50 protein-coding genes and 3 pseudogenes (2 of these 53 running past the window's edge) are annotated in these 57061 nt (G+C 74.4%); 18 read left to right on the top strand and 35 right to left on the bottom strand.

Annotation, left to right across the window (positions count from 1 at the left end):
- From rfbH to GQS52_RS04975, 12 genes are all read right to left on the bottom strand, one after another.
- Positions 1–1241: the 5' portion of a lipopolysaccharide biosynthesis protein RfbH gene (gene rfbH, locus GQS52_RS04920; RefSeq protein WP_182311836.1), read on the bottom strand. 67 nt of this gene lie to the left of the window's left edge; only the first 1241 of its 1308 coding nucleotides appear in the window; it begins with the start codon at positions 1239–1241; the stop codon falls past the left edge of the window.
- Between the two features lie 4 nt (positions 1242–1245).
- On the bottom strand, positions 1246–2232 hold the full coding sequence (rfbB, locus tag GQS52_RS04925) for a dTDP-glucose 4,6-dehydratase (RefSeq protein WP_182311837.1): 987 nt from the start codon (positions 2230–2232) through the stop codon (positions 1246–1248).
- On the bottom strand, positions 2229–3296 hold the full coding sequence (locus GQS52_RS04930; RefSeq protein WP_182311838.1) for a glucose-1-phosphate thymidylyltransferase: 1068 nt from the start codon (positions 3294–3296) through the stop codon (positions 2229–2231). Before GQS52_RS04930 ends, rfbB begins: the two co-directional genes overlap by 4 nt.
- Before the next feature lie 24 nt (positions 3297–3320).
- Positions 3321–3902, bottom strand: a complete 582-nt coding sequence (locus tag GQS52_RS04935) for an NAD(P)H-dependent oxidoreductase (protein WP_259370587.1) — start codon at positions 3900–3902, stop codon at positions 3321–3323.
- A gap of 11 nt (positions 3903–3913) precedes the next feature.
- On the bottom strand, positions 3914–4153 hold the full coding sequence (locus GQS52_RS04940; protein WP_182311839.1) for an acyl-CoA carboxylase epsilon subunit: 240 nt from the start codon (positions 4151–4153) through the stop codon (positions 3914–3916).
- Positions 4150–5682 (bottom strand): acyl-CoA carboxylase subunit beta, encoded by a 1533-nt coding sequence (locus GQS52_RS04945; protein ID WP_259371040.1) that lies wholly within the window; start codon positions 5680–5682, stop codon positions 4150–4152. Before GQS52_RS04945 ends, GQS52_RS04940 begins: the two co-directional genes overlap by 4 nt.
- 106 nt (positions 5683–5788) lie before the next feature.
- Positions 5789–6724 (bottom strand): aromatase/cyclase, encoded by a 936-nt coding sequence (locus tag GQS52_RS04950; RefSeq protein ID WP_182311840.1) that lies wholly within the window; start codon positions 6722–6724, stop codon positions 5789–5791.
- 36 nt (positions 6725–6760) lie between these two features.
- Positions 6761–7030, bottom strand: a complete 270-nt coding sequence (locus GQS52_RS04955; protein ID WP_182311841.1) for an acyl carrier protein — start codon at positions 7028–7030, stop codon at positions 6761–6763.
- 401 nt (positions 7031–7431) lie between these two features.
- Positions 7432–8172: an AfsR/SARP family transcriptional regulator gene (locus GQS52_RS04960; protein ID WP_259370588.1), complete on the bottom strand. Its 741-nt coding sequence runs from the start codon at positions 8170–8172 to the stop codon at positions 7432–7434.
- 203 nt (positions 8173–8375) lie between these two features.
- Entirely contained in the window at positions 8376–9293 is a 918-nt protein-coding gene (locus tag GQS52_RS04965; RefSeq protein ID WP_182311843.1) for an MBL fold metallo-hydrolase, read from the bottom strand.
- A complete protein-coding gene (locus GQS52_RS04970) occupies positions 9287–10309 on the bottom strand; it encodes an LLM class flavin-dependent oxidoreductase (RefSeq protein WP_182311844.1) in 1023 nt (340 codons plus the stop codon). The genes GQS52_RS04965 and GQS52_RS04970 overlap by 7 nt, the downstream gene beginning before the upstream one ends.
- 13 nt (positions 10310–10322) lie before the next feature.
- Complete coding sequence (locus tag GQS52_RS04975; RefSeq protein WP_259370589.1) at positions 10323–11060, bottom strand: SDR family oxidoreductase; 738 nt, start codon at positions 11058–11060, stop codon at positions 10323–10325.
- A gap of 335 nt (positions 11061–11395) precedes the next feature.
- On the opposite strand from GQS52_RS04975, the gene GQS52_RS04980 reads away from it, so the two are divergent.
- From GQS52_RS04980 to GQS52_RS04990, 3 genes are all read left to right on the top strand, one after another.
- Entirely contained in the window at positions 11396–12595 is a 1200-nt protein-coding gene (locus GQS52_RS04980; protein ID WP_220472739.1) for an MFS transporter, read from the top strand.
- 127 nt (positions 12596–12722) lie between these two features.
- Complete coding sequence (locus GQS52_RS04985; protein ID WP_220472740.1) at positions 12723–13850, top strand: glycosyltransferase; 1128 nt, start codon at positions 12723–12725, stop codon at positions 13848–13850.
- 163 nt (positions 13851–14013) lie between these two features.
- On the top strand, positions 14014–14925 hold the full coding sequence (locus GQS52_RS04990; protein WP_182311847.1) for an NADP-dependent oxidoreductase: 912 nt from the start codon (positions 14014–14016) through the stop codon (positions 14923–14925).
- Positions 14926–14976: 51 nt separating this feature from the next.
- Here the strand turns inward: GQS52_RS04990 and GQS52_RS04995 are convergent, their stop codons facing one another.
- Positions 14977–15630, bottom strand: coding sequence for a DsbA family oxidoreductase (locus tag GQS52_RS04995; RefSeq protein ID WP_182311848.1), 654 nt, complete (start codon positions 15628–15630; stop codon positions 14977–14979).
- Between the two features lie 245 nt (positions 15631–15875).
- Between GQS52_RS04995 and GQS52_RS05000 the strand changes: the two genes are divergently transcribed.
- A complete protein-coding gene (locus GQS52_RS05000) occupies positions 15876–16502 on the top strand; it encodes a hypothetical protein (RefSeq protein ID WP_220472741.1) in 627 nt (208 codons plus the stop codon).
- A gap of 135 nt (positions 16503–16637) precedes the next feature.
- Here GQS52_RS05000 and GQS52_RS27020 read toward each other — a convergent pair whose 3' ends face one another.
- From GQS52_RS27020 to GQS52_RS05045, 10 genes and pseudogenes are all read right to left on the bottom strand, one after another.
- Complete coding sequence (locus GQS52_RS27020) at positions 16638–17123, bottom strand: helix-turn-helix transcriptional regulator (protein ID WP_259370590.1); 486 nt, start codon at positions 17121–17123, stop codon at positions 16638–16640.
- A gap of 1046 nt (positions 17124–18169) precedes the next feature.
- Entirely contained in the window at positions 18170–18598 is a 429-nt protein-coding gene (locus GQS52_RS28365) for a 4'-phosphopantetheinyl transferase superfamily protein (protein ID WP_346268225.1), read from the bottom strand.
- Between the two features lie 400 nt (positions 18599–18998).
- Positions 18999–19196 carry an MbtH family protein gene (locus GQS52_RS05015; protein ID WP_182311850.1) on the bottom strand — a complete coding sequence of 66 codons (198 nt, stop codon included), beginning with the start codon at positions 19194–19196 and terminating at the stop codon, positions 18999–19001.
- Positions 19193–23287: an amino acid adenylation domain-containing protein gene (locus GQS52_RS05020; RefSeq protein ID WP_259371042.1), complete on the bottom strand. Its 4095-nt coding sequence runs from the start codon at positions 23285–23287 to the stop codon at positions 19193–19195. Before GQS52_RS05020 ends, GQS52_RS05015 begins: the two co-directional genes overlap by 4 nt.
- A 134-nt stretch (positions 23288–23421) precedes the next feature.
- The gene (locus GQS52_RS27505; RefSeq protein WP_259371043.1) at positions 23422–23649 is read right to left on the bottom strand and encodes a phosphopantetheine-binding protein; all 228 of its coding nucleotides are present in this window, start codon (positions 23647–23649) and stop codon (positions 23422–23424) included.
- Between the two features lie 33 nt (positions 23650–23682).
- Positions 23683–24288, bottom strand: a pseudogene (locus GQS52_RS05025) (isochorismatase family protein); the annotation flags it as partial.
- A 143-nt stretch (positions 24289–24431) separates the two neighbouring features.
- The gene (locus GQS52_RS05030; protein ID WP_182311852.1) at positions 24432–26231 is read right to left on the bottom strand and encodes a (2,3-dihydroxybenzoyl)adenylate synthase; all 1800 of its coding nucleotides are present in this window, start codon (positions 26229–26231) and stop codon (positions 24432–24434) included.
- Positions 26228–27451 carry an isochorismate synthase DhbC gene (dhbC, locus tag GQS52_RS05035; protein WP_182311853.1) on the bottom strand — a complete coding sequence of 408 codons (1224 nt, stop codon included), beginning with the start codon at positions 27449–27451 and terminating at the stop codon, positions 26228–26230. Before dhbC ends, GQS52_RS05030 begins: the two co-directional genes overlap by 4 nt.
- 174 nt (positions 27452–27625) lie before the next feature.
- Complete coding sequence (locus tag GQS52_RS05040) at positions 27626–28420, bottom strand: 2,3-dihydro-2,3-dihydroxybenzoate dehydrogenase (protein ID WP_182311854.1); 795 nt, start codon at positions 28418–28420, stop codon at positions 27626–27628.
- Positions 28421–28674: 254 nt separating this feature from the next.
- On the bottom strand, positions 28675–29661 hold the full coding sequence (locus GQS52_RS05045) for an iron-siderophore ABC transporter substrate-binding protein (RefSeq protein WP_259370592.1): 987 nt from the start codon (positions 29659–29661) through the stop codon (positions 28675–28677).
- Positions 29662–29778: 117 nt separating this feature from the next.
- Between GQS52_RS05045 and GQS52_RS05050 the strand changes: the two genes are divergently transcribed.
- The 5 genes and pseudogenes from GQS52_RS05050 to GQS52_RS05075 all read left to right on the top strand — a co-directional run bounded on the left by GQS52_RS05050 (position 29779) and on the right by GQS52_RS05075 (position 36553).
- Entirely contained in the window at positions 29779–32136 is a 2358-nt protein-coding gene (locus GQS52_RS05050) for an iron chelate uptake ABC transporter family permease subunit (RefSeq protein ID WP_259370593.1), read from the top strand.
- Positions 32137–32141: 5 nt separating this feature from the next.
- Positions 32142–32980 (top strand): annotated as a pseudogene (locus GQS52_RS28195) (ABC transporter ATP-binding protein).
- Positions 32981–33391: 411 nt separating this feature from the next.
- Complete coding sequence (locus GQS52_RS05065) at positions 33392–34393, top strand: hypothetical protein (RefSeq protein ID WP_182311858.1); 1002 nt, start codon at positions 33392–33394, stop codon at positions 34391–34393.
- Complete coding sequence (locus GQS52_RS05070) at positions 34294–35067, top strand: hypothetical protein (protein WP_182311859.1); 774 nt, start codon at positions 34294–34296, stop codon at positions 35065–35067. The genes GQS52_RS05065 and GQS52_RS05070 overlap by 100 nt, the downstream gene beginning before the upstream one ends.
- Before the next feature lie 55 nt (positions 35068–35122).
- Positions 35123–36553 carry an HtaA domain-containing protein gene (locus GQS52_RS05075; protein WP_182311860.1) on the top strand — a complete coding sequence of 477 codons (1431 nt, stop codon included), beginning with the start codon at positions 35123–35125 and terminating at the stop codon, positions 36551–36553.
- Between the two features lie 1305 nt (positions 36554–37858).
- On the opposite strand, the gene GQS52_RS27030 is transcribed toward GQS52_RS05075, so the two are convergent.
- On the bottom strand, positions 37859–38689 hold the full coding sequence (locus tag GQS52_RS27030) for a hypothetical protein (protein ID WP_220472742.1): 831 nt from the start codon (positions 38687–38689) through the stop codon (positions 37859–37861).
- A 275-nt stretch (positions 38690–38964) separates the two neighbouring features.
- Complete coding sequence (locus tag GQS52_RS05085; protein WP_259370594.1) at positions 38965–39696, bottom strand: tyrosine-protein phosphatase; 732 nt, start codon at positions 39694–39696, stop codon at positions 38965–38967.
- Between the two features lie 239 nt (positions 39697–39935).
- Here GQS52_RS05085 and GQS52_RS05090 point away from each other — a divergent pair, with 239 nt between their 5' ends.
- Positions 39936–40361: a hypothetical protein gene (locus tag GQS52_RS05090; protein WP_182311861.1), complete on the top strand. Its 426-nt coding sequence runs from the start codon at positions 39936–39938 to the stop codon at positions 40359–40361.
- Between the two features lie 102 nt (positions 40362–40463).
- Here the strand turns inward: GQS52_RS05090 and GQS52_RS05095 are convergent, their stop codons facing one another.
- Positions 40464–41363: a LysR family transcriptional regulator gene (locus tag GQS52_RS05095; protein ID WP_182311862.1), complete on the bottom strand. Its 900-nt coding sequence runs from the start codon at positions 41361–41363 to the stop codon at positions 40464–40466.
- 211 nt (positions 41364–41574) lie between these two features.
- Between GQS52_RS05095 and GQS52_RS05100 the strand changes: the two genes are divergently transcribed.
- The gene (locus tag GQS52_RS05100) at positions 41575–42738 is read left to right on the top strand and encodes an acyl-CoA dehydrogenase family protein (protein WP_182311863.1); all 1164 of its coding nucleotides are present in this window, start codon (positions 41575–41577) and stop codon (positions 42736–42738) included.
- A gap of 184 nt (positions 42739–42922) precedes the next feature.
- Here the strand turns inward: GQS52_RS05100 and GQS52_RS05105 are convergent, their stop codons facing one another.
- The 8 genes and pseudogenes from GQS52_RS05105 to GQS52_RS05140 all read right to left on the bottom strand — a co-directional run bounded on the left by GQS52_RS05105 (position 42923) and on the right by GQS52_RS05140 (position 51017).
- On the bottom strand, positions 42923–43666 hold the full coding sequence (locus GQS52_RS05105; RefSeq protein WP_182311864.1) for a glucose 1-dehydrogenase: 744 nt from the start codon (positions 43664–43666) through the stop codon (positions 42923–42925).
- Between the two features lie 138 nt (positions 43667–43804).
- A complete protein-coding gene (locus GQS52_RS05110) occupies positions 43805–44842 on the bottom strand; it encodes an LD-carboxypeptidase (RefSeq protein WP_182311865.1) in 1038 nt (345 codons plus the stop codon).
- A 119-nt stretch (positions 44843–44961) separates the two neighbouring features.
- The gene (locus GQS52_RS05115; RefSeq protein ID WP_182311866.1) at positions 44962–45390 is read right to left on the bottom strand and encodes a hypothetical protein; all 429 of its coding nucleotides are present in this window, start codon (positions 45388–45390) and stop codon (positions 44962–44964) included.
- A gap of 166 nt (positions 45391–45556) precedes the next feature.
- A complete protein-coding gene (locus GQS52_RS05120) occupies positions 45557–47791 on the bottom strand; it encodes a prolyl oligopeptidase family serine peptidase (RefSeq protein ID WP_182311867.1) in 2235 nt (744 codons plus the stop codon).
- 4 nt (positions 47792–47795) lie between these two features.
- Complete coding sequence (locus tag GQS52_RS05125; RefSeq protein WP_259370595.1) at positions 47796–49208, bottom strand: M20/M25/M40 family metallo-hydrolase; 1413 nt, start codon at positions 49206–49208, stop codon at positions 47796–47798.
- The gene (locus GQS52_RS05130) at positions 49201–50034 is read right to left on the bottom strand and encodes a M55 family metallopeptidase (protein WP_182311868.1); all 834 of its coding nucleotides are present in this window, start codon (positions 50032–50034) and stop codon (positions 49201–49203) included. Before GQS52_RS05130 ends, GQS52_RS05125 begins: the two co-directional genes overlap by 8 nt.
- Before the next feature lie 208 nt (positions 50035–50242).
- Positions 50243–50566: pseudogene (locus GQS52_RS05135) on the bottom strand (multidrug efflux SMR transporter); the annotation flags it as partial.
- Positions 50567–50597: 31 nt separating this feature from the next.
- Positions 50598–51017, bottom strand: coding sequence for an SMR family transporter (locus GQS52_RS05140; RefSeq protein ID WP_182311870.1), 420 nt, complete (start codon positions 51015–51017; stop codon positions 50598–50600).
- A gap of 132 nt (positions 51018–51149) precedes the next feature.
- Between GQS52_RS05140 and GQS52_RS05145 the strand changes: the two genes are divergently transcribed.
- Entirely contained in the window at positions 51150–51602 is a 453-nt protein-coding gene (locus tag GQS52_RS05145; RefSeq protein ID WP_182311871.1) for a MarR family transcriptional regulator, read from the top strand.
- Positions 51603–51674: 72 nt separating this feature from the next.
- On the opposite strand, the gene GQS52_RS05150 is transcribed toward GQS52_RS05145, so the two are convergent.
- On the bottom strand, positions 51675–52118 hold the full coding sequence (locus tag GQS52_RS05150; protein WP_182311872.1) for an SRPBCC family protein: 444 nt from the start codon (positions 52116–52118) through the stop codon (positions 51675–51677).
- A 155-nt stretch (positions 52119–52273) separates the two neighbouring features.
- Between GQS52_RS05150 and GQS52_RS05155 the strand changes: the two genes are divergently transcribed.
- The 6 genes from GQS52_RS05155 to GQS52_RS05180 all read left to right on the top strand — a co-directional run.
- On the top strand, positions 52274–53356 hold the full coding sequence (locus GQS52_RS05155) for a radical SAM protein (protein WP_182311873.1): 1083 nt from the start codon (positions 52274–52276) through the stop codon (positions 53354–53356).
- Positions 53357–53407: 51 nt separating this feature from the next.
- Entirely contained in the window at positions 53408–54274 is an 867-nt protein-coding gene (locus tag GQS52_RS05160) for an STAS domain-containing protein (RefSeq protein ID WP_182311874.1), read from the top strand.
- Positions 54271–54714, top strand: a complete 444-nt coding sequence (locus tag GQS52_RS05165) for an STAS domain-containing protein (RefSeq protein ID WP_220472835.1) — start codon at positions 54271–54273, stop codon at positions 54712–54714. Before GQS52_RS05160 ends, GQS52_RS05165 begins: the two co-directional genes overlap by 4 nt.
- A complete protein-coding gene (locus GQS52_RS05170; RefSeq protein WP_182311876.1) occupies positions 54711–55121 on the top strand; it encodes an anti-sigma regulatory factor in 411 nt (136 codons plus the stop codon). The genes GQS52_RS05165 and GQS52_RS05170 overlap by 4 nt, the downstream gene beginning before the upstream one ends.
- On the top strand, positions 55118–56149 hold the full coding sequence (locus GQS52_RS05175; protein ID WP_182316220.1) for an ATP-binding SpoIIE family protein phosphatase: 1032 nt from the start codon (positions 55118–55120) through the stop codon (positions 56147–56149). The genes GQS52_RS05170 and GQS52_RS05175 overlap by 4 nt, the downstream gene beginning before the upstream one ends.
- A 465-nt stretch (positions 56150–56614) precedes the next feature.
- Positions 56615–57061: the beginning of a 3-hydroxybutyryl-CoA dehydrogenase gene (locus tag GQS52_RS05180; RefSeq protein ID WP_182311877.1), read on the top strand. 1353 nt of this gene lie beyond the right edge of the window; 447 of the gene's 1800 nt are visible here — the first part of the coding sequence; the start codon lies at positions 56615–56617; the stop codon falls past the right edge of the window.

The raw sequence follows: 57061 nt of genomic DNA on the forward strand, positions 1-57061 counted from the left end.
GCGGGATAGACCCCGGTCCAGAAGGTGTTCTCCGTGATCACGTCGCTGTTCTCCAGACTCCCGGCGACGCGGTGCGGGACGTCGGCGTAGGCCGGGTGGCGGGTGAGGTTGCCTGCGAAGAGACGGCGGGTGCCGATCTTGCGGCCCTCCAGGAACTCCACCAGCTCGGCCCGGGTGAACGGGGCCTCCGGCCGCACCGTCAGCGCGAAGCCGAACCAGCTCGGGTCGCTGTGCGGTGTCGCCTCCGGCAGCAGCAGGTGCGGGACGTCCGCCAGGCCCTCGCGCAGCCGCCGCCAGTTGCGGCGGCGGGCCTCGACGAACCGGTCCAGTTTGTCGAGCTGGCTCAGCCCCAGCGCGGCCTGGAGGTCGGTGGCCTTCAGGTTGTACCCCACGTGGGAGAAGATGTACTTGTGGTCGTAGCCGGCGGGCAGGTCGCCCATCTGGTACTGGAACCGCTTCAGGCAGCGGTTGCTCTCCCCGGGCTCGCACCAGCAGTCCCGTCCCCAGTCCCGCAGCGACTCCACGATCCGGGCGAGGGCCAGGTTCGAGGTCAGCACGCAGCCGCCCTCTCCCATCGCCAGGTGGTGGGCGGGGTAGAAGCTGACCGTCGCGATGTCGCCGAAGGTGCCGGTCGGCCTGCCGCCGTAGGTGGAGCCCACCGCGTCGCAGTTGTCCTCGACGAGAAAGAGGGCGTGCTGCTCCGCGAGTTCGGCGATCTCCTTCACGGGGAAGGGGTTGCCCAGCGCATGGGCGATCATGACGGCCCGGGTACGGGGGCCGATCGCCTGGGCGACTCGGTCCACCGTGGTGTTGTAGGTTCCCAGCTCCACGTCGACGAACACGGGGACGAGCCCGTTCTGGATGATGGGGTTGACGGTGGTCGGGAAGCCGGCCGCCACGGTGATCACCTCGTCGCCGGGCCGCAGCCGCCGGTCCTCCAGCATGTGGGAGGTGAACGCGGTCAGGGCCAGCAGGTTGGCCGAGGAGCCGGAGTTGGTCAGATGGGCCTTGCGCAGCCCCATCCGCCTGGCGAACCTGCTCTCGAACCGCCGGCTGCTGGGTCCCGCGGCGATCCGCATCTCCAGCGCCGCTTCCACCAGTGCCGCCCGGTCCTCCGCGTCCAGCGTCGCGCCGGCCGGCCAGATCTCCGTGACGCCGGGCACGAAGCCTCCTTGGTCCTCCCGTTCCTGGTGGTACTTGCGGACCTCGTCGAGAACGAGCGCCTTGTGCTCGCTGGTCATCGGTTCACCTCTCGTCGTCCGCGGAGGAGTACTTCGCGGCTTTCCACCACTGCGGGTTGTCGCGGTACCAGGCGACGGTGTCCGCCAGTCCCCGGTCGAAGGGGACGACCGGGGCGTAGCCCAGCTCCTCGCGCAGCTTGGTGTCGTCCAGGGCGTAGCGGGCGTCGTGGCCCTTGCGGTCGGCCACGGGGCGTATCGCCGCCCGATCCGCCCCGCAGAGGGCCAGCAGCCGTTCGGTGAGGGCGAGGTTGGTGCGGGCGTTGCCGCTGCCGATGTTGTAGATCTCGCCCGGTCGTCCCTTGGCGAGGACCAGGTGAACGGCGCGGCAGTGGTCCTCCACGTGCAGCCACTCGCGGACGTTGCTGCCGTCACCGTAGAGGGGTACCTGCTGCCCCTGGAGCAGGCGGGTGACGAACCGGGGTATCAGCTTCTCGGGGTGCTGAAAGGGACCGTAGTTGTTGGAGCAGCGAGTGATCAGCACATCGAGCCCATGGGTACGCCGGTACGCGCGGGCCATCAGGTCGGAGGCCGCCTTGGAGGCGGCGTAGGGCGAGTTCGGCAGGAGCGGCTGCTGCTCGTCCCAGGAACCGTGCGTGATCGACCCGTACACCTCGTCGGTGGAGACGTGCACCACTCTTCCGACGCCCGAGGCCAGGCACGCCTCCAGCAGGGCCTGCGTGCCGGCCACGTTGGTGCGGACGAAGGCGGTGCCTGAGGCCACCGACCGGTCCACGTGCGACTCGGCGGCGAAGTGCACCACCGCGTCGTGTCCGGGCAGGACCTCCCGCAGCAGGTCCGCGTCGCAGATGTCGCCGCGGACGAATGTCATGCGCGGGTGGTGGACGGGGAGGTTCGCGCGGTTGCCCGCGTAGCTGAGGATGTCCAGCACCGTGACTTCCGCCTGCCCGTACTCCGCGTAGCCGCCGGAGAGGAGGGTGCGCACGTACGTCGAGCCGATGAATCCGGCACCGCCGGTGACGAGGAGCTTCATGCCGCCATCTCGATCCGTGTGTCGTCGCCCACCATCAGGCGGTGCCGTGCGGCGCCGCGGTGCGCGGCGCCGACCCGCGCCCCCCGGCCTATGAGCGAGCCGTGCAGCCCCGTCACGTCGGTGATGGAGGCGCGGTCGAGCACGATCGAGTCGCTGATGCCGCACGCCCGCAGGACGCAGTCGTTGCCGATCGAGGTGCCGGCGCCGATGCGGCTGTCCTCGACCACCGTCCCCGCGCCGATGATCGCCGGGCCCTCGATGCGGGAGCGCACCACCCGGGCACCGGCCTCGATCACGACCCGGCCGGTGACCGTGCTTCCCGCGTCCACCTCACCGTCGATCGCCCGTGGCAGGTCCTGGAGCAGGGTGCGGTTGCAGTCCAGCACGTCCTCCGCGCTCCCGGTGTCCTTCCAGTAGCCCGCGTACTCCGTGGCGCGGACGTCGGCGTTCCGTTCGACCATGTACTGGATCGCGTCGGTGATCTCCAGCTCGCCCCGGGCGCTGGGCCTGATGGCGGCCACCGCGTCGTGGATCGCCGGAGTGAACAGGTACACGCCGATCAGCGCCAGATTGCTCGGCGGCTCCCGCGGCTTCTCCACGAGGCGGACGACACTGTCGCCGGCTCCCATCTGGGCGACGCCGAAGGCCCGCGGATCGGCCACCTTGTGCACCACGACGTGTGCGTCCGGGCGGTGGCGGTGGAAGTCGGCGGCCACGTCGCCGATCCCGTCGGGCAGCATGTTGTCGCCCAGGTACATCAGGAAGTCGTCGTCCGCCAGGAAGGACCGGGCCACCGTGACGCAGTGCGCCAGTCCGAGCGGCCGGTCCTGCCGGAGGTAGGTCAGCCGCACGCCCATCCGCGAACCGTCCCCCAGGACCTCCGCGATGGCCGGCCCCCGGTCCCCGACGATGATCCCGATGTCGGTGATCCCGACAGCGCGGATGTTGTCCAGGACGTGTTCCAGCACGGGTTTGTTGGCGATGGGGATGAGCTGCTTGGGCATGGAGTGGCTGAACGGCCGCAGACGGGTACCGGTCCCGCCCGACAGCACCAGAGCTTTCATGAGTTCGCCTTCCGGGGAATGGGGTCAGGTTCCGAAGGGGTGCTTCCCGCGCGCTTCGCGCAGGGCGGTCCCCCACCACACGAGCTGGTCGAGCAGGACCTTGGCAGGCGCCTCGGAGCCGTCCGGGCAACCCCCGTCCGCGAAGCCGTCCCAGTCGTTGTGGAAGCTCAGGGTGTCCCGCAGGGGCACCAGGTGCAGCTCGGCCAGCACCTGGCGCAGGTGCTCGGTGGCCCGCAGACCGCCGGACCGGCCCCCGTACGAGACGAGCCCGGCCGGCTTGGCCCGCCATTCGTCCGTGCACCAGTTGAGGACGTTGGCCAGCGCCGGGGAGAAGGTGTGGTTGTACTCGGGTGTCACCAGGGCGTACGCGTCCGCGTCCGCCAGGCGGCTGCTCAGGGAGCGCCGCAGCGTCTCCACCGCCGGGTCGGTTTCCCCGGCGTAGCGGGACATGTCCAGCGGCAGAGGGAAGTCGATCAGGTCGATGACGTCGACGTCGAATGAGCCGTGCTGCCGGGCCCGGCCGGCGAACCACGCGGCGACCCGGGGGCCGAACCTGCCCTTGCGGACGGACGCGACGACCACGGCGAGCTTGATGGGCGGAGACACCTGTTCCCCAATCACGATGGCAGGAGGGCGGACACGCCCAAAGGGCCGTTCCGCCAGGAGCAGTGGACGACGGACCGCTGCCGCTCCGGTCGGCGCCAGCCCGCCGGCCGGGGAGGCGGCTCCGGGGTGCTGTCCGCGGCGCGGCGGGCGGCCAGCAGTACGGCGGTGACCGCGGCGAGTTCCTCGGGGGTGGGGTCGCCGCGGTGCACCCGGACGACGGGCGGCGCCGCGGCTTCCCGGTCCGCCGTCACTGCGGCGGGTTGCCGTGCTTGCGCAGCGGCAGGTCGGCGTGTTTGGCGCGCAGCATCGCCAGGGCCCGGACGAGGACCGAGCGGGTCTCGCGCGGGTCGATGACGTCGTCGACCAGGCCGCGCTCGGCGGCGTAGTAAGGGTGCATGAGTTCGCTCCTGTACTCCTTGATGCGCTGGGCCCGTACGGCCTCCTGGTCGTCCGCGGCGCTGATCTCCCGGCGGAAGATGACGTTGGCGGCCCCCTCCGCGCCCATGACCGCGATCTCGTTGCCGGGCCAGGCCAGTGCGAGATCGGCACCGACGGAGCGGGAGTCCATGACGATGTAGGCACCTCCGTACGCCTTGCGCATGACGAGGGAGACGCGGGGGACGGTGGCGTTGCAGTACGCGTAGAGGAGCTTGGCGCCGTGCCGGATGATGCCGTGGTGCTCCTGGTCGACGCCCGGGAGGAAGCCCGGCACGTCGACCAGCGTGACGAGCGGGATGTTGAAGGCGTCGCAGAGCTGGATGAAGCGGGCCGCCTTCTCCGACGACTTGATGTCCAGGACACCTGCCAGGGCAGCGGGCTGGTTGGCGACGACGCCGACCACATGGCCGTCCAGCCGCGCCAGCGAGCACACGATGTTGGGCGCCCAGCCCGCGTGGACCTCCAGGTGCTCTCCGTCGTCGACGATCTCCTCGATGACCGCGCGGACGTCGTAGGACCGGCCCGGTTCCGCGGGGACGATGTCCAGCAGCGCGTCGGTGCGCCGGTCCACGGGGTCGTCGCAGGACCGGGCGGGGGCGAGCTCGCGGTTGTTCGACGGCAGCAGGGAGAGCAGGAAGCGGACCTCCTCCAGGCAGTTCTCCTCGTCCTCGTGGAGGAAGTGGGCGACGCCGGAGGACCGTGCGTGCACCTCGGCTCCGCCCAGACCGTTGTGGGTGATCTCTTCTCCCGTGACGGCACGGACCACCTCCGGTCCGGTGATGAACATCTGGGAGGTGTCGCGCACCATGAACACGAAGTCGGTCAGGGCGGGAGAGTAGGCGGCGCCGCCGGCGCAGGGCCCCAGCATGACGCTGATCTGCGGGACGACTCCCGACGCCCTGGTGTTGCGCTGGAAGATGCCCCCGTACCCGGCGAGCGCGGTGACCCCCTCCTGGATCCTGGCCCCGGCCCCGTCGTTGAGGCTCACGAGCGGCGCCCCAGCTGCCAGTGCCATGTCCATGACCTTGTGGATCTTCTGCGCGTGGGCCTCCCCCAGCGCGCCGCCGAAGACCCGGAAGTCGTGGGCGTAGACGAAGACGGTCCGTCCGTGCACCGTTCCCCAGCCGGCGACCACGCCGTCTCCGTAGGGCTTCTTGCCCTCCATCCCAAAACCGGTGGCCCGGTGCCGTCGCAGCGGTTCCACTTCGGTGAACGAGCCCTCGTCCAGCAGCAGCCCGATACGCTCGTGCGCCGTCAGCTTGTTGCGTTCGTGCTGGCGCCGGGTGGCCTCCGGGTCGGGTCCTTCGTGGGCCGACGCCTTCAGCGCGGCCAGTTCGTCCAGCGGATCCGGCAGCTCCGCCTGTCGGGCGTCGGCGATCGGCACGGCCGGGTCCCCCTTTCTGTGCGTGAAGCCTCGTGGCGCGGGCGGCTCGGGCGGTGTCCGGGTGTCAGAGGGCGGCTTCGGCGTGTCGTCCCGCGTGTTCCAGGGTCGCGAGGCTGTTCCCGCCCAGCGCGCTCCGCAGGTACGAGCGGGCCTCGGCGATGCCGGCGCCCGCGCCCAGCACGGCGGTGACGTTCGCGGGGTCGACGACCGCGGTGTGCCGAGAGGTGGCGGTGGTGACCCCGTCCCCGTCCTCCGCCAGTTCCCAGCTGCCGATGTGCAGCGACATCAGAGCCGGCAGGTGTGTCTGCTTGTAGACGATCCGGTGGGGTGGCAGGCACACGCGGACGGACTCCGTGGTGTGGGTGGAGCCGTCCTTGGTGCGGGTGTGCATCCGGAGTCTCTGGATGCCGGGGGTGGTCTCGTCCAGTTCGACCTCGGCGACGTGCGGCAGCCGCGCGGACCAGTGCTGTGCCTCGTTGAGGAAGGCGTAGACCGCCTCCGCCGGGGCATCGACACGGAGCGTGTCCTCGAAGGTGACGGTCCGCGCGGCCAGGTCGTTCGCCTGCTCGGCGCCGTCCTTCAGAGCGGCCAGCTCCGCCCGGCTGTTGCGGTCCACGACCTCGTCGAGCCAGGTGAGGCTGTCGGGGGCGTCCTCCACAGCCCGGTAGCCGTGGAGGAGGCGCACCCGGGAAGTGCCGGGGCCGGCGGGCTCGACGATCCACGAACCGCTCATGGCCGCCGCCGGGGGGAAGGGCTCCTCCTGACGGAAGTCGATCCGCAACGCGTCCGGGTCCGAACGACGGTGCGAAGTCCAGGACTTCACCCCGTCGCCCACAGTGGCCCAGATCCGCAGCCGCTCCTCGCCGTCACCGCGCCAAAGGTGGTCCACGAACACCGTCGGCGGGAACAGCCTGGGCCAGTTCGCGACATCCTCCACCAGCCGGTAGACCGTCCGGGGGGCGGCACGGACCAGGATCTCGTGCTCGACCTCGCGCTGCATGATGCGACTCCTCTCCTCCGCGTGCGGTACCGCACGTCAGGCGGACTTGGCCCCGTTGAGCTCGGCCTCGACCAGGGCCAGCAGGGCGCGGGGGGTGGTGGCGTGGGCGAACTCGGCCTCGTCGAACGTGATGCCGCACTCGCGCTCGATCAGGCTGCTGGTCTCCAGGAGGGCGAGCGAGTCGTAGCCGAGGTCCGTGAACTCGGTGTCGAGGGTGCCGCGGTCCAGGTCGGTGCCGTCGTCCGCACCGGCTCCTTCGCGGAGGAGGCGCTTCAGGTCGTCAAAAGTGAACTGCTCAGCAGGCATGGCCGGCCTTTCGAAGGTTCGGTGAAATGGTGAAATTCGGGAGCCCGACGCAGAAGCGCGCTGCCGCGCCCGGCGCAGTCAGAACAAGGTGCACGCAAAGAGGCGCGTCAGCACCCGAGAAATTCGGCGTCCGCGAGCGAGTGCCGCCCCGCAGTGCCCGTCCGACCCGCGGTGGAGCGCCGAATCGATTATGTTCGGCCGACTTCCGGAAAGTCAAGGACACCGCAGAATAATTCCGGGGCCTTCCGCCGCCGGACCATTCATTTTCACGGAAACACCTGCGGCCGGCATTCACGCACCACGAAATGCGTGAATGCCGGCTGCGACGGCTCCGGTCGCCCCTCCCCGGGGCGGGACCGCCGGCCCCCGGCGGACGGACGGCCTCAGGCGGACGGACGGCCTCAGGCCGTCGTGTAGAGGTCCCAGTCGAACGTCCCGACGGAGGGCTCGGACGGGCTGGCGGCGAGAACCTCCAGCTGGAGGCGCTGAAGCACCGAGGAGGGCTCCAGGCCGAGTTCCTCGCTGAGGATGCGGCGCAGCCCCTGGTACGCCTGCAACGCCTCGGCCCGACGCCCCGAACGGTGCAGCGCATCGATGAGCTGCCCGTGGAACCACTCGTTGAACGGGTAGGTCGCCACCAGTTCCCGCAGTTCGGGGATGGATTCGCGGTAGCGCCCCAGGCGCCGGCCGGTCTCGATGCGCAGTTCCAGGGCCCGGATGCGCAATTCCTCCAGGCGCACGATGCGCCCCTTGAGCACCCGGCCGGTCGGCACGTCGGACAGGGCCGGGCCGCGCCACAGCACGAACGCCTGCTGCAACAGCTCCCCGGCCTGTTCGGCGTCACCGCGGTTGAGCGCCGACTGGCTCTTGGTCACGAGCCGTTCGAATTCGGTGACGTCCACCCGGTGGCCGGACACGTCGGCCATGTACCCCTGCGACTGGGTCACCAGCAGGGACCGGCCCGCACCCACGGCCCCCTCCTCCTCCAATAATTTCCGGGCGTGGTAGACGTACGTCTGGAGGGTGGTCGTCGCACTCCGCGGCGGCTCGTCCCCCCACAGTTCCTGGATGAGGGAATCGGTACTGGCAATCTCGCCGGGCCGGGTCAGCAGGACACTCAGCGTCTGCCGCACCTTCGGCATGCCCGGAGAAATTCTGCCTCCATTGTCGTTGACGATTTCAAATGGTCCGATGAGATTGAATTGCACGTGCTTGCCTCCCCGTTTCTTGGAGTTTTGCGCCGATCATAAGCACAAGCATTCACGGACCCCAACCGATTGGCACCGGAACTGTCAGGTCTCGCAGCGGGGCCGTCGCGGCGGTGCGGACCCCACTGCGCCGGCCCTCATGCTCGGCACTCGGGCAAGCTGCCGTGGTACTCCACCATGTCCGCGAACATGGCCGGTACGTCCAGCACCGCACCGGGTTCCGCCCCCCGGGCCTCGGCGCAGGCACGGTGCAGGTTGGGGACCAGCCGCTCGGCGTCGAGCAGCTCGGCCCATTCCCCCAGGTCGGCGGCGCGGGCGGCCTCCAGCGGTGAGAGGCCGGCCGCCACCGCGTCCGCGGCGAGGTCCCGCACCCACCCGAGGTACCGCTCCGCGGTGTCCAGCAGTTCAGGTCCCGCCACGGGACCGTGACCGGCCACGACGGTGCGCGGTCCGAGCGACCGCAGCCGCGCCACCGCGTCCAGGGAACCGCTGACCGAGCCCATCAGGCAGAACGGGGTCGCCCCCGACATCAGCAGGTCTCCCGCGAACAGCACACGCTGCTCCGGCAGCCACACCACCGTGTCGACCGCCGTGTGGGCCGGCCCCAGCGCGATCAGCTCGACGGCGGCGCCGGCCACGTGCAGCGTCATGCGGTCGCGGTACGTGAGGGTGGGCAGCTCCACGGAGACGTCGCCCCACTCGACGTCCGGCCAGAGAGTCGTCAGGTGAAGGCCCACCGCCGCCATCTCGGCCCGCGTCCGTTCATGGGAGATGATCACCGCCCGGTCGGCGAAGACGGAGTTGCCGAAGGTGTGGTCGCCGTGGGAGTGGGTGTTGACGACGAAGGCGGGGGGCCGGGGGGTGACCGAGGCGACGGCGGTCCGCAGTGCCCGGGCCCGAGCCTCGGTCGCCGCGGTGTCGACCAGCAGTGACCGCCCTTCCGCGACGACCAGGCCCGCGTTGTTCAGGCACCAGCCGCCGTCCGGCTGGACGTAGGCGAACACCCCGTCCGCCACCTCCTCCAGGCGCGGCGTCCCGGTGTCGGGGTTCACCATGACCGGACCGCCTCGGCACAGGCCTTCAGAATGCCCAGGCGCCCCTCGGGCGTGGTGGTCGCGGCCGAGACCATGATGCCCAGGGTCGTCACCCCCGCCTCCGCGTACTCCCGCATCCGGCCGGCGATCCGCTCGGTGGGGCCGATGAGCGCCGTGCGGTCGATGAGTTCCAGCGGGACGTGGGCCTCGGCCGCGCGGCGGTCACCGTCGCCCAGGCACCGGACCACTCGCTCGATCTCCGCGCCGAATCCCAGCCGTCGGGCCAGGGAGCAGTAGAAGTTGGTCGCCGGGTCGCCGATCCCCATCAGGTAGCAGTACTGGGGCCGGAGTTGGTCCGCCGCGCGTTCCAGGTCGTCGGCCACGGCGGTCGGCAGCGAGGGCAGAACCTCGAAGCCCTCCATCGACAGGCCCCGGACGGCCCGGCCCTCCGCGATCCTGCCGACCGCCTCGCGCACCATCCCGGGCGAGGTGAACACACCGAGCCACCCGTCGGCGATCTCTCCCGCCAACCGCAGGTTGGCCGGGCCGACGGCCGCCAGGTAGACGGGCAGGTCGGGGCGGTGCCCCTCGGTGAACAGGTGCAGGGGAGCCGCGGCCCGGCCGGCGCTCGGAAGGACGAAGTGATCGCCCCGGTAGGTGACCGGCCCTCCCCGCAGGGCCTCCCGGACGATCTCCACGTACTCGCGCGTCCGCGCCAGCGGCCGCTCGAACGGCACCCCGTACCACCCTTCGGAGACGTCCGGGTTCGACACCCCCAGACCGAGCCGGAAGCGCCCCTGCGACAGCATGTCCAAGGTGGCGGCGGTCAGCGCCGTGGTGGCCGGCGGCCGGGCGGGGATCTGCATCACGGCCGACCCCAGGGCGATGCGCCGGGTGCGGGCCGCCACCGCTCCCAGGACGCCGGGCGCATCGCTGCGGTAGCCCTCCGGAGCCAGGGCCAGGTCGAACCCGAGCTCCTCGGCGGCCTCGGCCAGCACCACGGCGTCCTTCGCCGACAGGTTCACTGCGAGCTTCATGCGTACGTGCCTCTCAGATCAGCCGGGCGCCGCCGTCGACGGGCAGCACCGCTCCGGTCATGTGGCTCATGCGCAGCACCGCCCAGACGGCCTCGGCCACGTCGGTGTCGGCCCCCACCCTCCGCAGCGGGGTGTCGCTTCGGACCTTCTCCGCCACCTTCTCGAAGAACGGATCCCCCTCGGTCCACGGGGTCCGGGTCAGGGCCGGTGCCACCGCGTTCACCCGGACGTCCGGGCCGAGCGCCGCGGCCAGCAGCCGCGTCATGTGGTTGAGGGCCGCCTTGCTGACCGCGTACGGGATCGAACTGCCCACCGGCCGGTCGCCGGCGACCGAGGAGATGTTGACGACGTTTCCGGGGCCTGCCTCGGCGAGGTGGGGGGCCGCGGCCGAGGTCACCTGCCAGGTGCCGACGACGTTGACCCCGAGGATCTCCCGCCAGACCTCCGGCGTCGCCGCGGCGATGTCGGAGTGCGCGATCACCCGGGTGGTGCCGGCGCAGTTGACGAGGACGTCCAGCCGGCCGTGGCGCTCCACCACGGTGTCGACCAGCCGGGCCGCCTGCGCCTCGTCCGAGACGTCGGCCCGGACGTAGGACGCGTCGGGCAGCGACGCGGCGAACGCGGCGCCTTGTTCGGCGGAGCGCGAAGAGTTGACGACCACGCACATTCCCTCGGCGCTGAGCCGGGCGGCGATGGCGGCGCCGATCCCGGACGACGATCCGGTCACGAGGGCTACCTGCTGTCGGGGCACGGGAAGCGCAACCTCCTTCATGGGTCACCCGCGGTCCCCGAGGGGCACGCGGTCGCCGGGGCCTACGGGAACCGCAGTCCGGCGGGGCTGCCCCAGACTGTCCGGCACCCTGCTCGAAAGGAGATCCAGGACGCGTCCCGGAGCGCTCGACGCCGGAGTGGAGCGCCCTTGACCTCAACCGCTGTTCATGTTCCAGGATCTGCGACGGAGAACGCGGACGCCGTGACGGCCAGGAGGGACACCGGGCGCGCCGCGTGACCGGGCCGGGGGCCTGCGCCCTCCGCCCGAACTTCCGTCCTTCCCCGCCGAACCTGGAGGCCCCGTTGGACACGCCCGTGTCCTTTCCCACCGCCGCCCGCCGCCGTACGACGCTGGCGGTGCTCCTGCTCGCCTCGACCCTGACGGTGATGGCGGGCACCGTCCTGACGCCCGTGGTGCCCGCCATCCGCAACGACCTGGGGGTCAGTGGCACCGCCGCGGGTCTGGTCCTGACCGCGCACGGCCTCTCCCTGGCCGTGGCCAGTCCCCTGGCCGGCTGGACGATCGACCGCTGGGGACTGCGGACACCCATGGTCGCCGGACTGCTGCTGTACGGTCTCGCCGGCGGCTCCGGACTGATCACGGACTCCTACCCGGCCCTCATCGCCGGCCGCGTGGTCTTCGGCATCGGGGCCGCGGCCGTGTTCGCGAGTACGACGGTGGCGCTGATGGCGCTCTTCCAGGGTGCGGAACGCGACCGGGTCGCGGGCTGGCGTTCCACCGCGATCGGGCTGGGCGGCGTCCTGTGGCCGCTGATCGCCGGCGGTCTGGCGGACCTGTCCTGGCACGGCCCGTTCGCCGTCTACCTGATCGGCGTGCCCATCGGCATCGCGACACTGCTCGCCATGCCGCACGTCCCGCCGACGGGGCGCCGCGGCGGCGGCACCCTCACCCTGCTGCGCACCGCTCCCCGGTTGCTGAACCTGTACGCCCTCTCCATGATCTCCTCCTTCCTGCTGTACGTCCTGATCGTGTTCGTCCCGCAGCGGTTGGCCGAACTGGAGGTCGGCGACCCCTTCACCATCTCGGTGGTCACCGCCGCCGTCTCGCTGGCCGGCAGCGTCTCCGGCTACTTCTACGGCCGGCTGCGCGCGCACACGGGGTACCGGGGCCTGCTGGGCACGGCCCTGGCCCTGTGGGGGCTGGCGTTCGTCAACGGCGCGCTGGTCTCGCATCCTCTCGCCCTCGCCCTGTCAGCCGTCCTCTTCGGTGCGGGCAGCGGGATCTCCGTACCGGCACTGGCGATCATGACCGGCGAGACGGCACCGCCGGCCATGCGCGGCCAGGCCATGGCCCTGTCCGGGACGGCCAACTTCTCCGGGCAGTTCGCCGCTCCCGTCGTCATCGGACCGTTGATCGGGGCCACCTCCATAACCACCGGATTCCTGGTGGCGGCCGGTCTCAGCGCCGTGGTGCTGCTGGTCCTGGCCGTGCTGCGGCCCGCGGTGCCGCCACGCGCGGAGCCGGCCCCCGAACCGGCGGCCAGGAAGGGCTGACGCAGGAACGGGCCGGGGCGGGGCGGACGAACGGCCGCGCGTCGACCCGTCCTGGACCTGGTCTCGACGAACGGGTCCGAGGATGGCCGGCATGAGAATACTCTTCGTATCCGGAGGAACCTCGGGAGTGATCTTCTCGATCGTTCCGCTGGCCCAGGCGGCACGAGCAGCCGGCCACGAGGTGTTCATGGCCGGCCCCGAGGACGTGATGCCGATCATCACCCGCGCCGGCCTGCCCGGAGTCCCGGTGACGTCCACGTCGATGATGGACACCCTCCGGGACAAGGACGGCAACCGCATCCCGATCCCCACCGACCTGCACGAGCGGTTCCTGTTCAACGGCCGCTGCTTCGGGCGCTTCGCCGCCGCCTGCCTGGAGGGACTGATCCCCCTCGCCGACCGCTGGCGGCCCGACCTCGTCGTCGGCGGGGCCCTGGCCTTCGCCGCTCCTCTGATCGCGGCGTACGCCGGCGTACCGTACGTCAAGCACGCCGTGGACATGGGAGAGCCGCGCACCATCGACCTGGCGGCCGCGTCCGAACTCGGCTTCAGCCTGGAGCGGCTCGGCCTCTACGACATGCCGCGCTTCGACCTCTTCGTGGACACCTGCCCGCCGAGCCTGCGGGTCTGGGACGCGCCCCCCGCACAGCCCATGCGGTACGTCCCCTACACCACCCCGAAGGCGGTCGAGCCCTGGATGTACACCAAGGGCGAGCGTCCCCGTGTCATGGTCACCGCCGGCAGCCGGATCACGCCCGACTACTACTTCGACGTCCTGGCCGCGCTGGTGCAGAAGGTGCAGGACCTGGACGTCGAGCTGCTGGTGGGCGCGCCGGACGACATGGCCGCCGAGCTGGGCCCCCTGCCGGAGAACGTACGGGCCGGCTGGCTGCCGCTGGACGTCATCGCGCCGACCTGCGACGTGGTGGTCAACCACGCCGGGGGCAACACCGTCCTGGGCAGCATGGCCCACGGCGTTCCCCAGGTGCTCATCCCCTACCTTCCCTACGTCGTCGACTACAGCGAGCGCCTCACCGAGTACGGTGCGGCCACGCTGATCCGGCCCGGTGAGGACTCCGCCGAGGCGATCGCCGCCGCCGTGGACAAGGTGCTGGGCAACCCGTCGTACCGGGAGCGGGCGCACGACATCGCCGAGGAGATGCGGCGGATGCCGGCGCCGACGGACGTGGTGCGCGCCCTGGAGGAGCTGCGGGAGCAGGGCCGCCGGGAGCCGGCGGCACCGCCCCGGACTTGATCCCCGCTCGGATCCGGCTCGAGGAAGCCGATGCCGGTTGACCTCAACTGCGGTTGAACCATGAGCATGGGAGCACCGCACCGCTGGAAGCGGTGCTCCCACCCCACGTGGACGTCCGGCCGCTGCGTCGGAGCCGGCCCCGTGCACCCAGGAGAGGTATGTCGTGAAGGCAGCAGCGATCAATTCCTTCGGCGGGCCCGAGGTCGTCGAACTGCTCGACGTGGAGACGCCGACGGCCGGGCCGGGGCAGGTCCGCGTGCGGGTGAAGGCCGCCGGGATCCAGGCCGCCGACTGTGCGGTGCGCGGCGGCTGGGCTCCCCCCGGCCAGAGCCTGGCCTTTCCGCAGAAGATCGGCAACGAGTTCGCCGGCGTCGTCGACCAGGTCGGTGAGGGGGCCGAGGGGTTCCCGGTGGGCAGCGAGGTCCTGGGCTGGGCCCTCCTGGCGGGCCACGCCGAGTACCTGGTCGTCCCCACCGACCAGATCGTGACGAAGCCCGCGTCGATGCCCTGGCCGGTCGCCGGGGTGTTCTCCGCTTCCGGCCAGACCGCGCACACCGCGCTGGAGCGGCTGAAGGTGGGGGCCGGCGACACGCTGCTGGTCCACGCGGCGGCCGGGGGCGTGGGAACCGTCGCCGTCCAGCTCGCGAAGGCCTACGGTGCCACAGTCATCGGTACGGCCGGGCCGCACAACCACGACTACCTGCGGTCCCTCGGGGCGGTCCCGGTGGCCTACGGCGAGGGCCTGTCGGACCGGGTGCGGGAACTGGCTCCGCAAGGGGTCACCGCCGCGCTGGACGGCGCCGGCGGCGACGCCGTCGACGTCTCGGTCGAGCTGGTGGAGGACCGCGACCGGATCGGCACGCTCGTGGCGTTCGACCGGGTCGAGGAGCTGGGCATACTCGGACTGTTCTCGCAGCGTTCCACCACGCGGCTGCAGCAGCTCGTCGACCTCTACGCGGACGGCAGGCTGCGCATCGAGGTCTCCCGCACGTTCCCGCTCGCGCAGGCCGCGGACGCCCACCGCGCGGTCGAGACCCGGCACGTCCGGGGAAAGATCGCCATCGTGGTCGACTGACGCCGGACGGTGGTACCGCACCGCCCGGCGGGCGGTGCGGTACCACCGCGGTCAGCTTCCGGCCGCCGCGGTGTGCCGCGCCCAGACCTGCTCCAACATCGCGGACAGCGCGTCCGTCTCCAGGACTCCGTGGACGGCCTCCCGGCCGTCCACCACGAAGGAGGGGACCGACGTCACCCCGATGCGGGCCGCCACGGCCTCGTCCGCCCGCACCTCGTCGGCGTGGGCGTCCTCCGCCAGCAGGGCGGCCACCTCGTCGGCGGGCACTCCCGCGTCCTTGGCCAACGCCCGCAGCACCCCGTGGTCGGCGATGTTCCGCAGTTCCTCGTGATAGGCCCGCAGGATGCGCTCCGTCATCGTGTCGGCCAGTCCGTGCGACGCGGCGAGCTTCACGAGGCGGTGCGCGTCGAAGGAGTTGACCGGCCGGTAGTGCTGGGGCTGGAGCACGATGCCCTGCTGCTCGCCCAGCTCTCCGATCCACCGGAAGATGCCGTCCAGTTCGCTCTTGGTGTGCCCGTCCCGGCGCATGGTCTCCTCGAGGGTGTCCCCGGGAACCGTCGGCTGATGGGGGCGGAGCTCGAAGGCCCGCCACTCGGTACGGATGTCGTCCGCGTGCGGGAAGCGCGCCAACGCGGACTCCCACCGGCGCTTTCCGAGATAGCACCAGGGACACACCACATCGGACCAGATCTCTATCGTCAGCACAGGACTTTCCCCTCTCGCATCGGCACGACCGTGCGCCTCCGCCGGATTCTGCAACGTGAACTCCGGTTGAGGTCAACGCCGGGCGGCGATCCTCGACGTGCTCTCGACCGGACTTCGAGAGAGGTGGCCGAAAGTAAGGCCATGGGGGAAAGACCGTGCCGGTCGTTCACGGCCACCGGCCTCCGTTCCCGCCCGCCTTCCGCTCGGGAGGCCGTCTCCGTTCCAGTCATGTGAAAGAGGAACCCGTGAACTCACGACACGTCATCCGCCGGGCCGTCATGGCCTCCCTGCTCGCCGCGACCGGCGCCCTCGCGCTGCCGGGCAGCGCCTCGGCCGCCCCGCTGACGGTGCCGCTGCTGTGCCCGGTGGACTACAACGGCGAGACCTACGTCCTGAACTACAGCCGCGGCTACGAGGTGACCGCGCCCAGTAACGTCAAGCCGAACCAGATGTTCACCGTTTCCTACGACCCCGAGCCCATCAACCCGAGGACCGAGTTCAACACCAAGGCCTGGGACGTGACCTTCACGTACAACCTCCCGGCCGGCACCAAGGTCATCGGCTACGCCCTCACCGGCGGCTACAACCTCAAAGACTCCAAGCAGACCGTGAGCTTCTCCCCCGGCCGGGTGGCCCTCACGGCGACCGGTCCGTTCACAGCCGGCGAGGACGCGGACGTCCCCACGCTGAACGTCCTGCTCAAGGCCCCGGCCACCGAGGGCGTCGTGACCACCTCGGTGGCCGGCACCAGCAAGACCGACACCGGTTTCATCTGGACCGCGGAGGACCCGACCACCTTTGAGGTCGGGCAGCTGCCCTGCTACCCGGACCCGGCCAACCCGGTCGTGCTGTCCCGGACCACGGTCGGCTGACCTCGCTCGGCGGGGATGCGGCCGGGCGCCTCCGCGGGGGGCGCCCGGCCGCATCCCCGCGCACTGCGGGTACGGGGATCCCCCACCGCGCCGCGCGCGGGGAGGGCCGAACACGTCGGGAGCGGACCGCGTCCGTCACCCGGGAAGCCGCACAGGGGAAACCGGTGGCCCGTCGGGCGGAGGAGGGATCAGCCGGTCGACGGTGGCCTTGGTGACGGCGTCGAGCCGGGAGACGGCGCCCAGCTTGCGGAACGCCCGGTGCAGATGGGACTTCACGGTCCCCGTGGTGATGTTCAGCGTGCGGGCTATCTGCTGGTTGGTCATGGCGAGCGCCACGTACCGCAGCACCTCGAGTTCCCGGGGCGACAGCGCGCGGTCGGCCTTGCGGGCCCCGTCCCGGGGGGCGGGGCGCTCGACGCGGACGGCGGCCGGCGGTCTCAGCGAGGGGGCGGGCGACGGGCTCGCGACCCCGAGGGATCCGACCTCCGCCGTACAGGCACCATCAGGAGGCAGCAGAAGGAGGGCGGCACGCGGCGCCACGCGGCGCAGCGCCCGCACCGTCTCCACGCGGGCCGCCCGGGACGGCGGGGCTTCCATGGCGACGACGTCGGGCTGCCCCACGGCGACCAGTCGCAGGAGGTCCGCCTCGTGGGGAACTTCCCGAAGGACTTGGACATCGCCGTGGGCCCGCAGTAATTCCACCACGGCCCGGTGTCGCAGAGTGGGGCGTCCGACAATCACCGCCCGGCATCGGCAGGGATTCCGTTCCTGCTCACGAGGCGAAGCGGAATTCTTCCCTCCCTCCGATTCCGCCACTGCACTGTCCCAGTGCACGACCACCTTGCCCCTTCCCCCGGCCACCCGGTGGCACAGCATCGGACAGCGCCGGCCACACTATCGTTCTGCTTTCTTTTCTGATCACTCCGGAAACAATGATGGCCGAAACATGATCCCCGCCGCCAGAGCTTTGCCTACGGCCCCCTTCCGTCGAGGCGTCAGGAGGGTGGCGCTCAGCGGTTCCGTCCGGCTCGGCGACGGCTCGGCCCGCTGACGTCCGGCCTCCGCACCCGGTGAACGCCCCAGGTCCGCCGGGCCGCCCCGCGGCGGCCCCCACCGTGCTCGCGGGCCGCCCCCCACGTCGTGGACGGCTCCGGGCAGGGCCGTCCGGCGGCGATGCGGTCGACCGGGCCGCTCGGTCCAAAGCGCCAGGGAGAAACTTCCACGAACCCGGCCCTCCGGAGGACCCGGGAGCCGGGTCGAAAACCGCGGAGAAGGTCCAGGGATTCCCGGGGGAGGTCGGCGGGTTTCCCCCGGGCAAAGAATCCCCCCGCGACCGCCCCCGGGAGGAGCGGACGGGCGCAGACAATTCTTTCCCGGGCACTCTCCGCGCCGGGGCCGCCCTGACGGACTTCTTGTTCCTCGTCACGGCCAAGAGCTGGTGCGACTTCAGCCCGGTGGAGTATACGGAGTACATCGCCGCGCTTCTTTCGGGGACCGCCCTGGCGGCTGCCGTCCCCGAAACGCAGGTTTGCCGGTGGGCGCCCGAGGAACGCAGGACAGGTTTCCCGGCCGCACCGGGGCGGGGGCATCAGCCCCTGACGCCCCGGACGAACCCTGCGCGTCGCACGGCCCGGGAGTCCGGCCCCGCTCCTCCGGTGCTCGGCGGATCAGCCGGTGCGCAGGGCCCAGGCGGCGGCGTGGCCGGTGGGGACGGGGACGTCGGCCAGGAGCCAGCCGGGAACGGGTTCCGGGCGGGGGCCGGCGCCGACCGGGGTGCGGGACGGGTCCTCGCCCAGACCGGTCCCGGTGCCCTTGAGGTAGGCCTCCTTGCGGGTCCAGCAGCGGGCGAACGCGGCCGGGCGGTCGGCCGGGCGAGGGCGGCGAGCTGCTGCTGCTCCAGCGGGTGCAGCTGTGACTCCAGGTTGTCGACGACGTTCGGGCGCGGGACCTCCTCCAGGTCGGCGCCGACCGGGGCCGCGGCGAGGGCGACCAGGGCGAAACCCCCGCTGTGGGAGAGGGAGAAGTGCAGGCCGCCGGCCTCCTCGGCCTGTCCCGCCACCGCGGGGCGGCCGTGCGGCGCCGCGCACAGCGGGCACGGCTCGCGGACGAACGCGACGGCCGCCGGGGCTGCGCCCAGGTACGCGCCCAGCAGGCGGCGCAGGCCGATGTGGGAGGCGACGTAGCGGGTGCGGTCCTCCTCACGGCGGAAGCGGGCGGCGCGTTCGCGTTCGCCGTCGTCCAGGAGGTCGGCGCGCAGGGCCGCGGTGGGGGTGATGCGCAGCAGCCAGGTGTCCACGGCTCCGGCCCCGGGACGGGGAAGGCGGTCCGGGAGGGGCGGGTCGCCGAGGACGCGGGGCGGCGGGGCGACGGCTGCCGCGGCGCCCTCCCCGGCCGGGGAGGGCGCCGGCGGCCCCTCTTCCCCGTCGGCCGCCGGGACGGGGCCGGGCAGGTGGGCGGGCGTGCCGGGCGGCCGGGTGAACGCGCTGTCCTGGGTGGTCACAATTCGTCATTGTGCTCGATGTGCGCCTCGCACGCCGCGTGCGGGGCGGGGCCGAACACGGCCGTCCAGCCCGCCGGGACGGCGGCGAAGGCCGGCCACAGCGACGCCTCGCCGCGGTCGTTGCGCAGCACAAGGTGGGTGGCGGCGCCGGCGGGGGCGTCCGGGTCCGCGTCGAAGGGGCTGCGGGTGCTCATGCGGTCGCTCCGTCCTGGCGGCGGGGCGTGCCCGAGGGGGGCGCGTCCAGGTGGGGGGCGAGGCGGGCGGCGATCTCGGCCAGGGCCGTCCCCCGGGTCAGCTCGTGGTGCAGGCAGGGCAGGTCGTGGTTGGTGATCCGGCCGCCGACGTGGGGCCGCCAGGCGTCGACGGTGAGCCAGTCCTCGGGGCGGGGCGCGGCCGCGGTGAAGAACAGCAGATCGCCGTCGAAGCGGCGGTGTTCGTGCTCGCGCACCAGGCGGCTGTTGTTGACCACGATGTCCACCACCGCGTTCAGGGTGTGCTCCTCCAGGGCGGACAGGGCGCTGCCCTCGCGGCGCAGCATCGCCACGACCTCGTCGGGGCCGGGCAGCCGGCCGCCGTCGAAGGCGTCGCCGTCGAAGCCGGCCATGCGCAGCAGGGCCCGCACCGCGTCCTGCCGGCCGGGGCCGGCCTGGTCGCGCCACTGCTCGGCGGGGTAGGCGTCCATCATGGCGAGCAGGTCGACCCGCTCGCCGGCCTCCTGGAGCTGCACGGCGACGGTGTGGGCGATCAGCCCGCCGACCGACCAGCCCAGCAGGCGGTAGGGGCCGTGCGGTTGGACGGTGCGGATGCGGGCGACGTAGTCGCGGGCCATCTCCTCCAGGGTGCCCGGCAGCGGCTCGGGGGCGGTCAGGCCCCGGGACTGCAGCCCGTAGACGGGCTGTTCGCGGCCGAGGTGCGCGAGGAGGCCGCTGTAGCACCAGCTGATGCCGCCGGCCGGGTGCATGGCGAACAGCGGGATTCGGCCGGTGCCGGCCGTGCGGCCGGCGCCGGGGTCGTGGTCGGAGGCAGAAGCAGGCTCGGAGGCGCGCAGGGGCAGCAGTACGTCCAGGGCGGAGGCGTTGCCCCCTCCGGTGTCCAGGGCCTCGGCGAGGCGGGCCGGGGTGGGGGCGCGGAAGAGGGCCCCCACCGCCAGGTCGGCGCCGAGGACGTCGCGGACGCGGGCCACCAGGCGGGCGCCGAGCAGGGAGTTGCCGCCCAGGTCGAAGAAGCCGTCGTCGACGCCGGCGTGGGGCAGGCCCAGGACGTCGGCGAAGATCCGGCACAGGGTCTCCTCGACCGGGGTGCGGGGGGCGCGGGCCTGCTCGGCGGCGGCCGGCAGGCCGGGGGCGGGCAGGGCCTTGCGGTCCAGTTTGCCGTTGGGGCTCAGCGGCAGGGCGTCCAGGACGACGACCGCGGCGGGCACCATGTGGTCCGGGAGTTCGGCGGCCAGCGCCTCGCGCAGCGCGGCGGGGTCGGCGACTGCGCCGGGGGCGGGCACGACGTAGCCGACCAGGCGCCGGTCGCCGGGGCGGTCCTCGCGCACCAGCACCGCGGCGGCGGCGACGGCGGGGTCCCGGGCCAGGGCGGCCTCGATCTCGCCGAGCTCGATGCGCAGGCCGCGCAGCTTGACCTGGTGGTCGGTACGGCCCAGGTACTCCACCGCCCCGTCCGGGCGCCACCGGGCGAGGTCGCCGGTGCGGTACATGCGGGAGCCGGGCGGGCCGAAGGGGTCGGCGACGAAGCGGGAGGCGGTCAGGGCGGGGCGGCCCAGGTAGCCGGTGGCCAGCTGGTGCCCGGCCAGGTACAGCTCGCCGGTGACGCCCTCGGGGACCGGCTGCAGGGCCGCGTCGAGCACGTACAGGCGGGTGTTCCACACGGGGCGCCCGATGGGCACCGGGCCGCCGTCGCGGTGCGGCCCGTCGGGCGGGCAGGGCTGGTGGGTGACGTCGACGGCGGCCTCGGTGGGGCCGTAGAGGTTGTGCAGGGGGACCTTTCCGCCCAGGACCTCGTGGAAGCGGCCGACGGTCTCGGGCGGCAGGGCCTCCCCGCTGCAGAAGACCCGCCGCAGGCCGGTGCAGCCGGCGGCGGCCGGCTCGGCGAGGAACAGCTGCAGCATCGAGGGGACGAAGTGCACGGTGGTGACGGCCTGTTCACGGACCGTGCGGGCCAGGTGGGCGGGGTCCCTGTGGCCGTCGGGGCGGGCCAGGACCAGGGTGGCGCCCTCGCGCAGCGGCCAGAAGAACTCCCACACCGACACGTCGAACCCGGAGGGGGTCTTCTGCAGCACCCGGTCGTCCCCGGCCAGCCCGTACTCGGCCTGCATCCAGCGCAGCCGGTTGTCGATCGCCCCGTGGGGCACGACGACGCCCTTGGGGCGGCCGGTGGACCCGGAGGTGTAGATGACGTAGGCGGGGTGGTGGGGCGTCAGGGCGCGGGGCGGGTCGCAGGCCGGGTGGGCGGCCTCCAGCTCCCGCCGCAGGGCGGGGTCGCCCGGCTCCACGACGGGCAGCCCGTGGTCCTGCGGCAGGCGGGCGCGGGTGGCGCGGTCGGCGAGCAGGCAGACCGGGGCGGCGTCGCCCAGCATGTACGCCAGGCGGTCGGCCGGGTAGTCGGGGTCCAGCGGCAGGTAGGCGCCGCCGGCCTTGAGGACGGCGAGCAGCGAGACCACCAGTTCCACCGAGCGGGGCAGCGCGACGGCGGCGACCGCCCCCGGGCGCACGCCCAGGCCGGTCAGGTGCCGGGCCAGGCGGTTGGCGCGGGCGTTGAGCTCGCCGTAGGTCAGGGCGGTGCCGTCCATGACGAGGGCGGTGGCGTCCGGGGTGCGGGCGGCGCGCGCCTCGATCGGTCCGATCAGGGTGGTGGGCGGCAGGTCGCGTCCGGTGGCGTTGAACTCCTCGACGGTGCGGGCGCGTTCGGCCGGGGTGAGGACGGCGGTGGAGCCCAGGGGCGCGTCCGGGTCGGCGCCGGGGCCGGTGAGGGCGTCCAGCAGGTGCAGGAAGCGCCGCAGGTGGGCGTCGAGGGCGTCCGCGTCGTACAGGGCGGGGTTGCCGTCGTACTCGACGAGCAGGCCGGAGCCGTCGGCGCGGTCGCGCAGGTTGACGGTGAGGTCCTCGACCGGGCCGGCGCACAGGAAGTGGGCGGTGGCGGTGGCGTCCCCGAAGGCCAGGTCGTAGTCGAAGGGCATGGGGTTGACCAGCGGGCCGGTCAGGGCGCGGCCCTCGCCGAGCAGGCCGAGGTCGCGGCGGATGTCCTCGTAGCGGTGGCGCTGGTGGCGGCGGGCGGCGCGCAGCCCGAGGACGGCCTGCCGCACCAGTTGCCGGAAGGTGTCCTCGGGACGCACGGTCAGCCGCAGCGGCAGGACGTTCATCACCATGCCGGGGACGCGCAGGGCCACCGATCCGGTGCGGCCCATCAGGGGCACGCCGAGGACGACGTCGGAGGAGCCGGTGACCCGGGACAGGTACAGGGCCTGGACGGCGAGGACGGCCTCGGGCCACGTGGCCCTCGCCGCGGCGGCCGTCCCGCGCAGGGCGGCGGTGGCGGCGGCACCGAGGCGCGCGGTGCGGCGCACGAAGGTGCGGGAGGCGGGGGCGGTGCGTCCGCCGGCCAGGTTGGCGGGCGTCTCCGGCAGCCCGGCGCAGACGGCCCTCCAGTGCTCCCGGTCGGCGGCCGGCGCCTCACCGGAGCGGTGGGCGGCGTCCTCGGCGACGAGGTCGGCCAGGCGGCCGAACGGGCTGGGCGGCACCTCGGCGCCGGCGGCCAGGGCGGTGTAGGTCTCGGCGACTCGGCGGGCGATCAGCGAGTAGCCGAAGCCGTCCATGACGGTGTGGTGGATCCGCTGGTACCACAGCAGGCGGTCGTCGCCGACGCGCAGCAGGGCCTGGGCGAACAGGGGGCCTCGGGCGAGGTCGACCGGGCGGGAGCGCTCGGCGTCCATCCAGGCCCGCGCCGCCGCGTCGGGGTCGTCCTCGCCGCGCAGGTCCGCCGTGTGCAGGGGGAAGGGGACGGCGCCGCCCGGACCGGGGCCGGGGCCGGGGCCGGAACCGGGGCCGAGGTCGAGGTCGAGGGGCAGCTGGCGGGGGGTGTCGCCGTCGAGGACGATCCGCACGCGCAGCGCGTCGGTCTCGGCGACGGTGCGGCGCAGCGCCTCGGTGAGGAGGTCCTCGTCGACGCGGCCGCGGATCTCCACGTACTCGGCGGTGTTCTGCGCCGGGCTGCCGGGGTCGATCGCCTGGGCGAACCACATGCCGGCCTGGGCGGCGGTCAGCGGCAGGCCCTCCGCGGGCAGACCCGGCGCGGCCGGAAAGTCCGGGGCGGCCGGGGAGTCCTCGGGCGGCCGGGCCCCGGCCGGGGCGCGGCCGGGGCGCGGTGCGGCCTGCGGGCCGGCGGTCCGGTCGTCCGCCGCGGTGCGGGGCGCCGGTATCACACCCGCTCCTTCAGCAGCGCCCACCAGTTCTCCACCGACGGCTCCTCGGCCAGCTCGACGAAGGCGATCGTCGCGCCCTCGCGGCGCCAGCGCTCCACGAGGGTCATGATGCGCACCGAGTCCAGGCCGAGGTCGGCCAGGTTCTCGTCGTCGGAGATGTCCTCGGGTTCCTCGCCCAGCACGTCGGCGACGTCCTGGCGGATGCGGTCCCGGGTGAGTGCCATCGGTTGTCGGCTCCCTGCGAAGATGCGGTCGGCGGTGGTGACTGCGGCGCACTTGGCGGCGGCCCAGGCCAGGGCGTCGCGGTGGTCGTCGGCGGAGAAGTCGGCGAGGGCGTCGGCGGCCAGGAACGCCTGGATGTCGCGCATCCAGGCGTCGCAGGCGGTCACCTTGACGCCGATGTGGGCGTAGACGCCGGCGATCACCAGCTGGTCGCGGCCCGCGGCCCGCATCCGCTCCTCCAGGTCGGTGCGGACGAAGGCGCTGTACTTCCACTTGGTCAGCACGGTGTCGCCCTCGACGGGGGCCACGGCGTCCGGGATCGCCCGCATGCGGGCGTCGTCGGGCAGGCCCGGCCCCCAGAAGTCCTGCTGCAGCCCGCGCTCGGCGGGGCTCTGGCCGCCGGGCTGGGCGGAGTAGACCACCGGCACGCCCAGGGCTCGGGCGCGCCCCAGGAGGGCGGCGGTGTTGGCGAGCAGCTCGGTCAGCGGGGACGCGCCGGGGGTGAAGGCGCGCAGGAAGTAGTTCTGCAGGTCGTGGACGAGCAGCACGGCGCGGCCGGGGTCGGCGGTCCAGTCCACGCGGTTGGGCGGCAGGTCGGCCGCGGTGGGCATCGGGTAGGGGGCTATGGCGGGGAGCGCCACGGTGGTGCCTTTCGCAGAGCGGGGCAGGGGTGGGGCGGGGACGGGTCATCGGGTCCGGGGCAGTCGGGGTCCGGCCCCCCCGGGTGCCGGGCCCGGGGCAGTCGGGTCCGGCACGGTCGGACCCGGGGGTCAGGCCCGGGGGGTCAGGCCCGGGGGGCTTCGCGCAGTTGCGCGGCGATGGCCGCGCGCAGGTCCTTCTTGCTGACCTTGCCGATGCCGGTGCTGGGGAAGGCGTCGACGAACTCGACCCGGTCGGGGACCTTGAAGGCGGCCAGGCCGCGGCCGCGCACGAACCTCACGATCTCGGAGCGCTTCACCGGCCCGGCGCCGGAGCGCAGGATCACCCAGGCGCAGGTGCGTTCGCCCAGGTAGGGGTCGGGCATGGAGACCACGGCGGCGTCGTGGACGGCCGGGTGGGCGAGGATGTGGTTCTCGACCTCCTCGGCGGCGACCTTCTCCCCGCCCCGGTTGATCTGGTCCTTGGCGCGCCCCTCGACGACGAGGTGCCCGGTCTCCGTCATCCGCACCACGTCGCCGGTGCGGTAGAAGCCGTCGGCTGTGAAGGACGCGGCGTTGTGCCCGGGGGCGCGGTAGTAGCCGCGGACGGTGTAGGGGCCGCGGGTGAGCAGGTGGCCGGTGGCGCCGACGGGCAGGTCGTTGTCGGCGTCGTCGACGATGCGGATCTCGTCGTCCGGGGAGATCGGGCGGCCCTGGGTGGTGACGACCACCTCCTCCGGGTCGTCCAGCCGGGTGTAGTTGACCAGTCCCTCGGCCATGCCGAAGACCTGCTGGAGGGTGCAGCCGAGGGCGGGGCGCACCCGGCGGGCGGCCTCCTCGCTGAACTTGGCGCCGCCGACCAGCAGCACCTCCAGGCTGGACAGGTCGTGCCCGGTGCCGGCCGCGGCGGACTCGGTCCACACCAGGGCGAGCGGGGGGACGAGGCCGGTGACGGTCACGCCCTCGCGCTCGATCAGCGGGAACGCGGTTTCGGGGCTTGGGTCGGGGCACATGACGACCCGTCCGCCGGCGTGGAGGGTGCCGAGCGTGCCCGGGGAGCTGAGGGGGAAGTTGTGGGCGGCCGGCAGGACGCACAGGTAGACGCTGTCCCCGTCCAGTCCGCAGATCTCGGCCGAGCCGCGCAGGCTGTAGAGGTAGTCGTCGTGGGTGCGCGGGATCAGCTTGGGCACGCCGGTGGTGCCGCCGGACAGCTGGAGAAAGGCCATCTCGTGCGGGGCGGGCGCGGGGGCGCCGTCGAGTGCGGCCGGGTCGCCGGTGACGGCGGACAGCGGGGTGTGGGCGCCGGGATCGCCGTCGGCGACGACGACGTGCCGCAGGCCGGGCACCCTGGCCCTCACCTCGTCGGCCAGCACCCGGTAGTCGAAGCCGCCGTGCACGCCGGGAACGATGTAGGCGACGGCCTCGGCGAACTCGCAGAAGTGCGCGATCTCGGTGACGCGGTGCGCGGGCAGCGCGAAGACCGGCAGGGCGCCGATGCGGAAGAGAGCGAAGACCACCTGGAGGAACTCGGCGGTGTTGGGCAGCTGGAGGACGACCCGGTCGCCCTTGGCCACGCCCAGGGCGAGCAGTCCGGCGGCCGTCCGGTCGGCGCGCTCGTCGAGTTCGGCGTAGGTCCAGCGGCGGCCGTCGCCCGCCGGGTCGACGACGGCGACGCGGTCGCCGTGGGCGGCGGCCCTCTCACGCAGCATCCGCCCGAAGGTCTCGCCCCGCCAGTGGCCGGCCGCGCGGTAGCGCTCGGCGAACTCCGCCGGCCAGGTGGGGGTCCCGGGATGCCCGGGGTACTCGGCGGCGGCGGGGTGTCCGGCGTGCCCGGCGTCCTTGGCGTGCCCGGTGGCGGCGGGGTCCCCGGTGTGCCCGGTGACGGTGGGGTCCCCGGTGTGCCCGGTGACGGTGGGGTGCTCGGCGTACTCGGTGTGCTCGGTCATGCCCGGTGTCCCGTCCCGTCGGCTCCGACAGCGTGCAGAAACGTTTCGAACTTGGCGCTGGTCTCGGCCAGTTCCGCCTCGGGCCGGGATCCGGCGACCACGCCGGCCCCGGCGAAGAGCCGCAGCGAGCCGGCGTCCGCCTCGGCGCAGCGGATGGTCACGACCCACTCGCCGTCGCCGGATGCGTCGCCCCAGCCGACGACGCCGGTGTACAGGCCGCGGTCGAAGGGCTCGACCTGCCGGATGAACGCGCGGGCGGCGTCCGTGGGCGTGCCGCACACGGCAGGGGTGGGGTGCAGGGCGGTGGCCAGGTCCAGCGCGGTCACCGACGGGCCGGCCGGTTCGCCGGTGACCGTGGTGGACAGGTGCCACATCGCGGCGGTGCGCACCAGAGTGGGGCGCTCGGGGACGTGCAGGTTCCGGCAGAGGGGCGCCAGCGCCTCGCGGACGGCGTCGACGACCACCGCGTGCTCGTGCAGGTCCTTGGGCGACTCCAGGAGGGCGGCCGCGCGGCGCACGTCCTCGGCGAGGTCGGCGCTGCGGGGGGCGGAGCCGGCCAGCGGGTTCGCGGTGACGAGGCCGCCGCGGCGGGAGACCAGCAGTTCGGGGCTGGCCCCGATCAGGGTGCGGCCCTCCCCCGCCGGGGTGGCGAAGGTGTAGCCGTGCGGGTCGCGGCGGGCGAGCCGGTGGAGCATGCCGGGGACGTCCACGGAGCCCGGTTCCGCGGTGAGTTCGAGGGTGCGGGCGAGCACGGCCTTGCCGAGGCCGCCGGCCTGCATGCGGGCCACGGCCGCGGCGACGGCGGCCTCGTACTCCCCGGGCGCGGGCACCGGGCGCACCCGCCAGGCGACGGGGGCCGGTTCGGGGGCGGGGAAGGCCAGCAGCGGGTCCTCGCGCAGCGGGCCGGCCCAGCGGACCCGGGAGGGCACGAAGAGCTGCGCGGGCGCGTGGTGGTCGAAGGGCACAGCGCCGACGACGACCGGATTGGCCGCTCCGGCGCCCTCCCCGGACCCCCTGGCGGCCCGCAGGGTCTCGGCGACGCGGCCGGCGAGCGGGGCGGGCCCGTGCGGGACCCGGGCGCGCACGCCCTCGGCGAGGAGGGTGCGGTGGGGCCCGGCGAAGAAGCTCGCCGAGCCGCCGGGACGGTAGTCGGCGAGCAGGGCGGTTCCCCCGGGCTGCGGCGCGCACCGTCCGGGGGCCGCCTCGTGGGCCGTGGTCACCTGGGACTCCGTTTCTGTGGATCGGGGAGGGGCGGGGGCGGGGCCGTGGGCGGGAGGGGCGGGGTCGTGGGCGCTCGTGCGCCGCCGGGCCGCCGGGCCGCCGAGGCCGGTAGCCGGGGAGGGGTGCGGGAGGCGCGGGGCCCGCCACGGTCCGGGACCGGACCTCGGCGGTCGTCAGGCCCGCAGCGTCGCGCCGCCGTCGACGTACAGGTCGTGCATGGTGATGTGCCGGGCGCGGTCGGAGACGAGGAAGGCCACTGCCTCGGCGATGTCCTCGGGACGGGCGATGCGCCCCAGCGGGACGCCGACCCGGTAGGAGGCGAGGTCGCCCTCCACGACGGCGCGGGCGTGGGAGTCGTCGGCCGGGTCGGCCCACATGCCGCGCTGCATGGGAGTGTCGGTGGAGCCGGGCGAGACGGTGTTGCAGCGGACGCCGGAGCGTCCGAGCTCCAGGCCGAGGCACTTGGTGAACATCACGGCGGCGGCCTTGGAGGCGGCGTAGGCTGCCATGCGGGTGCGGGGCACGCCGGCGGCGTTGGAGGCGACGGTGACGATGCATCCGCTGCCGCGCGGGGCCATCACCCGGGCGGCCGCGCGGGAGGTGTGGAAGACGCCGGTGGTGTTCACGGCGAAGGTGTCGGCCCAGTCCCGGTCGGTGAGTTCGACCACGGGAGCGATGCGCAGGATCCCCGCGACGTTGACCAGGACGTCCAGCGGCCCGGTCCCGTGCTCGACCTCGGCGACGAGCGCGTCGACGGCGGCCGGGTCGGTGACGTCCAGGGGACGGGCGGTCACCGTGCCGGACCCGCCCGCGAGTTCGGCGCCGAGTGCCTCGAGGGCCTCGGCGTTGCGGTCGGTGGCCACGACCCGGGCGTCGCGCTCGGCCAGCGCCCGGACCACGGCCCGGCCTATGCCCTGGGCCGCGCCGGTGACCAGCGCCACCTTTCCGGAGAGCTCCGGGTCGTGCATCGCGTTCCCTCACCTTCAGTGAAACTTAGGCAAGGCTAACCTAACACAAGCGGCGGATGGCCTCCAGGCCACCCGCCGCACTCCAACCCGCCTTCGAGAAGGGCCCGTTGCCCCTGAGGCCCCGGAGCTCTGAGGCCCCGGAGCCCCGTGGACCCGCGGGCCTGCGGGCCTGCGGGGCTGCGGGCCTGCGGGGCTGCGGGCCTGCGGGGCTGCGGGCCTGCGGGGCTGCGGGCCTGCGGGGCTGCGGGGTTCCGTCAGCCGACCATGACTTTCTCGATGTCGTCCAGCACTGACAGCGCCGCCGCAGGGCCGCCCAGGCTGGTCCACTTGGAGCCGTCCACCTTGGTCACGCGCCCCTTCTCCACCGCGTCGAGGGCGGCGAACTCCTTCTTCTCCAGGGCCGCGTCCAGGCTCTTGGTGTTGGCCTCGTCCAGCGAGCCGACGAACAGCCAGTCGCCGTCGATCCGGTCCAGGGCCTCCATGCTGATCGGCGTGGAGTGGCCCTCGCCCTGCTCCGCCTGCTCGGCCGGGCGCTTCACGCCCAGGTCCTTCAGCACGTCGCTGACGAACACGCCCTGCTGCATGACGGCGGCCGAGTTGCCCGCCCAGCGCACCACGCTGACGGTGTCGTCCGCCCGGTCGCCGAGCGCGGCCCGCAGCTCCTCGACCCGCTCGTCGTAGCCGGCCAGGACCTTGTCCGCCTCGGCCTTCTTGTTCAGCGCCTCCCCGACCCCGGCGAAGGACTCCTTCCAGGAGTCCTTGTGCCGGAAGGTCACCACGGTCGGCGCGATCTTCCGCAACTGGGCGACGACCTGTTCGTCCTTCAGCTGGCCGGCCAGGATCAGGTCGGGCTTCGCCCCGATCACCTTGTCCATGACGGGGCCTGTCACCGCGCCCACCACCTCGATCCCCTCCGCCTCGTCGGCGAGGTAGGCCGGGGCTCCCTGCTGGCCGCGCCCGGCCGACAGGCCCACCGGCTCCACACCGAGCGTGAGCGCCGCGTCCAGGTCCAACTCGCTGAGGACGACCACGCGTTCGGCCTTCTCGGGCACCTCGACCTCGGTGCCGGCGGCGTCGGTGACCGACACCGTGCCCGCGGCACCCCCCTTGCCCGGGCCCTCCGCCGAGCCGCCCTTCCCCGACTCCTGGCCGGTGCCGCACGCGGTGAGCGCGAGGGCCGCGGCCACGACGACGACGGCGGACGCCGCCGCGCGGGAACGGAGTGAACTGGTGCGGGTCATCGGAGTCTCCATGGATCTCGGGCCTTGCGGAGGGCGGCCCCGGAGGCCGCCCGGACAGCGGCGGGGACAGCACGGGCCTGCCCCGAGGCAACATTGCACTTAGGTTAGGCTAACCATATGTCCATCACGCAAGACCCGGCGGGGGATTCCCCGCCGAGCGGCCCGGCCACGCCCCGCGCCACCGGTACCGGCACCGGCCGGGACGGCCGCGGCACCGGCCGGGACGGTGACAGGACCGGCGGGGCCGGTGCCTCGGTGGAGCCCGCCCAACGCCGCCGGGACCTCGCCGTGCCCCTGGCCGCGGCCGTCCTCCTACTGGCCCTGGCGGCCCTGATGGTGCTGTCGCTGCTGGTCGGGGCCGGCACCGTGTCCGTGCCGCGCTCCTGGGACTTCCTGCTCGGCGACCCCGCCGCCCGCGCCGACGAGCGCGTCCGGCTCGCCGTGGCCGAACTCCGGTTGCCCCGAACCGCCGTGGGCGTCCTGGTCGGCGCCTGCCTGGGCGCGGCCGGCGCGCTGCTGCAGGCCGTCACCCGCAACCCGCTCGCCGAGACCGGCCTGCTCGGCGTCAACTCCGGTGCCGCGCTGGGCGTGGTGACCGGCCTCACCTGGTTCGGCGCCGCCACCGGCCACGAGTACCTGCTGTGGTCGTTCCTCGGCGCCCTGGCCGCCAGCGCCGTGGTGCTGCTGCTCGCCGCGTCCGGCCGCTCGGGCGCCGGCCCGCTGCGGCTGGTGCTCGCCGGTTCCGCCCTCGGCGCCACCTTCCACGGCCTGACCTCCTTCGTCCTGCTGGGCCGCCAGGCCAGCTTCGACGAGTACCGCTACTGGGTGGTCGGCTCGCTCGCCCTGGCCGACGCGGACAAGGCGTGGACCGTGCTGCCCGCCGTGGCGGCCGGCCTGCTGATCGCCCTCGGCTGCGCCAGGCCGCTGTCCGCCCTCGCCCTGGGCGACGACGCGGCCCGCGCCCTCGGCCACCGCCCCGGCGCGGTGCGCGTCACCGCCTCGGTCTCGGTCACCCTGCTCACCGGTGCCGCCGTCGCCCTGGCCGGCCCCGTCGCCTTCCTCGGCCTGCTCGCCCCCTACCTCGCCCGCACCGTCGCCGGACCGCGCACCGGGGCGCAGATCGCCCTGTCCGCGGTCGTCGGGCCGGTCGTGCTGCTGGGCGCCGACATCCTGGCCCGCCTGTACGACCAGCCCTACGAGACGCCGGTCGGCGTCCTGCTGGCCCTGGCCGGCGGCCGGTGCTGGTGTGGATCGCCCGCTCCCGGCGCATGCTCGCCCTGTCCACCCCCGGCGGGGGCCCCCGGTGACCGGCACGAACCCGACGGACGCGCCGTCCCCCTCCCCCGCCGCGGCCCCCTCCCCGGCCACGGCACCTTCCCCTCCCTTGTCGTCCTCGCCTCCCGCGCCGTCCTCCCCCGCCGCGCCGCCGGTCGTCCCGAGGACAGCGTCGTGGTGCGCGCCGGCACGCTGTCGGTGCTGCTGCCGCGCCGCTCCGCGCTCGCCGGGACGGCCCTGGGCCTGGTGGTGTTCCTCCTGGTCTCCGCCTCCGTCCTCGTCGGCTCCTCGGACATGTCCCCGCCGGCCGCCGCGCAGGCGCTCCTCGGCATCGGCGACCCGCTGGACGTGCTGCTGGTGCAGGAGTTCCGGCTGCCGCGGATCGTCGCCGGCCTGCTGTGCGGGGCGGCGCTCGGCACGGCCGGCTGCCTGACCCAGACCCTGTCCGGCAACCGGCTCGCCACCCCCGACCTGCTCGGTGTCAACGGCGGCGCCACCGCCGCGGTGCTCCTCAGCGTCACCGGCACCGGCGCCGCGACCCTGGGCCAGTGGTGGCTGGGCCCGGTCGGCGCCGCCGCGGCGGCGGCCCTCGTCGTGCTGGCCGCGGGCGGCACGGGCACCCGCGGCCACCGCATCCTGGTCGTCGGCCTGGGCCTGTCCACGGTGACGAACGCCCTGGTCCAGCTGGCGATGGCGCGCGAGAACCTGCAGAGCGCCGGTGGGCTGTTCGTGTGGTCCCTGGGCAGTCTCAACGGGCGCGACTACGCCGTCGCCGGCCCGGTGGGCCTGTGCCTGGCCGTGCTGCTGCCCCTGGCCGTGCTCGCCGGGCGGCAACTGGCCGTGCTGCGCTTCGACGACGAAGTGGCCCTCTCGCTGGGCGTGCGCCTGCGCCGGGTGCGGCTGCTGGTGCTGCTGCTGGCCGTCGCCCTGGCCGGGCTGTCCGTCGGCATCGCGGGGCCGGTCGGGTTCCTCGCCATGGCCGCCCCGATCCTGGCCGCGCGGCTGACCGGCCCGGCCCGGGTGCCCGTCGTCGGCTCGGCGCTGCTGGGCGCCGGGCTGGTCGTGGCCGCCGACACCCTGGGCCGCGTCGTCGCCCCCGCCGAGATCCCGGTGGGCGTCGTCACCGGGGTGCTGGGCGGACCGTTCCTGCTGTGGGTCCTGTTCGGCGACACCCGCACCGCACCGTCGAGGAAGGCGTGACCGACGTGGAACTGCATGTGAAGGGCCTGACCGCCGGCTACCCCGGCCGCCCGGTGGTCGACGGCGTCGACCTGGCCGTCCCCGCCGGGCGGGTGGTGGCGGTCGTCGGCCCCAACGGCTGCGGCAAGTCCACCCTGCTGCGCGCGGTCGCCCGGCTGCACAGGCCCGACGCGGGCACGGTGACGGTCGGCGGCGAGGACGTGTGGAAGCTTCCGCCGCGCCGGGCCGCGCACCGCCTCGCCCTGCTGCCCCAGGCCCCGCAGGCCCCGAGGCGATCACCGTCGCCGGGCTGGTCCGCTACGGGCGCCACCCGCACCAGGGCCTGTTCCGGCAGTGGTCGCGCGAGGACGAGCGGGCGGTGCGCGAGGCCCTGGCCGCGACCGGCGTCGAGGCCCTGGCCGGACGCCGCCTGGACGAGCTGTCGGGCGGTCAGCGGCAGCGCTGCTGGCTGGCGATGGTCCTGGCCCAGCACACCCCCGTCGTCCTGCTCGACGAACCCACCAGCGCACTCGACCTCGGCCACGCGGTGGAGGTGCTGGAGCTGGTGCGCGGCGTCGCCCGCAGCGGGCGGACCGTGGTGATGGTCCTGCACGACCTGGTCAGCGCGGCCCGGTACGCCGACGAGCTGGTCGCCATGCGCGACGGGCGGATCGTCGCCGCCGGGCCGCCGCGCGAGATCGTCGACGCCGCACTGGTGCGCGAACTGTACGACGTGGAGGCGGACGTGCTGCGGGCACCGGGCGACGGAGCACCGGTGGTCGTCCCCGCCGCCCGGACGGGGACGGACGTGAGGGCGGGGGCGGGGGCGGGGGCGAACACGGACGCGGGGGCGGACGCGGCCTGACGGGCCGCCGCGGAGCGGCGCCGGAGGCCGCCGTCCGGCGGCGGTCAGCCGGAGTCGTGGTGCCGAAGGTCAGTTTCTCAGGGCCTTTTCACGGCGTGTCGTGCTTCTTTGCCACCACGACTCCGGCGGGCCGCCGTCCGGTCGCCGTGGGTGCGGGGGAGGCGGCAGGAGGCGGCAGGAGGCGGCTCCTCGGGGAGCTGTGACGTGTACGTCACCGGGCCGGAGCACCGCCCGAGAGTTGGTTAGGCTAACCTAAGTTCGTTCGTTCTCGATGCGAACACGAGCCCCCAGGCTCTGCCCGAGCTCTGCCCACGTTCACGACACGCATCTCCCCGCGGGTGCCGTCCGCGCCACCGCCCGTGCGCCGTGGGCCCGCCAAGCCGTCGGCAACGCCGCGTGCACCCGTAGGAGTTGCAGCATGCCCGCACGTCCCCGCAGAAACCCGCACCGGTCCCGCCCCTGCACCGCGCAGCCGCCGCGGCCGCCGGCCTGGTCCTCGGCACCGCGGGCCTCGCCACCGGTGCCGCCCACGCCGCGGGCACCGCCCCGACGGCCGCCGCCGCGACCGTGGCCGCGCCCGTCGAGGAGGCGGCCGCACAGCCGCAGGTGCAGCTCGGCAGCGACCGGATCGCGGCGGGCGGCACCGTCTCCTTCGCGGTCACCGGATACCCGGCCGACGCCCGACTCACCGTCAAGCTGGACAAGGGAAAGGTGCTGGGCACCTTCACCGTCAACTCCGTCGGAACCGCGGCCGGGAGGCTCACCCTGCCCGCCGACACCGCCGAAGGCGCCCACCAGTTCAACTTCCTGGCCCCCAACACCGCGGTCCACCCCGGGTTCACCGTGTCCGCGGACCCGGCCCCCGAGACCGCGAAGGTGCTCACCGCCGCCCCCTCCACGGCCGCCGGCGGGCGGCTCCCGTTCGCCGTCACCGGCTACCCGGCCGGCGCCGGCCTGACCGTCAAACTCAAGGCCGCCGACGGCAGCAGCGTCCAGCCGGCCCCGGCCTTCACCGTCGGCGAGGACGGCACCTTCGCCGGCTCGGTCACCGTCCCCGTGACGACCGCCGCAGCCGACTACCGCCTGTACTTCCTCGCCCCGGCACCAATCCCTTTGCGCCCCTCACCGTCACCGCCCCCTCGGACGGCAGCGAGGACGGCGGCGAGGACGGTTCCGGCGGCTCGGACGGTTCCGGTGACGAAGCGGAGACCGCGGCCCCGACCGCCGTCCTCGCCGCCGCCGAGGCCCCCGCGGGCGGGAAGCTCGGCTTCACCGTGGCGAACTTCCCCGCCGGCGGCACCCTCACCGTCAAGATGGGCACCGGCACGGGCGACGACGCCAAGGCCGACGCCGCGGTCCTCCAGCAGTTCGAGGGGGCGATCGGCGAGGACGGCACCCACAGCGGCGAGCTGACCCTCCCCGCGGACGCCACCGCGGGCGAGCACACCCTCTTCTTCCTGGCGCCCGGCGGTCACAGCGCCCGCGCCGCCCTCACCGTCACCGCCGCAGCCCCGGGCAACGGCGGCAGCACGGACGGGGAAACTCCGGGCGGCGGCACCCCGTCCGGCGAGCCGGCCGTCGCGGTCACCGCGAGCGAGGTCGCCGCGGGCGGGAAGCTCGGCTTCACCGTCGCGAACTTCCCCGCCGGCGGCACCCTCACCGTCAAGCTCGACGACGGCGAGATCCTCGACACCTTCACCGTCGGCGAGGACGGCGCTGTCTCCGACGAGGTCACCGTCCCCGCCGACACCGCGGCCGGCGCCCACTGGCTGCGCTTCCTCGCCAAGCCCGGATACACCTACAAGGCCGACTTCACCGTCACCGCCGACTCCGCCGCGGGCGGCCCGGACACTGCCGGAACCGGCTCGGCCACCGGCGGCACGGGCACCGCAGCCTCCACCGGTTCCACCGGGACCCCGGTGACCGGCGGAAGCCTCACCACCACCGCCACCACCGGCGGCGCACTCGCCTCGACCGGCGCCTCGGACGTCACACTGCCGCTGGCCGGCGCTGGAGCCCTCGTCGTCCTCGGCGGTGCCGCCGTGGCCGTCGCCCGCCGCCGCACCGGCGACGCCCCGGACGCCTGACCCGCCGGCCGGTCCCGGCTCCCCTCCCCCGTCCCTCCCCGTTCCTCTCCTCCGATTGGACGCCACCGTGCACGACCGTCCCGGCCTCCGCCGCGCCGCCGCCCTCGCCTCCGGCACCGCCCTCGCCCTGGGCGCCCTCTCCATGACGGCCTCCCCCGCGCACGCCGCCGACGACGCGGCCGCGCACCCCGCCCCGGCCGAGGTCACCTCCGGCACCCTGCGGTGGGTACTGCCCGTCGGCGGCGCCCACGCCGTTTCCGTCGACGGCGGTGCGGCCGTCGACGGTGACGGCCGCACCGTCACCCTCGGCCGCGCGAACGGGCAGGTCGACGCCTCCGGCGCCACCGGCGAGGTGGCCTTCGACGGCCGGATCCACCTCACCGCGACCGACGGCAGCGGCGTGCGCACCACCGTCAGCGACGTGCACGTCGAACTCGCCGCCGACGGCACCGCCGCCATCGTCGCCGACTACACCGTCGCCGCCCCCGGTACAAAGGAGGCCGACGAGCGGCGGGACGTGCGGATCGCCGACCTGCCGGCCGTCGAGGTCGACGCCGAGGACTCCTCGGTGACGGTCACCGCCCCCGAGGCCGCCCTCACCGAGGACGCACCCGGCATCCTCACCGCCGAGCCCCCCGCCGACGGCTCCACCGGCGGTACGACCGACAGCACGGACGGCGGTACGGACGGCGGTACGGACGGCGGGGCCGCGGAGGGTGCGGACGGTACCGGCGGCGGCAGCGGAACCGACGGGGGCCCGGCCGTCCCCGCCGTCCCCGCTCCCTCCCTCGCCGCGGGCGGGGACGGCGCCGTCCTGGCCGCCGGTGCCGGACAGGTCAGGCTCGCCTCCCTCCCCGGCACCTCCGCCGTGGCTCTCGACCTCACCACCAGGGCCGCCCCGGCCGCGGTCGCCACCGGTGACGCCTCGGCCACCACCAACGCCAAGAGCGTCGAGGCCGGCGGCACCCTGGGCTTCAGCGTCAAGGGCTTCCCCGCCGGGGAGACCCTGACCGTCAAGCTCGACGACGGCGAGATCCTGCAGCAGTTCACCGTCAAGTCCGACGGCACCCACGCCGGCTCGGTCACCGTTCCGGCCGCCACCGAGGCGGGGTCGCACTGGCTGCGCTTCCTCGCCCCCAACCCGCCCACCTCCGTCAAGGGCGACGCCTTCACCGTCACCGAGCCGTCCTCCGGCTCCGGCGGCTCCACGTCCGGTGGCTCCGGTGACTCCGGTGACTCCGGCAGCACCGGCGGCACCGGATCCGGCACCCCTGGCTCCTCGACCGGTCCGGACTCCGGCAGCACCGGCAGCACTTCCTCGACCGGCGGCACCCCCTCCGCCAAGGACTCCGGAACCGGTAGCGGTGGCAGGCTCGCCGACACCGGCACCGACGCCACCGCGCCGCTCGCCGCCGCGGGCTTCCTCGTCGCGGCAGGCGGCGCCGCCGTCGCGGCCGCCCGACGCCGCCTTGCAGACGCCTCCTGACACCGGCCCACGACGGCCGCCCGCGACGGCCGCCCGGGCAGGTGCCCTGGCGGCCGTCGCCGACGTCACGGCGTCACGGCGTCACGGAGGGCACGGCGGGACGGAGGGCACGGCGGGACGGAGGGCGCGACCGGGGCGCCCCGTGCGCAGGAGCGGCGACCCCGGCCCTCCCGCCTCCGCCGTCCGCCGCATCCGCCTTTCCCCGAAAAGGAGTTCGCCGACCCCGGGTCGCGGACACGATCCGTCCTCGTCGTCCGGCACGGTGTCCCCATGGACGCCAAGCACTACCTCGACCTGATCCGTGCCGACAGCGACCGTCTGCTCGCCGCAGCCGCGTCGGACCTCGACTCCCCCGTGCCCTCCTGTCCCGACTGGACCGCAGCCGACCTCGTACGGCACGTCGGCGGGGTGTACGAGCACAAGATCCTGTGCATGCGGCTGGGCCGGATGCCCGAGGACGGCGAGCGGACGACGCCTCCCGCCGCGGCGGCCGACCTGCCCGCCTGGTTCACCCGCGTGCGCGACGCACTCCTCGACGAGCTCGCCTCCCGGGACCCTCGGCAGCCCTCCCCCACCTGGTTCCCCCCGGACCAGACGGTGGGCTTCTGGTACCGGCGCATGGCGCACGAGACGGCCGTCCACCGCGTGGACGCCGAACAGGCCGCCGGCCCCGGCCGGGAGACCCCGGTCGACCCGGAACTCGCCGCCGACGGCGTCGACGAGTTCCTCGGCTTCCTCACCCACGACTTCGGCGGCTGGGCCGTCCGTCCGGACGACGCCGGGCGGACGGTGTCCCTGCGCTGCGCCGGACGTCGCTGGGACCTCGTCCTGACAGCGGAACGCGTCGTGCCGGCCGCCGAGGCTACGGATCCGGCGCCCTCGGCGGACACCGCCCCCGACCTGCTGATCGAGGGCGACCCCTCCGATCTCCTCCTCCGGCTGTGGGACGGCACCCCCTGGGCGACGCGTCCGTCGCCTGCACCGGCGACCCCGCCGCCCTCGACGCCCTGCGCTTCCGCACTCGGGAGGCCACCCGGTAACCGGCCCCGGCCGGCGGCCTCGTCCGCACGGCACGGTGCGCACGGCCCCGTCCGCCCGGCACGGTGCGCACGGAGTCCGTGGGAAGAGCCCGTGGGGAGGAGTGACGGGCTCCCCCACGGACCTCGCGATGCGGCCGTCCGCCGCCGACGGCTCCACGACACCCCCTGCGGCGGTTCGTCGCCCGGGTCGCGGTCCGCGCCGCTGCCGCGGGCGCCGCGCGGGCCGCCCGGGAACGGCGGCCGTCCCCGGGCGTGTGCCCGGGGCCTACGGGTGGAGGAACCCCCGCAACAGCCGCATCAGGACGGTGACCACGAGAGCCAGGACGAGCCAGACCACGGCCGTCACGACGGGGCCCGCAACGGGGTCCCCGGCGGAGCCGGCCGCCGCGTTCCCTGCGAGCACTGCGGGTATCGCCCCCAGCGAGGTCCCCACCCCTCCGAGGGAGAGGTCCTTGTAGAACGGAGGCGGCCCGTGCTCGGCGACGTCGCGGGCGCGGACGACCAAGTGGCCTCCGAGGTACAGCAGGCAGCCGCCCGCGGTGAGCAGCACCAGGCCGACACCGGTGGAGATCTCCGGCATGCCCTCGGGGTCGTCGATTCCGTCCTGGGTGAGCCCGCCGTGGGTGATCGCCACGGCACGGTCCCGCCACATGGTCACCCCGATCCGGTCACCGGACCCCAGGCGTTTCAGCACCGGCCCGTCCCCGAGGAGGGAGAGTTCCTCCGGCACGCCGTCCGGGCCGCTCAGGAACAGTCTGTAGTCACGCGGATTGGACTTCTTGTTGATGGTGACCGACCGCACCGTCGCATTGACGGACCGCAGGCAGTCCCGCCCCTCCCGGGCTTCCCGTGGCTCCCCCTCCGCCGGACCGTCGCACTCGGCGGCCGCCCGGAAGGCCCGGGCCTCCTCGACGGCGCCCGGCACCGTGGAGAAGACCACCACCGACACCAGGAGCACGCTCAGGCCGAGGACGAGTGTCACGAAGCCGCCCAGGCGCCGCCACCGGACGCGGCGCCGCGCACCGGGGAGTTCACGGAACGGACGGGCGTTCCCCCGCCGCGCGGGCTCCCGGCCGTTCCCGTTCCTGCGGGTCATCCGGTCACCTCTGCCGCGGTTCGTCGACGCGCCCCCGCCCGCGTTCTCCGGGCCCGGTCGTGCGGTGCCGCGGCACCCCTCCCGGCAGGGCCCCCACAGTATGCGGGGGCGCCTCCGTCCGGGTCAGGCCGGTGACCGGCAGCTACCGAGTACCGGTCGTTTCCGCGTCCGGGCAACGGCGGCACGGCGGACCGTGGCCGCGGACACCGCCCTCGGCCCGCCCGGAGCGGCGGAGCACGCGGGGCCCGGCCGGGCCCCGCCCTGCGGGCACCCCGTCACCGGGAAGCGGTCAGGCGGGCGCGGAAGGCCTCGATGTCCTCCCGGGGCAGGCCGCCGGCCGAGCACAGGCGGTCGGCCATGTCGAAGCCGGCGGCCAGGGACACGACGGCCTCCCGGAAAGTGGTGCCTTCCTTGTCCATGAGGGCCTGGATCTCCTCGCGGTCGTCGGGGCGGCCCAGGGCCGCGAGGCGGGCGGGCACCCGGTCGAGGCTCAGCTCGTAGTCGGCGGCGACCACTTCGGGAGCGACGCCGGCGAGGGTGAGCAGCAGGATCGCGACCAGGCCGGTGCGGTCGCGGCCGACCGCGCAGTGGAAGAGGACGCCGCCGGGTTCGGCCCGTGCCACGGCCGAGACGACGCGGGCCGCGCGCTGCGGGAAGCGGTCGAGGAAGGGACGGTAGTACAGCGGGGTGCCGTCGGGGCCGTCGCTCCAGCGGGACCAGAACTCGGTGTCCTCGATGCCGTCCAGCGGCAGGTGGAGGGTGGTCAGCCCGGCGGGGCGGGGCGCGGCGTCGGGCCCGAGCTCGTCGTCGTTGCGCAGGTCGACGACGGTGCGGACGCCGTGCTCCCACAGCGCCTCCCAGCCGGACGCGGTGAGGCTGTCGACCGCGTCGGCGCGCACCAGGGCGCCCCTGCGGACCGCGCCGCCGTCGGCGGTGGGCATCCCGCCGAGGTCGCGCACGTTGAAGCAGCCGTCCCAGTCCAGGTGCCGGTCCGCATGCAGGTCCACGGTCGCCTCCCCCTCGCGCCGGGCGGACCGTCCCGCCCTTCGACTGCCGGGGACGCTCCGGCGGCGGGGCGCGGTTCCCGCCGTCCCTTCCTCCGTCCTCGCCCGGCCCGGCCGCACCCGGCCGCCCCGCCCGCCCCCGGCCGCGGTCCGTAAGGGTCGCCTGGGTGCGGGCGGCTCCGGGGCGTCTGGTGAAGTGGAGGCCGACTGATTCGTTCGGCAGTACCAGGGAGGGATCGCAGGTGACGACACCTGAAAGGGTCAGCCCGGAGGAACAGAGGGAGCTCAGTCGCATCGCGTCGGCGGTCGAGGCGGACCTGTGCCTGGCCGGGCTGCCGGTGATCCACGGCGGGTGCGGCCGGCGGGGACGCACGGACGGCGCCCCGGGGGCCCTGGTCTCCTACGACCCCGGCCGGGACGGGTCCCCGGGCGTCCACGTGCGGTGGTGCCCCAGCGCGGAGCTGACGAGGATGACCCTCGCGGCGGACGGCCCGGGCCACCGCATCGCCGAGTTCGGCGGCTCGGTCCTGGACACCATGACGAACGCCCTGGGGGAGGTCCTCCGGGCCGCCGGATGGCACGTGGACGCGACCGGCGCCGACGTCCACGGGGCGTCGTCGGTCAGGGTGCTCGAGGGGACACGGACGGCCGGGGAGCCGGCGCCGTAGGCCGCGTACCGGAGCCGTGACGTGTACCGGGGCCGGTTCCGGTACGCGTCGCGACTCCGGTACGCGTCACGGCTCCGGTACGCGTCACGGCTCCGGCGCGCGTCACGGGTCCGGCGGGGTGGGGAGGGCCTGTTCCGCGGCGGCGAGGACGGCGCGGAGGGCGGCCGAGGGGTTGTCGCTGCGCCAGGCCAGGGCCATGGACAGGGTCTGCGGGGGCACGCCCGCCACGGGCCGGAAGACGCCGTCGAAGGCGGTGTGCCGCACCGAGGAGACCGTCATGGTCACCCCCACACCGGCTCCCACGAGGGCGAGGATGGTGTGGGTGTCGGGCGCCTCCTGGGCGATGCGCGGGGTGAAGCCGGCCGAGAGGCAGGAGTGGACCAGTGCGTCGCGCACCGCGGAGCCGCGGGTGCCGGGGAGGGTGACGAACGGCTCGTCCGCCATGTCGCGCAGGTCCACCGCCCCGCTCCCGGCGAGCCGGTGGTCGGCGGGCAGGGCGAGGAGCAGCTGCTCGTGGGCGACCACCCGCACCGACACCCCCTCCCGGCGCACCGGCAGCCGGACGAAGCCGAGGTCGATCTCCCCGTTCGCGACCTTCGCCAGCGCCTCGCCGGAGTACAGCTGGCCGTGCAGGTGGAGCTCGATGCCCGGGTGGGCGGCCCGTACCGCGCGGGTGAGGCGGGGCAGCGCCTCGTGGGTGCTGGCCCCGGCGAAGGCGATGCCGACCCGGCCCACCTCGCCGCGTCCGCCGGCCTGGGCGGCCAGGCGGGCGACCTCGACGTCGGCGAGCACCCTGCGGGCCGGTTCGAGGAACGCCTCGCCGGCCGGGGTGAGCCGCACCGTGCGGGTGCTGCGTTCGAACAGCTGCTGCCCGAGCTCCCGTTCCAGTTGCCGGATCTGCTGGCTCAGCGGCGGCTGTGCCATGTTCAGCCGGGCCGCGGCGCGGCCGAAGTGCAGTTCCTCGGCCACCGCGACGAACCCGGCGATGTGACGCAGTTCCACCGGCTCCTCCTCTCCGCCCCGCGCCCCGCCGTCCGTCCCCCGCGCGCCACCCCGTGTCCGTTCGGGGCTTTCTTCGGTCCGATTGAGACCGGATCCGTCCGACTGATGTCCGGATTCGGTATTGGACGCTATAGGAGCCGCGCTGAAAAGGTGAGTCGTCGGACGGCACGACACGACGCCCCCTCCGCCCGAAGGACGTGACAGGCACGCCATGAGCTTCGAACTGGACGAGACGCAGGCCGAGTTCCGCGCCGTGGCCGCGGCCTTCGCCGACGCCGAACTCGCGCCCAGAGCCCGGGAGTGGGACCGCCGCGAAGAGGTGGACCGGTCGATCATGCTGCGCCTGGGCGAGCTGGGCTTCCTCGGCCTGACCCTGCCGGAGGAGTACGGCGGCGTGGAGGCCGACACCGTCTCCTACGCGGCCGTGACCGAGGAACTGGGGCGGGGCGACTCCGCCGTGCGCGGCCTGGTCTCGGTCTCCCTGGGGCTGGCCGCCAAGACCGTCAACGCCCACGGCACGAAGGAGCAGAAGGAGCAGTGGCTGCCCCGGCTGGCGAGCGGGCAGGCGGTCGGCTGCTTCGGACTGACCGAACCGGGCAGCGGGTCGGACGCAGGCAGCCTGCGCACCCGCGCGGTCCGCGACGGCGACGACTGGGTGATCACCGGCCGGAAGATGTTCATCACCAACGGCACCTGGGCCGACCTGTGCGTGCTGTTCGCCCGCACCGGTGAGGACGCCGCCCGCGGGATCACCGCCTTCCTGGTGCCCACCGACTCCCCCGGCTTCACCGCCAACCTCATCCACGGCAAGCTCGGCCTGCGCGGCCAGCCCACCGCCGAACTGGTCCTGGACGGCGTGCGGGTGCCGGACTCCGCCCGCCTGGGCGAGGTCGGCCGGGGCTTCGGCATCGCACTCGGCACCCTCACCAAGGGCCGCATATCGGTGGCGGCCGGCGCCGTGGGCCTGGCCCGGGCCGCCCTGGACGCGGCGGTGAAGTACGCCGGTGAACGCACCCAGTTCGGCCGTACCATCGCCCACCACCAGTTGGTGCAGGAGCTGCTGGCCGACTCGGCCGTCGACATCGAGGCCGCCCGGCTGCTCACCCTGAAGGCCGCCTCCCTCGTCGACGCGAACGCCCCCCGCGAGAAGCTGGCGAAGGCCGCCTCGATGGCCAAGTACTTCGCGAGCGAGACCGCGGTCCGGGTCTCCAACAACGCCCTGCAGGTCTTCGGCGGCTACGGCTTCATCGACGAGTACCCGGTGGGCAAGTACGTGCGCGACGCCCGCGTACTGACCCTGTACGAGGGCACCAGCCAGGTGCAGAAGCTGCTCATCGGCCGCGCCCTGACCGGGGTGGACGCCCTGACCCCGTGACCGCCCCGGCGGCCCGGAAGGCCCGGCGCCCACCGGCCCGTACAGCACCGTGTCGAGGGCCGGGACGCGAATGCCCTGAGCGAACCGGGGTGCCAAACCGTAGAAATTCCGTCCGTTTTGTCGCTTTCCCTCTACGGTTTGCCGCCGCGATTCACCCGCCCCGGCGGCCGCGCCCGGTGCCGCGTCACATGACGCCGCCGTCGGCCCGCAGGCACCTGCCGGTGATCCAGCGGGCGTCCGGCCCGCACAGGAAGCCGACGACGTCGGCGATGTCGGCCGGCCGGCCCAGCCGCCCCAACGGCGTCATGCTGACGACCATCGCCAGGTTCTCGGTGGTGTTGGCCTCGCGCAGCAGCTCGGTGTCCACCGCCCCGGGCAGGACCGCGTTGACGGTGATGCCGCGCGGCCCCAGCTCCTTGGCCGCGACCGCGGTGAACTGCTCCAGCGCCCCCTTCGACCCCGCGTACACCGACACCCCGGGGGCGGGCAGCAGGGTGTTGAGCGAGGAGACGTTGACGATGCGCCCGCCGGAGGGCATGCGGCGGGCGGCGTACTGCATGGCGAAGAAGGGGGCCTTGGCGTTGACCGCCATGATCCGGTCGTAGTCCTCCTCGGTCACCTCGTCCAGGGGTGCCGAGACGGCCCACCCGGCGTTGTTGACGAGGATGTCCAGGCCTCCCCCGAGGGTCTCCTCCGCCTCGGTCACCAGGGTGCGCACCGCCGCGACCGAGGACAGGTCCGCGCGCACCGCGACGGCCCGGCCGCCCCGGGACCCGACCTCCGCGACCACGTCCTCCGCGTCGCCCCTGCGCTCGCGGTAGCTCAGCACCACGTGGGCGCCGTCGCGCGCCAGCCGCTCCACGACCGCTCGCCCGATCCCGCGCGACCCGCCCGTCACCAGGGCCCTGCGGCCCTCCAGAACACCCATGACCGCCGCTCCCCTTTCCGTGCCTCACCGCGTCGGACGGGACACGTTTACCCCGTCGCAGCCTGCCCGTCCCGCCCCGAACCGACCCGTACCGTCCCGCCCCGGGCCGGGCCGGGGCATGCAGGAGTGCGGCCCGGCTCAGGCCAGGGCGGGGAGTTCGCAGGTCAAGGTTCCGGCGTCGGCGTCCAGGACTGCCGGGACGCCCAGGGGGACGGTGATGTGGCTCCCGCAGTGGCCGAAGCCGAGGTTCCACAGGACGGGTACGCCCAGCGGGCCGAGGCGGTCGAGCATCAGCTCCGCCAGCGGCTCGTCCGGGCCGCAGTCCTGCCAGGAGCCCAGGGCGACGCCGGCCACGCCGTCGAGCAGGCCGGAGCGCAGCAACTGGGTCAGGTAGCGGTCGAGCCGGTAGCGCTCCTCGCCGACGTCCTCCAGCAGCAGGAGCGCGCCGCGGAGCGAGGTGCGGACGCCGGGGGTCCCCAGGCCTGCGGCGAGCAGGCTCAGGCAGCCGCCCGCGGTGACCCCGCGGGCCCGCCCGGGCACCAGGGCCCTGCTGTGCCCCGGGCCCGCGGGCGCGGCGAGGGTCCGGACCTCCTCCGGTGCAAAGAGGGTGCGGCGCAGGTGCTCCTGGGTGGGCTGGTCCTTGAGGAAGGAGAGGGCCGCGGTCATCGGGCCGTGCAGGGTGGCCAGGCCCAGGCGGGCGGCGAACGCCTCGTGCAGGGCGGTGATGTCGCTGAAGCCCACGAACGCCTTCGGCCCGGCGGCGCGCATCGCGTCCCAGTCCAGCAGGTCGGCCATGCGCTGGGCGCCGTAGCCGCCGCGGGCGCACAGCACGGCGGAGACCGACGGGTCGAGCCACGCCTCCTGCAGGTCGCGGGCGCGGGCCTCGTCCTGCCCGGCCAGGTACTCGAACCCGGGGTGCCGGTCGAGGACGTGCGGGGCCACGACCACGTCCAGGTCCCAGCCGCGCAGGACGTCCACTCCCGCGTCCAGCCGCTCGCGCGGCACCGGCCCGCTGGGGGCGACGACGGCGACCCGGTCGCCGGGGACGAGGCGGCGCGGCCGGACGAGCCCGGCGGCGGGCACGCCGTCCGGGATCCCGCCCGGGGAGAGGGCCCCGCCCGGCAGGAGGGGCTCGGGCGGCGGGGCGGAGGAGGACGCGGTACCGGCAGTAGGCATGCCGCCGATTCTGGCAGAGCGCCGGGGCGCCACCGGTGTCCCGCCGGGGCGTCACCCGGCCCCCGCCGGGGCGTCCCGGGTGCGCCGGGGGATGCGGCGTGGAACGGGGTTCGGCGGGCTCAGCCTCCGGCTCCGGGGGCGGGCCGGTCCCTGGCGCTGTGGGCGGTGACGAGGGCGACGGAGAGCAGTGTCAGCGCGATGCCGGTGCAGGTGCAGACCCCGACCGCCGCCCGCGAGGCCCCGAGCAGTCGGGGAACGGTGTTGACCAGGAGCACGGCGTACAGGGCGAGGCCGGCCGCCGTGAGCAGCCGGGACGGGGCGTGGCAGGTGCGCGGCGGGGTGGACGTCCGGCCCGCGGCCAGGGCGAGGGCCGCGGGGAACCGGAGGAGGGCGGCGGCTCGGGAGGAGTCCTTGGACGGGCCCCGGCCCGCGTCACGGTCCGCGGTGCCGTCGGGCCCTGCGCCTCGCGACGGCGGCGGGCCGGGAAGGGGCGGCCCCGGCAGCGGCAGGCCCGCCGGCCCCGGCCCCGCCGGCGCCGGTCCCGGCAACCTCGGTCCCGGCAACCTCGGTCCCGGCAGCCCGTACTTCCCGGCGCACCCGTCCGGGTGTGCTTCTCTTCCCATGCCGTCCCCCGTGGGTTTCCCCCGTGCGGTCCGGGGTCCGGTCCCGGCCGCTTCTCCCCGGTCCCGGCCGACCCCGGCCGTCCCCGCCCCATCATGGCCGCTGCGGGGCGGGGGCGTACCGGGCCGCGTCGGCAGGAGACGCGGGGCGGGCGTTGCCGGGAACCGGCAAGGAGTTCCAGGAAGTCCCGGGGCGCGCCCCGGCGCTCCCGGGGGCGTGTCGCACGGTCGGGTCCAGGGGTGGGACGCCGGGGGTGGTGAAGCCCATGACCTGCGCGTACAGGCCGAGTTCGGCCTCCAGTGCGGCCTGCAGGGTCTCCGCGCGGCGGAAGCCGTGGCCCTCGCCGGCGAAGGACAGGTAGGCGTGGGGCACGCCCCGTCCGGCGACCGCCTCGAGGAGGTGCTCGCACTGGGCGGGCGGGCAGATGGCGTCGTCCAGGCCCTGCAGCAGCAGGAAGGGGCGCACCAGGCGGTCCGCGCGGTTGGCCGGGGAGCGGTCGTGGTAGCGGTCCGCGGCTCCGGGGAGGGGCCCGACGAGGGAGTCCAGGTACCGGGACTCGAAGTCGTGGGTTCCTCCGTTCGCCCATCCGTGCAGGTCCAGGACGGGGTAGCGGGCGGCGCCGCAGGCGTACAGGCCGGCGGTGGAGGGGCCGGTGAGGGACGCCATCACCGTCCAGCCGCCGGCGCTGCCGCCGCGGATCGCCAGCCGGGCGGGGTCGGCGGTGCCGTCGTCGGCCAGGGCGCGGGCCACCGCGGCGCAGTCCTCGACGTCGACCACCCCCCAGTTCTCCCGCAGCCGCTCGCGGTATTCGCGGCCGTAGCCGGTGGAGCCGCCGTAGTTGACCTCCACGACGCCGATGCCCCGGCCGGTGAAGTAGGCGATCTCCAGGTCCAGGACCACGGGGGCCCGGTCGGTCGGCCCTCCGTGCGCCCACACCACGTACGGGGGCAGTTCGCCGGGGGGCGCGGTGAAACCGGGGTTGCGCGGCGGGTAGAGCTGGGCGTGGACCTCGCGACCGCCGGGACCGGTGAAGGTCCGGACGACCGGCTCGGGCAGGTGGGCGGGATCGACGGCGTCGCGGTGCGGGCTGCCCACCACCCGGGTGCGGCCGGTGTCCGCGCACACCTCGACGACCTCGTGGGAGCGGCGGGCCGACGCGGCCGCGCCGAACACCCGGCCGCCGCGGACGGCGAGGGTGGGGGACCACTCGGTCCACGGTCCGGCGACCGCGGTCAGCTCCCCGGTCCCCGGGTCCAGCAGGGAGAGCCGCATGCCGCCGCGGCCGTGCAGCACGGCGGCCCTGCCGTCGGGCAGGACCGTGAACCACCGCAGCCCGATGCGCCACAGCGCACCGCCGAACTCCTCCCGGCGGGGGCACAGTTCCTCGACCCGGCCGGTGGCGGGGTCGACGCGGTGCAGGTTCCACCAGCCGGTGCGGTCGGTGACGGCCAGCAGGGAGCCGTCGGGGGCCCACTCGACCTGTACGACCGACTCCCCCGGCGCCCCTTGCGACCGCGACTCCCCCGGCGCCCCTTGCGCCCCCGGCTCCTCTTCCCCGGCCGTCTCCGGGGCGGTGCCGTCCAGGACGGTGCGGACGGCGGTGAAGGTGCCGTCCTCGGCGAGGTCGGCGAGTTTCAGTGCGGTCGCCTCCCACGGCATCCGGGGGTGGTCCCAGGCGATCCAGGCGACCCGCCGCCCGTCGGGCGAGATCCGGGGGCCGGTGACGAACCGGTGGCCGTCGTCGCCGAGTTCGCGCACCGCGGTGCGGTCGTCTGCGGCCGAGCCGTCCAGGGGGACGGCTGCGATCAGGCGGCGCACGTCGGTGGGCGCGTCGCCGGTGAACTCCTCGAGCACGCACCAGACCTCGTCCCGTTCCGGCACGATCACCGGGTCGGCCCAGCGCAGTCCGCCGCCGGCCGGCGAGAGCGGGGTCAGCGGGCGCGGTCCGGCCTCCGAGTCCGGGTCGAAGCGGTGGAGCCGCTGGTCGGCGAAGTCGGTGAACACCACGAGCGGGCCGCCACCGTCCCCGTCCCGGCTCCCGCCCCGGCCCGCGGCTCGGCTCCCGCTCCCGGGGACGCCCGCCCACGGTGTTCCGCCGTACTCGATCACCCGGCTGCGCACGTTCCACGGTGCAGGGAGCGCGGAGGCGGTGGTGCCGTCGGCCCGTCGGCGCACCAGGGTGCGCCGGCCGCCCTCGTCGGGACGGGGCTCGGTCCACCACACCTCGTCGCCGACCGTGCCGATGAACTCGGGTGCGCCGGCGTGCCCGGCAGCGAGCCGGGCGTCGACCGGGGAGGTCCATGTCCCGTAGGGGGCCTCGACGGTCACGGGGTCAGCCGACCCGGCTCAGGAAGCGGTCCAGCACGCGGGCGCCGAAGTGCAGTGCCTCGACCGGGACCCGTTCGTCCACGCCGTGGAAGAGCGCCTGGTAGTCGAAGCCCTCCGGGAGTTTCAGCGGCGAGAAGCCGTAGCCGGTGATGCCGAGTTTGGAGAACTGCTTGGCGTCGGTGCCGCCCGACATGCAGTAGGGGACGACGTGCCCGCCCGGGTCGTGGTGCTCCAGCGCCTCGCGCATCGCCGCGTAGGTCGGCGAGTCCACCGGGGCCTGCAGCGGCACCTCGTTGTGGTGGAAGTGCCAGTCCACGTAGGGGCCGGTGAGCCGGTCCATGGTCTCGGCGAACTCCGCGGCCCCGTCGGGGAGGATCCGCCCGTCGACGTAGGCGGTGGCCGTGCCCGGGATGACGTTGACCTTGTAGCCGGCCTCGAGCATCGTCGGGTTGGAGCTGTTGCGCACCACGGGTTCGATCAGTTTGGCGGCCGGGCCGAGTTTGGCGATCAGTCCGTCGATGTCGAACCCGGGGTCGTCCAGGTTGGCCTCCAGGCCCTCCAGGGCGGCGATCTCGGTGAGTGCGGCGCGCACCGTGGGGATCAGCCGCACCGGCCAGCGGTACTCGCCGATGCGGGTGACGGCCGCGGCGATCCGGGTGACCGCGTTGGTGCGGTTGACCTTCGAGCCGTGGCCGGCCCGGCCCTGCGCGGTGAGCTTGAGCCATGCGGTGCCGCGTTCGCCCGCGCCCACCGGGTAGAGCCTGCGCCCCTGCCCGGCGTGGAAGGTGAACGCCCCGGACTCGCCGATGCCCTCGGTGCAGCCCTCGAACAGGTCGGGGTGCTTCCTGACGAGGAACTCCGCACCGTGGGCGGCGGTGTCCTCCTCGTCGGCGGTGAAGGCCAGGACCACGTCGCGGCGGGGGCGGCGGCCCTCGCGCGCCCAGGCGCGCACCACGGCCAGGACCATGGCGTCGGTGCCCTTCATGTCGACCGCGCCGCGGCCCCACACCACGCCGTCGCGGACCTCCCCGGAGAACGGGTGGACGGTCCAGTCGACGGGCTGCGCGGGGACGACGTCCAGGTGGCCGTGGACGAGCAGGGCGTCCAGATCCGGTTCGGACCCGGGGATCCGTGCGACCACGTTGGTCCGGCCCGGGACCGACTCCAGGATCGTCGGCACGATCCCGGCGGCGTCCAGCTTCTCGGCCACGTACTCGGCGGCCGGGCGCTCGTTGCCGTCGCCGCCGCCGTGGTTGGTGGTGTCGATGCGGATCAGGTCGGAGGCGAAGCGGACCGCCTCGTCCTCCATGACGCGCACCTGCGCGGCCCGCCCGGGGTCCTGGGCCGGGTCGTGGGCGGGGTCCGGGGCCGGGTCGTGGGCGGAGGTGCGGACACGGTCGGGGAACTGCTCAGCCATACGTCTCCTCCACTGCTGCCGAGACGATCGTGGTGACCGCCTTGAAGCAGCGGATTCCCTCGTACATGGTGTCCGATGTGTAGCGGACCCGCCGTTCGCCGCACCGTTCGACCGTGGGCACCACGGTCGCGGCGCCGGCCAGGTGCACCGCGTCGAACTCCAGCTCCACGGTGAACGGCCCGCCCCGCACCGGGTCGGTGCGCCCGGCCAGGGCCGCGGCCGCCTTCGCCCCGGCCCGGATGTCGGCCGCGGTGCGGGCCGGCGGGCGGCACACGGCGGCGTACCGGGAGACGTAGTCCTTGACCGCGACACCGACCGCGCGCGGGGCCCACGTCCGCGCGTCGGCGCAGGTGCGGTCGTCGCCGGTGACGAGCACCACCGGCACCCCGTACTCGGCGGCCACCAGGGAGTTCAGCCGTCCCTCGCTCGCCGGTTCGCCGTCGACCCACACTCCGGTGATCGAGTTGGCCAGGTAGGTGTGGGCGAGCACCCCCTCGGTGCCGGCCCCGGTGTGGTAGCCGACGAACGCCACGCCGTCGACGTCCCCGTGCTGGATGCCCTCGACCATCGACAGGTCCTTGTGCCGCCCGGTGAGCATCCGCGCCCGCTCGTCGAGCTGCTCCAGCAGCAGGTTGCGCATGGTCCAGTGGGCCTCGTTGACCAGGACCTCGTCGGCGCCGCCGTCGAGGAGGCCGGCGATCGCCGCGTTCACGTCGGAGGTGAAGAACGCGCGGCAGCGCTGCCACTGCTCGGTGCCGGGCAGCACGTCGGCGGGCCAGGTGACGCCCGTCGCGCCCTCCATGTCGGCGGAGAGGAGGATCTTCATGGTGCGCCACCGTACGCAGCCGCGGCCCCCGCGGGGCAGGCGGCGCACCGGCGGGCGGAGCCCGGACGGACAGCGGTGTCGGACATCGTCGAACGCGCCTCCCCGGTCGGCGGCGGCCGGGCGCCGTACGGCCGGGCCGCCGGACACCGTGGTACCGCGCGGCGGTCGCCGCCCGCAAGAGGGCCTCGCCCCGCGGCGACGGCCGCGGTCAGACGGCCGTCAGGCGCAGCAGGACGGCGCCGCCGATGATGGAGGCGAAGGAGACCAGGCGGGCGGGGGTGATGCGCTCCTTGAAGACCAGGGCACCGCAGATCACGGTGCCGACGCCGCCGAGGCCGGTCCAGATCGTGTAGCCGACCGAGACGTCCAGCTCGCGCAGGGCCAGGGACAGGGTGTAGATGCCGCCCGCGGCGGCGAGGAGCGTGAGCACGGACGGCCACAGGCGGGTGAAGCCCCTGGTGGCGTTGGTGCCGAGGGCGAAGACGATCTCGAAGACGACGGCGATGCCGAGGAAGACCCAGGTCATGGTGGTGGGATCCGTTTCGTGATGCGGGCGGGCGGGTTCAGGCGGCGGGCTGCGCGGTGCGGGCCGGTCCGGCCCCGGCGGCGGCCTTCTTCTTCGCGGCGACGGTGTCGGAGATGCGGAGGCCGAGGGCGCCGCCGATGATCAGGACGAACGCGAGGACCTTCCAGACGGTCATCGGCTCGTCGTAGACGACCGTGCCGAGGACGACCGTGCCGACGCCGCCGATGCCGGCCCACACGGTGTAGCCGACGCCGACGTCCACGCTCTTCAGCGCCTGGGAGAGCGTGAAGATGCCGCAGGACGCGGCGGCCACGGTGAGCAGGGACGGGCCGAGCCGGGTGAAGCCGTCCGTCGCCTCGGTGGAGAGCGCGAAGGTGATCTCGAACAGCGAGGAGAACAGGAGCCAGGCCCAGCCGGTGTTGGTGCTCCTGGACCCGGCCTGCTGCGGGGCGGACATACGACCTCCAGAAAGTTGCTTGCGCGTGCAAATGAATTACGACCGCGAACCGCCCGTGCGGGGAGTGCGACGGGTCCATATAGTTGCATGCACATGTAACTTGTTGTCAAACGGTTCCGGAAAGGTTGCCGCATGGCCGCTCCCCACCACCCCGCGCCGAACGCCGTGTCCGACCAGGAGGCCTGGGAGCGCGCCCTGGTCCTCCACGCCCGCGCGGAGAAGGAACTCGCGCACGCGCTCCGGCGGCGCCACGGCATCGGCCTGTCGGAACACCGGGCCCTGGAACTCCTGGCGCACTCGGACGACGGCGAGCTGCGCATGCAGGAACCGGCCGACCGGATCGGGCTCGGGCAGTCGTCCGTGACCCGCCCGGTCGCACGCCTGGAGGCCGCGGGATTCGCCTTCAAGGACCTCTGCCCCTCCGACGGGCGGGGGGTGTACGCGGTGCTCACGGAGGAGGGGCGCAGCCGCTGCGAGGCCGCCCGCGCCACGTACGCCGAGGCGCTGTCCTCGGCCCTCGACTCCTTCGCCGCGAACCCCGCCCACGCCCCCACCGTGCAGGCACTGAGAGCCGCCGGCGGCTGACCCTCCCCCGCCGGCCCGACGGCCCCCGCGAGCCCGCGAGCCCGCGCAGGCCCGCGAACCCGCGCGGCTCGGTCAGCCGCCGACCTCGGCCGCCAGCTTCTCCAGGACGCCGTCGTGGATGCGGTTGAGCCCCTTGGGGGCGAAGGCCCGCTCGAAGAAGCCGCCGACGCCGCCGGCACCGTTCCACACCGCCTCCACGACGACCCGGGAGCGGCCCTCGCCGGCCGGGGTGACGGTCCAGGTGGTGACCATCGAGGAGTTGGTGTCGCGCTCGACCAGTTGGCCGGGAGTCGGCTCGGTCACCTCGACCAGGCAGTCGCGGACCCGCTTGGAGGTGGCCTGCAGCCTCCAGTGCACGACGGTGCCCGCGCCCGTGCCGCCCTCGCGCACCTCGTAGTCGCCGAAATGCCCGGTGAGCAGCCTCGGCCTCACGTCCCGGTAGTCGGCCAGCGCGCCGAACACGGTCTCGGGGTGGGCCCGGATCACCCGCTGGGTGGTGGCCTCGACCTGCGCCATCGTCTCTCCTCGGCTCGGGGGGTGTCGTCCGCGGTCCGCCGCGGCCGTGCGGACCGGGACAAGCCAACCACCGCGGGGACGGACGGGGGAAATCGGACACCGACGGGATTCGACAATGTGTTCTATTCTTGGGCGGCGCGAACTGAGGAGGCACGATGCACCCGCACGACCTCGGCGACGACCGCCCCGCAGCGCCCCCGGCCACCGCCACGGCGTCCGCCCCGGTTTCCGTCCCCGCGTCCGTCCCCGCGTCCGTACCCGTGTCCGCCCCCGCGTCCGGTGCACCTGACGCACCGTCGGACACCGCCGCGGTGACCCGCACCTTCGACGCCCCCGGGCTGCACGGTGTCACCTTCCACGAGGTGAGGGCCGGTTCGATCCTGGAGCGGCTCCCCGGGGCGCGGCGGGCGCCGCTCGAACGGGTCGTCAACCCGTACTTGGGCTGCAGTCACGCCTGCGGGTACTGCTTCGCCCGCACGACCCGCCACCGGCCCGGGCGCGGCGCCGCCCCGGACTTCGACTCGCAGATCGTGGTGAAGGTCAACGCGGCCGAGCTGCTGCGCCGCGAACTGGCCGGCCCCGTCCCCGCCGGCGGGCACGTGGCCCTGGGCACCCGCACGGACTGCTACCAGCAGGCCGAGGCCCACTACCGGCTGATGCCCGGCATCCTGGCCGCGCTGGGCGAGCGGGCCGTCCCGTTCTCCGTCCTCACCAAGGGCACGCTGATCCTGCGCGACCTGGGCCTGCTGCGGCGGGCCGCGGACGCGGCCCGGGTCGGCGTGTGCGTCTCGGTCGGCTCGCTCGACACCGGCCTGTGGCGCGCCCTGGAACCGGGGACTCCCCCGCCGGCGGAACGGCTGGAGGCCTGCGCGGCCCTCACCGCGGCCGGTGTCCCCTGCGGGGTGCTGATGGCACCGGTGATCCCCTTCCTCGGCGACTCCCCGGTCGTGCTGCGCGAAACCGTGCGCGCCGCGGCCGAGGCGGGCGCCGTCTCCGTCACCCCGCTCGTGCTGCACCTGCGGCCCGGGGTGCGGGAGCGGTTCACCGCCTGGCTGTCCGAGCACCACCCGCGCCTGGTGCCGCGCTACGAGGCGCTGTACGCGGGCGGCTCCTACGCCCCCACCTGGTATCAGCGCCGGATCACGGGGAAGGTGCACGAACTGGCCGACGAGTACGGCTGCGGGCCCCGCAGGCGCGAGGCCGGCCGCCCGGCCCGGGGCAGGGCCACAGTGGCCTAGGCTCCTGGGGGCCACGACATCCCGCGAACCCGGAACCGCAAGGAGGTTTTCGTGCCGGACGGCGACGTGAACGGAGCTCGGCTCGTCGAGCTGCTGACCGCCAGGAGGGAACAGCTCGTCACCGAGTGGGTGGAGAAGGCGGTCCCGACCGTCCGGGGCCGCCTCGGCGAGCTCGAACTGCGCCAGGAGCTCGGCGAGTTGTACGAGGCGCTGCTGGGCGGCGTGCGCGACGCGCGCAACCCCTCCGACCTGCACGACGACGCGTTCGGCGAGGCCCGCGCCCTGCTGGCGGAGATCTCCCGGTCCCGCGCCCGGCACGGCTTCACCCCCTGGGAGACGGCCGTCGGCCTGTTCGCCCTCAAGGACGTCGTGCTCACCGCGGTCGACCCGGGCGGCAGGAACGCGGAGTACCTGGCCTTCCTGGACTTCTCCCGACTGCTGGACGCCGTGGGCCTGTTCACCTTCGAGACCTACACCCGGGCCCGCGAGCAGGTGATCAACGACCAGGCCGAGCAGCTGCTCGAACTGGCCACCCCCGTGGTCAAGCTGTGGGAGGGGGTCGTGGCGGTGCCGCTGGTGGGCACCCTGGACTCCGCCCGCACCCAGGTGGTGATGGAGAAGCTGCTCCAGGCACTGGTGGACACCGGGTCCGAGCACGCCATCATCGACATCACCGGCGTGCCGGCCGTCGACACCCAGGTCGCGCAGCACCTGCTCAAGACCGTGGTGGCGGCCCGGCTGATGGGCGCGGAGTGCATCGTCTCCGGCATCCGGCCGCAGATCGCGCAGACCATCGTGGCACTGGGCATCGAGTTCGGCGACATCGTGACCAAGGCCAGCCTGGCCGACGCGCTGCGGCACGCGCTGCGCAGCACCGGCGTGCAGGTCGACGCCCCGGCACCCTCCCTGGAGGCCTGATGGACCGGGTGCCGGTACTGCAGATCGGCCGCATCCTCCTGGTGTCCATCCAGTTCGACCTGGAGGACGAGAGCGTGCTGAACCTCCAGGAGGACCTCGCCGACCGCATCGTCTCCTCCGGGGCGCACGGGGTGGTGATCGACATCACCGCGGTGGAGATCGTGGACTCCTTCATCGGCCGGATGCTGGCGACGATCGCCTCGATCTCGCGGATGCTGGGCGCGGAGACCGTCGTGGTGGGGATGCGGCCCGCAGTGGCCATCACCCTGGTGGAGCTCGGGCTCTCCCTCGGCGGGGTGCGGACCGCGCTCGACCTGGAGAAGGGCATGCGGATCCTGCAGGGCAGCCGTGCGGGCCGGGAGGGCCGGTCGGGTGACGCGGCCGCGGACGCGGCCGCCGACCGGATCCTGTCCCCGGGCCGGGATACGGACCTGCGGTGACCGCGGGGGAGGAGGAGCAGCAGCTCCCGATCGCCTCCAACGACGACGTGGTGCGGGCGCGAAGACTGGTCCGCTCCCTGGCCCAGGAGTGCGGCCTGTCCCTGGTCGACCAGACGAAGCTGGTGACGGCGGTCAGCGAGCTGGCCCGCAACACCCTGGTGCACGGCGGAGGCGGTTCGATGCGCGTGTGCTGCCCGCAGGAGCGGGGCCGCAGAGGGGTGCGCGCGGTCTTCGAGGACTCCGGTCCCGGCATGGCCGACCCCGAGCAGGCGCTGACCGACGGCTGGACCACCGGTGACGGCCTGGGCCTGGGCCTGGGCGGGGCGCGCCGGCTGGCGGACCACTTCGAGCTGGAGACCGCGCCCGGCTCCGGCACCCGGGTGACGGTCACCAAGTGGGTGCGATGAGCGGCTGCCCGCTGTCGGTGGAGGACGTCGCCTGGTTCCGCGAGGGCGGGGCCACCATGCCCGGGGCGGTGCGCAGGGCCGCCAGGGACCTGGCCGAGCGGTTGGGCCTGGGGGCCTCCCGGGCCTCGGAGATCGCCCTGGCGGTGACCGAGGCGGCCGAGAACGTCCACCGCCACTCGGTGGACGGGGCGGTGCTGCTGCGGGCGCTGCGCACCGGCGGCAGGGCCGGGGTGGAGCTGGTGACCGTCGACCACGGCCCGGGCATGGCGAACGTGGCGGCCTCACGCCGGGACGGCGTCTCCTCGACGGGCACCCTCGGCATCGGCCTGGGCGTCATCGAACGGGTCTCCGACGCCTTCGACCTGCACTCGGTGCCGGACCGGGGCACGGTGCTGACCGCCCGGTTCTGGGCGGGCGGCCCGCCGGAGGGCGCCCCGGGACGCGTGCTGGATCGGGTCGGGGGCGTGACCAGGCCGATCACCGGCGAGCAGGTGTGCGGGGACGCCTGGGCGGCCCGGGAGACCGGCGGGGTGCTGATGGTCATGGTGTGCGACGGGCTCGGCCACGGGCCGCTCGCCGCCGACGCCTCCGCGGCCGCGGTGGAGGCGTTCTGCACCTCGGACCGGACCGAGCCCGAGCTGGTGATGGACGTCCTGCACCGGGCGTTGCGCCGCACCCGCGGCGGGGCGGCCGCCGTGGTGCGCGTCGACCCGCAGCGGCGGACGGCGTCGTTCTGCGGCGTGGGCAACATCGCCGGCGCCCTGGTCCGGGAGGACGGGCGGTCGGGGATGACGTGCGTCCCGGGCATCGTGGGCCACCAGATGCGCCGCCTGCGGTCGTTCGACTACCCGCTGGACGGGGTGGGCGCCCTGGTGCTGCACAGCGACGGGCTGACCGAGCGCTGGCAGCCCTCGGCGCTGCCCGGGATGCTGGACCGCAGCCCGCTGGTGGTCGCCGGCCAGCTGCTGCGCGAGGCGGGGGTGCGGCGCGACGACGCCGCGGTGGTGGCGGTCTCCGGCGCCTGGTGACGCCGGACGGCGACAGCGGGCCGGGGACAGCCGGCCGGGGACGGCGGGCGGACCCGGCCGGAACGGGGCGGACCCGGCCGGAACGGGATGGATCGGTCCGGGCCGGGAAGACACCGGGGACAGGACCGGAGAAACAAGGTGGCACTGAGTGCCTTCTGCCTCTGGCGTTCGCGGTTACCCCCGGGTTATCGTCAGAGGACAGACAGATCCCGTCCCGCCACAGCGAGGACGATCCGTCGTTCTCCACCCGTTCCGCCGCTTGGTGACGCAGCGGCGGCACTGAGTGCCGCTCACGGCACACCACGGCACGGCCCCGGGACAGGGCCGTGCCACCGCACGGGGCGCTCGCGCGCCCGTGGTTCCCGCACGGCACGTGCGCGGCAGCGCCGCGCCACCGGCACCCCCGCTCCCCGGGAAGGCCCCCGCGGCCTTCCCCCCAGCCGTCACCCTTCCTCTGGAGTCCCGATGGACCGTACGTCCTCACCGACCCGCCCCCTCTCCGTCGTCGCCGTCGTGGGCCTGGGCACCATGGGCACCGGCATCGCCGAGGTCGTCGCCCGCAGCGGCCGCGAGGTCATCGGCATCGACACCGACGCCGAGGCCGCCCGCCGGGCCGCGGCCGCACTGGAGAAGTCCACCGCACGCGCCGTCGAGCGCGGCCGGCTCACGGAGAGCGAGCGCGCCGACGTCCTCGCCCGGTTCCGCGTCTTCCCCGACCTGCAGGCCGCGGCCGACGCCGACCTGGTGATCGAGGTCGTCCCCGAGCAGTTCGACCTCAAGCAGGAGATCTTCGTCGAGCTGGACCGCGTCTGCCGCCCCGGGGCGATCCTGGCCACCGGCACCAACGCCCTGTCGGTCACCCGTCTGGCCTCCGCCGTCACCCGCCCCGAGCGGGTCGTGGGCCTGCACTTC

It is taken from the genome of Streptomyces sp. SCUT-3, assembly GCF_014083985.1.
Classification (GTDB): Bacteria; Actinomycetota; Actinomycetes; order Streptomycetales; family Streptomycetaceae; genus Streptomyces_H; species Streptomyces_H thermolineatus.

Excerpts from the sequence above, each read along its gene's own strand:
- GQS52_RS05145 (WP_182311871.1), top strand. The coding sequence starts at position 51,150 with ATGGCCGCTCCCCACCACCCCGCGCCGAACGCCGTGTCCGACCAGGAG.
- GQS52_RS05110 (WP_182311865.1), bottom strand. The coding sequence starts at position 44,842 with ATGCCTACTGCCGGTACCGCGTCCTCCTCCGCCCCGCCGCCCGAGCCC.
- GQS52_RS04965 (WP_182311843.1), bottom strand. The coding sequence starts at position 9,293 with ATGGTGAACCCCGACACCGGGACGCCGCGCCTGGAGGAGGTGGCGGAC.
- GQS52_RS05125 (WP_259370595.1), bottom strand. The coding sequence starts at position 49,208 with ATGGCTGAGCAGTTCCCCGACCGTGTCCGCACCTCCGCCCACGACCCG.
- GQS52_RS05070 (WP_182311859.1), top strand. The coding sequence starts at position 34,294 with ATGGGCACCGGCACGGGCGACGACGCCAAGGCCGACGCCGCGGTCCTC.
- GQS52_RS04955 (WP_182311841.1), bottom strand. The coding sequence starts at position 7,030 with ATGCCTGCTGAGCAGTTCACTTTTGACGACCTGAAGCGCCTCCTCCGC.
- GQS52_RS04950 (WP_182311840.1), bottom strand. The coding sequence starts at position 6,724 with ATGCAGCGCGAGGTCGAGCACGAGATCCTGGTCCGTGCCGCCCCCCGG.
- GQS52_RS05175 (WP_182316220.1), top strand. The coding sequence starts at position 55,118 with ATGAGCGGCTGCCCGCTGTCGGTGGAGGACGTCGCCTGGTTCCGCGAG.
- GQS52_RS05030 (WP_182311852.1), bottom strand. The coding sequence starts at position 26,231 with ATGACCGAGCACACCGAGTACGCCGAGCACCCCACCGTCACCGGGCAC.
- GQS52_RS05100 (WP_182311863.1), top strand. The coding sequence starts at position 41,575 with ATGAGCTTCGAACTGGACGAGACGCAGGCCGAGTTCCGCGCCGTGGCC.
- GQS52_RS05040 (WP_182311854.1), bottom strand. The coding sequence starts at position 28,420 with ATGCACGACCCGGAGCTCTCCGGAAAGGTGGCGCTGGTCACCGGCGCG.
- GQS52_RS05155 (WP_182311873.1), top strand. The coding sequence starts at position 52,274 with ATGCACCCGCACGACCTCGGCGACGACCGCCCCGCAGCGCCCCCGGCC.
- GQS52_RS05045 (WP_259370592.1), bottom strand. The coding sequence starts at position 29,661 with ATGACCCGCACCAGTTCACTCCGTTCCCGCGCGGCGGCGTCCGCCGTC.
- GQS52_RS05015 (WP_182311850.1), bottom strand. The coding sequence starts at position 19,196 with ATGAGCACCCGCAGCCCCTTCGACGCGGACCCGGACGCCCCCGCCGGC.
- GQS52_RS04970 (WP_182311844.1), bottom strand. The coding sequence starts at position 10,309 with ATGAAGCTCGCAGTGAACCTGTCGGCGAAGGACGCCGTGGTGCTGGCC.
- GQS52_RS04960 (WP_259370588.1), bottom strand. The coding sequence starts at position 8,172 with ATGCCGAAGGTGCGGCAGACGCTGAGTGTCCTGCTGACCCGGCCCGGC.
- GQS52_RS05140 (WP_182311870.1), bottom strand. The coding sequence starts at position 51,017 with ATGTCCGCCCCGCAGCAGGCCGGGTCCAGGAGCACCAACACCGGCTGG.
- GQS52_RS05050 (WP_259370593.1), top strand. The coding sequence starts at position 29,779 with ATGTCCATCACGCAAGACCCGGCGGGGGATTCCCCGCCGAGCGGCCCG.
- GQS52_RS05105 (WP_182311864.1), bottom strand. The coding sequence starts at position 43,666 with ATGGGTGTTCTGGAGGGCCGCAGGGCCCTGGTGACGGGCGGGTCGCGC.
- GQS52_RS05130 (WP_182311868.1), bottom strand. The coding sequence starts at position 50,034 with ATGAAGATCCTCCTCTCCGCCGACATGGAGGGCGCGACGGGCGTCACC.
- GQS52_RS27505 (WP_259371043.1), bottom strand. The coding sequence starts at position 23,649 with ATGGCACTCACCCGGGACCGCATCCGCCAGGACGTCGCCGACGTGCTG.
- GQS52_RS27030 (WP_220472742.1), bottom strand. The coding sequence starts at position 38,689 with ATGACCCGCAGGAACGGGAACGGCCGGGAGCCCGCGCGGCGGGGGAAC.
- rfbB (WP_182311837.1), bottom strand. The coding sequence starts at position 2,232 with ATGAAGCTCCTCGTCACCGGCGGTGCCGGATTCATCGGCTCGACGTAC.
- GQS52_RS04930 (WP_182311838.1), bottom strand. The coding sequence starts at position 3,296 with ATGAAAGCTCTGGTGCTGTCGGGCGGGACCGGTACCCGTCTGCGGCCG.
- GQS52_RS05150 (WP_182311872.1), bottom strand. The coding sequence starts at position 52,118 with ATGGCGCAGGTCGAGGCCACCACCCAGCGGGTGATCCGGGCCCACCCC.